The 57671-nt window shown below is 62.2% G+C and carries 53 protein-coding genes and 1 tRNA gene (1 of these 54 running past the window's edge); 35 read left to right on the forward strand and 19 right to left on the reverse strand.

Annotated features, from left to right (window positions below; genetic code table 11):
• Positions 1-341 precede the first annotated feature (341 nt).
• Positions 342-1667 (reverse strand): wax ester/triacylglycerol synthase family O-acyltransferase, encoded by a 1326-nt coding sequence (locus JJ896_17345; protein MBO6781427.1) that lies wholly within the window; start codon positions 1665-1667, stop codon positions 342-344.
• Between the two features lie 96 nt (positions 1668-1763).
• Here JJ896_17345 and nagB point away from each other — a divergent pair, with 96 nt between their 5' ends.
• A complete protein-coding gene (nagB, locus tag JJ896_17350) occupies positions 1764-3650 on the forward strand; it encodes a glucosamine-6-phosphate deaminase (protein ID MBO6781428.1) in 1887 nt (628 codons plus the stop codon).
• Positions 3651-3699: 49 nt separating this feature from the next.
• On the opposite strand, the gene JJ896_17355 is transcribed toward nagB, so the two are convergent.
• A complete protein-coding gene (locus JJ896_17355) occupies positions 3700-4671 on the reverse strand; it encodes a DegT/DnrJ/EryC1/StrS family aminotransferase (protein MBO6781429.1) in 972 nt (323 codons plus the stop codon).
• Positions 4672-4744: 73 nt separating this feature from the next.
• A complete protein-coding gene (gene greA / locus JJ896_17360) occupies positions 4745-5221 on the reverse strand; it encodes a transcription elongation factor GreA (protein ID MBO6781430.1) in 477 nt (158 codons plus the stop codon).
• 206 nt (positions 5222-5427) lie between these two features.
• Between greA and JJ896_17365 the strand changes: the two genes are divergently transcribed.
• The 6 genes from JJ896_17365 to JJ896_17390 all read left to right on the forward strand — a co-directional run bounded on the left by JJ896_17365 (position 5428) and on the right by JJ896_17390 (position 9881).
• Positions 5428-5763: a YtxH domain-containing protein gene (locus JJ896_17365; GenBank protein ID MBO6781431.1), complete on the forward strand. Its 336-nt coding sequence runs from the start codon at positions 5428-5430 to the stop codon at positions 5761-5763.
• Positions 5764-6001: 238 nt separating this feature from the next.
• A complete protein-coding gene (locus JJ896_17370) occupies positions 6002-6511 on the forward strand; it encodes a BrxA/BrxB family bacilliredoxin (protein ID MBO6781432.1) in 510 nt (169 codons plus the stop codon).
• A 318-nt stretch (positions 6512-6829) separates the two neighbouring features.
• Positions 6830-7081 (forward strand): hypothetical protein, encoded by a 252-nt coding sequence (locus JJ896_17375; protein MBO6781433.1) that lies wholly within the window; start codon positions 6830-6832, stop codon positions 7079-7081.
• A 214-nt stretch (positions 7082-7295) separates the two neighbouring features.
• Positions 7296-8486, forward strand: coding sequence for a thiolase family protein (locus JJ896_17380; protein ID MBO6781434.1), 1191 nt, complete (start codon positions 7296-7298; stop codon positions 8484-8486).
• Between the two features lies 1 nt (position 8487).
• On the forward strand, positions 8488-8862 hold the full coding sequence (gene crcB / locus JJ896_17385; GenBank protein MBO6781435.1) for a fluoride efflux transporter CrcB: 375 nt from the start codon (positions 8488-8490) through the stop codon (positions 8860-8862).
• Complete coding sequence (locus JJ896_17390; protein ID MBO6781436.1) at positions 8859-9881, forward strand: hypothetical protein; 1023 nt, start codon at positions 8859-8861, stop codon at positions 9879-9881. Before crcB ends, JJ896_17390 begins: the two co-directional genes overlap by 4 nt.
• Before the next feature lie 456 nt (positions 9882-10337).
• Here JJ896_17390 and JJ896_17395 read toward each other — a convergent pair whose 3' ends face one another.
• Complete coding sequence (locus tag JJ896_17395) at positions 10338-10595, reverse strand: NifU N-terminal domain-containing protein (protein MBO6781437.1); 258 nt, start codon at positions 10593-10595, stop codon at positions 10338-10340.
• Between the two features lie 101 nt (positions 10596-10696).
• Here JJ896_17395 and JJ896_17400 point away from each other — a divergent pair, with 101 nt between their 5' ends.
• From JJ896_17400 to JJ896_17440, 9 genes are all read left to right on the forward strand, one after another.
• A complete protein-coding gene (locus JJ896_17400) occupies positions 10697-11188 on the forward strand; it encodes a phage holin family protein (GenBank protein ID MBO6781438.1) in 492 nt (163 codons plus the stop codon).
• Positions 11181-11600: a hypothetical protein gene (locus JJ896_17405; protein ID MBO6781439.1), complete on the forward strand. Its 420-nt coding sequence runs from the start codon at positions 11181-11183 to the stop codon at positions 11598-11600. Before JJ896_17400 ends, JJ896_17405 begins: the two co-directional genes overlap by 8 nt.
• Before the next feature lie 66 nt (positions 11601-11666).
• Positions 11667-12311, forward strand: a complete 645-nt coding sequence (locus JJ896_17410) for an adenylate kinase (GenBank protein MBO6781440.1) — start codon at positions 11667-11669, stop codon at positions 12309-12311.
• The gene (locus JJ896_17415; GenBank protein ID MBO6781441.1) at positions 12311-13270 is read left to right on the forward strand and encodes a polyprenyl synthetase family protein; all 960 of its coding nucleotides are present in this window, start codon (positions 12311-12313) and stop codon (positions 13268-13270) included. The genes JJ896_17410 and JJ896_17415 overlap by 1 nt, the downstream gene beginning before the upstream one ends.
• Position 13271: 1 nt before the next feature.
• Complete coding sequence (locus JJ896_17420; GenBank protein ID MBO6781442.1) at positions 13272-13541, forward strand: HPr family phosphocarrier protein; 270 nt, start codon at positions 13272-13274, stop codon at positions 13539-13541.
• 2 nt (positions 13542-13543) lie between these two features.
• Complete coding sequence (gene ptsP / locus JJ896_17425) at positions 13544-15349, forward strand: phosphoenolpyruvate--protein phosphotransferase (protein MBO6781443.1); 1806 nt, start codon at positions 13544-13546, stop codon at positions 15347-15349.
• 118 nt (positions 15350-15467) lie between these two features.
• Positions 15468-18422 (forward strand): PD40 domain-containing protein, encoded by a 2955-nt coding sequence (locus tag JJ896_17430; GenBank protein ID MBO6781444.1) that lies wholly within the window; start codon positions 15468-15470, stop codon positions 18420-18422.
• 128 nt (positions 18423-18550) lie between these two features.
• Complete coding sequence (locus JJ896_17435; protein MBO6781445.1) at positions 18551-19678, forward strand: PQQ-binding-like beta-propeller repeat protein; 1128 nt, start codon at positions 18551-18553, stop codon at positions 19676-19678.
• Positions 19665-20450: a hypothetical protein gene (locus tag JJ896_17440; protein ID MBO6781446.1), complete on the forward strand. Its 786-nt coding sequence runs from the start codon at positions 19665-19667 to the stop codon at positions 20448-20450. Before JJ896_17435 ends, JJ896_17440 begins: the two co-directional genes overlap by 14 nt.
• Here JJ896_17440 and JJ896_17445 read toward each other — a convergent pair.
• Positions 20447-20899, reverse strand: a complete 453-nt coding sequence (locus tag JJ896_17445) for a hypothetical protein (protein MBO6781447.1) — start codon at positions 20897-20899, stop codon at positions 20447-20449. The genes JJ896_17440 and JJ896_17445 overlap by 4 nt on opposite strands.
• Here JJ896_17445 and JJ896_17450 point away from each other — a divergent pair.
• Together JJ896_17450 and JJ896_17455 are read left to right on the forward strand one after the other, a co-directional pair.
• Complete coding sequence (locus JJ896_17450; protein ID MBO6781448.1) at positions 20886-21344, forward strand: GatB/YqeY domain-containing protein; 459 nt, start codon at positions 20886-20888, stop codon at positions 21342-21344. The genes JJ896_17445 and JJ896_17450 overlap by 14 nt on opposite strands.
• The gene (locus tag JJ896_17455) at positions 21341-21877 is read left to right on the forward strand and encodes a CvpA family protein (GenBank protein MBO6781449.1); all 537 of its coding nucleotides are present in this window, start codon (positions 21341-21343) and stop codon (positions 21875-21877) included. The genes JJ896_17450 and JJ896_17455 overlap by 4 nt, the downstream gene beginning before the upstream one ends.
• Before the next feature lie 14 nt (positions 21878-21891).
• Here the strand turns inward: JJ896_17455 and JJ896_17460 are convergent, their stop codons facing one another.
• Both JJ896_17460 and JJ896_17465 read right to left on the reverse strand, forming a co-directional pair.
• Positions 21892-22674 (reverse strand): hypothetical protein, encoded by a 783-nt coding sequence (locus tag JJ896_17460; GenBank protein ID MBO6781450.1) that lies wholly within the window; start codon positions 22672-22674, stop codon positions 21892-21894.
• Between the two features lie 59 nt (positions 22675-22733).
• Positions 22734-23651 carry an EamA family transporter gene (locus tag JJ896_17465; protein MBO6781451.1) on the reverse strand — a complete coding sequence of 306 codons (918 nt, stop codon included), beginning with the start codon at positions 23649-23651 and terminating at the stop codon, positions 22734-22736.
• 112 nt (positions 23652-23763) lie between these two features.
• Between JJ896_17465 and JJ896_17470 the strand changes: the two genes are divergently transcribed.
• On the forward strand, positions 23764-24096 hold the full coding sequence (locus JJ896_17470; protein MBO6781452.1) for a MerR family transcriptional regulator: 333 nt from the start codon (positions 23764-23766) through the stop codon (positions 24094-24096).
• 45 nt (positions 24097-24141) lie between these two features.
• Here the strand turns inward: JJ896_17470 and JJ896_17475 are convergent, their stop codons facing one another.
• From JJ896_17475 to JJ896_17485, 3 genes are read right to left on the reverse strand one after another with little or no spacing between them, the layout of a single operon-like run.
• A complete protein-coding gene (locus JJ896_17475; GenBank protein MBO6781453.1) occupies positions 24142-24633 on the reverse strand; it encodes a DinB family protein in 492 nt (163 codons plus the stop codon).
• A gap of 53 nt (positions 24634-24686) precedes the next feature.
• Positions 24687-25052: a DoxX family protein gene (locus tag JJ896_17480; protein ID MBO6781454.1), complete on the reverse strand. Its 366-nt coding sequence runs from the start codon at positions 25050-25052 to the stop codon at positions 24687-24689.
• A 54-nt stretch (positions 25053-25106) separates the two neighbouring features.
• Entirely contained in the window at positions 25107-26210 is a 1104-nt protein-coding gene (locus JJ896_17485) for an NAD-dependent epimerase/dehydratase family protein (GenBank protein ID MBO6781455.1), read from the reverse strand.
• A 448-nt stretch (positions 26211-26658) separates the two neighbouring features.
• Between JJ896_17485 and JJ896_17490 the strand changes: the two genes are divergently transcribed.
• The 4 genes from JJ896_17490 to JJ896_17505 all read left to right on the forward strand — a co-directional run bounded on the left by JJ896_17490 (position 26659) and on the right by JJ896_17505 (position 28910).
• Positions 26659-27180 carry a phospholipase D family protein gene (locus JJ896_17490; GenBank protein MBO6781456.1) on the forward strand — a complete coding sequence of 174 codons (522 nt, stop codon included), beginning with the start codon at positions 26659-26661 and terminating at the stop codon, positions 27178-27180.
• Between the two features lie 147 nt (positions 27181-27327).
• Positions 27328-27401: transfer RNA gene (locus JJ896_17495), tRNA-Pro, on the forward strand.
• 132 nt (positions 27402-27533) lie between these two features.
• A complete protein-coding gene (locus JJ896_17500; GenBank protein ID MBO6781457.1) occupies positions 27534-28640 on the forward strand; it encodes a tyrosine-type recombinase/integrase in 1107 nt (368 codons plus the stop codon).
• Positions 28641-28643: 3 nt separating this feature from the next.
• Positions 28644-28910, forward strand: coding sequence for a hypothetical protein (locus JJ896_17505; protein ID MBO6781458.1), 267 nt, complete (start codon positions 28644-28646; stop codon positions 28908-28910).
• Positions 28911-28924: 14 nt separating this feature from the next.
• Here the strand turns inward: JJ896_17505 and JJ896_17510 are convergent, their stop codons facing one another.
• The 4 genes from JJ896_17510 to JJ896_17525 all read right to left on the reverse strand — a co-directional run bounded on the left by JJ896_17510 (position 28925) and on the right by JJ896_17525 (position 34028).
• Complete coding sequence (locus JJ896_17510) at positions 28925-29398, reverse strand: hypothetical protein (protein MBO6781459.1); 474 nt, start codon at positions 29396-29398, stop codon at positions 28925-28927.
• A 5-nt stretch (positions 29399-29403) separates the two neighbouring features.
• Positions 29404-30219, reverse strand: coding sequence for a hypothetical protein (locus JJ896_17515; GenBank protein ID MBO6781460.1), 816 nt, complete (start codon positions 30217-30219; stop codon positions 29404-29406).
• A gap of 1048 nt (positions 30220-31267) precedes the next feature.
• Positions 31268-32356: a hypothetical protein gene (locus tag JJ896_17520; GenBank protein ID MBO6781461.1), complete on the reverse strand. Its 1089-nt coding sequence runs from the start codon at positions 32354-32356 to the stop codon at positions 31268-31270.
• 655 nt (positions 32357-33011) lie between these two features.
• Complete coding sequence (locus JJ896_17525) at positions 33012-34028, reverse strand: T9SS type A sorting domain-containing protein (GenBank protein MBO6781462.1); 1017 nt, start codon at positions 34026-34028, stop codon at positions 33012-33014.
• 990 nt (positions 34029-35018) lie between these two features.
• On the opposite strand from JJ896_17525, the gene JJ896_17530 reads away from it, so the two are divergent.
• Positions 35019-36587, forward strand: coding sequence for an AbgT family transporter (locus JJ896_17530; protein ID MBO6781463.1), 1569 nt, complete (start codon positions 35019-35021; stop codon positions 36585-36587).
• Positions 36588-37796: 1209 nt separating this feature from the next.
• Here the strand turns inward: JJ896_17530 and JJ896_17535 are convergent.
• Positions 37797-38363 (reverse strand): hypothetical protein, encoded by a 567-nt coding sequence (locus JJ896_17535; protein MBO6781464.1) that lies wholly within the window; start codon positions 38361-38363, stop codon positions 37797-37799.
• A 495-nt stretch (positions 38364-38858) separates the two neighbouring features.
• Between JJ896_17535 and JJ896_17540 the strand changes: the two genes are divergently transcribed.
• From JJ896_17540 to JJ896_17555, 4 genes are all read left to right on the forward strand, one after another.
• Positions 38859-39584 (forward strand): hypothetical protein, encoded by a 726-nt coding sequence (locus tag JJ896_17540; GenBank protein MBO6781465.1) that lies wholly within the window; start codon positions 38859-38861, stop codon positions 39582-39584.
• On the forward strand, positions 39581-41428 hold the full coding sequence (locus tag JJ896_17545; GenBank protein ID MBO6781466.1) for a zinc-dependent metalloprotease: 1848 nt from the start codon (positions 39581-39583) through the stop codon (positions 41426-41428). The genes JJ896_17540 and JJ896_17545 overlap by 4 nt, the downstream gene beginning before the upstream one ends.
• Positions 41429-42826: 1398 nt before the next feature.
• The gene (locus JJ896_17550) at positions 42827-43225 is read left to right on the forward strand and encodes a carboxypeptidase regulatory-like domain-containing protein (protein MBO6781467.1); all 399 of its coding nucleotides are present in this window, start codon (positions 42827-42829) and stop codon (positions 43223-43225) included.
• A gap of 168 nt (positions 43226-43393) precedes the next feature.
• A complete protein-coding gene (locus JJ896_17555) occupies positions 43394-44794 on the forward strand; it encodes a hypothetical protein (GenBank protein ID MBO6781468.1) in 1401 nt (466 codons plus the stop codon).
• 8 nt (positions 44795-44802) lie between these two features.
• Here JJ896_17555 and JJ896_17560 read toward each other — a convergent pair whose 3' ends face one another.
• Together JJ896_17560 and JJ896_17565 are read right to left on the reverse strand one after the other, a co-directional pair.
• Positions 44803-45390: a sigma-70 family RNA polymerase sigma factor gene (locus JJ896_17560; protein MBO6781469.1), complete on the reverse strand. Its 588-nt coding sequence runs from the start codon at positions 45388-45390 to the stop codon at positions 44803-44805.
• Positions 45391-45395: 5 nt separating this feature from the next.
• Positions 45396-45863 carry a hypothetical protein gene (locus JJ896_17565; protein MBO6781470.1) on the reverse strand — a complete coding sequence of 156 codons (468 nt, stop codon included), beginning with the start codon at positions 45861-45863 and terminating at the stop codon, positions 45396-45398.
• A 245-nt stretch (positions 45864-46108) separates the two neighbouring features.
• On the opposite strand from JJ896_17565, the gene JJ896_17570 reads away from it, so the two are divergent.
• From JJ896_17570 to JJ896_17580, 3 genes are all read left to right on the forward strand, one after another.
• The gene (locus JJ896_17570) at positions 46109-46873 is read left to right on the forward strand and encodes a trypsin-like serine protease (GenBank protein ID MBO6781471.1); all 765 of its coding nucleotides are present in this window, start codon (positions 46109-46111) and stop codon (positions 46871-46873) included.
• Between the two features lie 76 nt (positions 46874-46949).
• Positions 46950-47246, forward strand: a complete 297-nt coding sequence (locus tag JJ896_17575) for a T9SS type A sorting domain-containing protein (GenBank protein MBO6781472.1) — start codon at positions 46950-46952, stop codon at positions 47244-47246.
• Positions 47247-47310: 64 nt separating this feature from the next.
• Complete coding sequence (locus tag JJ896_17580; protein MBO6781473.1) at positions 47311-50394, forward strand: hypothetical protein; 3084 nt, start codon at positions 47311-47313, stop codon at positions 50392-50394.
• A gap of 44 nt (positions 50395-50438) precedes the next feature.
• On the opposite strand, the gene JJ896_17585 is transcribed toward JJ896_17580, so the two are convergent.
• A complete protein-coding gene (locus tag JJ896_17585) occupies positions 50439-53051 on the reverse strand; it encodes a serine/threonine-protein kinase (protein ID MBO6781474.1) in 2613 nt (870 codons plus the stop codon).
• 194 nt (positions 53052-53245) lie between these two features.
• On the opposite strand from JJ896_17585, the gene JJ896_17590 reads away from it, so the two are divergent.
• The 4 genes from JJ896_17590 (at position 53246) to JJ896_17605 (ending at position 57443) form a co-directional block, all read left to right on the forward strand.
• A complete protein-coding gene (locus JJ896_17590) occupies positions 53246-55666 on the forward strand; it encodes a choice-of-anchor B family protein (protein MBO6781475.1) in 2421 nt (806 codons plus the stop codon).
• A gap of 95 nt (positions 55667-55761) precedes the next feature.
• Complete coding sequence (locus JJ896_17595; GenBank protein MBO6781476.1) at positions 55762-56394, forward strand: DUF1131 family protein; 633 nt, start codon at positions 55762-55764, stop codon at positions 56392-56394.
• Positions 56395-56412: 18 nt separating this feature from the next.
• Positions 56413-56784, forward strand: a complete 372-nt coding sequence (locus JJ896_17600) for a RidA family protein (protein MBO6781477.1) — start codon at positions 56413-56415, stop codon at positions 56782-56784.
• Positions 56785-56900: 116 nt separating this feature from the next.
• Positions 56901-57443: a fasciclin domain-containing protein gene (locus JJ896_17605; GenBank protein ID MBO6781478.1), complete on the forward strand. Its 543-nt coding sequence runs from the start codon at positions 56901-56903 to the stop codon at positions 57441-57443.
• Between the two features lie 74 nt (positions 57444-57517).
• On the opposite strand, the gene JJ896_17610 is transcribed toward JJ896_17605, so the two are convergent.
• Positions 57518-57671: the 3' portion of an adenosylhomocysteinase gene (locus JJ896_17610; protein ID MBO6781479.1), read on the reverse strand. 1154 nt of this gene lie beyond the right edge of the window; 154 of the gene's 1308 nt are visible here — the last part of the coding sequence; the start codon falls outside the window, past its right edge; the stop codon is at positions 57518-57520.

Raw genomic sequence — 57671 nt, forward strand, 5'->3', positions numbered from 1 at the left:
CCCCGACAACTGGGGCTTCCGGATCTAATGCAGCAACCCGCTCAGAGAGCAATTACACAAAAAGGGTTGCAGTCTCTCACCCGGGAAGGAACCCCTTGCTATATCTAGTTTCAACTAGACGAGAATCTACCCCGCGGACGGCCCCGTATGTCGAATATGGGGTGCCGATTCCATGTGACCGGCGGGTTGACGCTCCCGAACGGCCCCGGTTGGCCCATCGCGCCCGGCGCCCCGGCGCTGCGACCCCGCGCCCAGGCGCTGCGACCCCGCGCCCCGGCGCCGCCGGCCGGCCAGAGCCCCGACGCCCCGCCCGCGCCCCGCGCGGCAGCACCAGCTAACCCCTACTCCGTGAGCCCTAGTGCACCGAGTTCCGCCGCCACTTCCACCGCAAGCGCGTCCGGATCAGGCACCAGCCCGGCGTCGGTGGCAAGTCCGATACGCGCCTGTCCCCCATAGGTCAGGATGCTGAAGCCCATCGGCACAGATCCGCCGCGCGGCACCCAGAACATGAGCTCCTTGAGCGTGCGGCCGGCAAGCACCAGCGGCCGCCGAGGCCCGGGCACATTCGTGATGGCGGCCGATGAGGTGCCCGACAGCTTCCAGACCGCCGCGTCCTCCACAAAACCGGGAGCACGCCCCAACGCTTGCAGCAGACCAAACGCCGCTACCGGCTCCATGGAAGTGCGCGCCTCCAGCATGCGTTTGCTGATCTCAGAGATGCGTGCGGCCAAACTCTTGAGGCCTACGGGAAGGGGCAGAATCACCAATCCGAAGCGGTTGCCGAGGCCGAGTTCGTCGTGCCGGTGACGCAGGTTCACCGGGATAATCGCCCGCAGTTCAAAGTTGTCCTTGACCTCCCGGAAGCGCTCCAGGTAACGACGCAGCGCCCCGGCCAGTGCCGCCAGCAGTAGGTCGTTGATGGTGGCGGAGTGCTTTACCGCCGCCCGGCGGAGCTGCTTCAGGTCCATGGGAAGGGTCCAGTCGACCCTTTTTTCGACACCCTGATGGCCGCGGAAACGCGTGCGCTTGTCCCGTCCGGTGAACGCGAACTTGGCCAGCGCCAAGGCCAGCCCCGGCAGGTTCTTGAACCAGGCGACGATGTCGCGCCATCCGAAACGGTGCTCGGGCACGGGCTCGAGCAACTCGGCCAGTTCGTCCGGCTCCTCATCGCCGGACTTGGGCATGCCGGCTAGCGAGGTAGTCATGGCAGCCCCCGCATCGTCCGCGAGTGACCGGAGGACATGAATCAACGCCAGCCCGTCGGCAATGGCGTGGTGCAGGCGAGCGACGACGGCGGACCCTTCGTTGTAGGACTCGATCACCACGAACTGCCAGGGAGGACGATCTTCGGGCAGGCCCTCACTCATTGATTCCCCCACGAGCGACTTCAGGGCCTCTTCGGTGACAGGCCCGGGGAGCGCGGAAGGCACGACGTGCCGAGAGAAATCGAAGGAGGGGTCCTCCTCCCAGTAGGGGCGGCCGCGAACCGAGGTCACCCGCAGGCGAAACCGGTCAAACGGCGCGAGGCGCTCACGCAACAGCTCCGTAAAATCCGTGACCGAGAACGGCTGGTCGAATTCCAGGACAGCCACGATGCTCATGCGGTTGGTCGCACTGTCCATGCGCCACCACGCGGCATCGACGGGGTCCATCGGATATCGATTCATGAACAGTTGGGCGCCCGGCAGGACGGAAGCACGGATCAACGGGAGCCGCCGTATACTCGCTGCTCGCCCGGAATATCCACGTCCCCTGAAAGAGCCATGGCGGTATCCCATCCGTCAACCGCAGGTGCCGACGGAACGCAGAAGGAGCGGGTCCCGGTACTGATTTTCGACGAGCCGGCACAGCTCAGTTTCCAGGTCGCAAGGCGCATCGCCACGCTGATTGAGGAGCGCAACGCGGTGGGCGATTCGCTCGTGCTCGGCCTGCCCACGGGCTCCACGCCCATCGGCGTTTATGGGCATCTGGTTCGCATGCACCGGGAGGAGGGGCTGGACTTCAGCCGGGTAGTGACGTTCAACCTGGACGAGTACTACCCCATGCAGCCGGACAGCCTGCAGAGCTACCACCGATTCATGCGGGAGAACTTCTTCGATCACGTCAACATCCCCGAGGAGAGCATCCACATTCCCAAGGGCGATGTGGGGCGCGAAGAGCTTGAGGAGTACTGCCAGTCGTACGAGTTCGCGATCCAGAAGGCGGGCGGAATCGATCTCATTCTGCTCGGGATCGGGCGGAGTGGGCACGTAGGCTTCAATGAGCCGGGCTCTGGCGTGAAAACCCGCACCCGTCCCATCGTCCTGGACGAAATCACGCGCAAGGACGCCGCCAGTGACTTCTTTGGGGACGACAACGTGCCGCGCGAGGCGATTACGATGGGGGTCGGCACCATCCTCGACGCGCGCGAGGTGATCCTGATCGCGACCGGGGAGCACAAGGCGCCGATCGTGCGCAGGGCGGTGGAGGAGGAGCCGAGTCGGGAGGTCACGGCAACGTTTCTCCAGCACCACAGGGACTGCACGTTTTACCTGGACCGTGCGGCGGCCAGCGAGTTGACTCGCGAGAAGACGCCGTGGCTGGTGAAGTCCGTGACCTGGACCGACCACATGGCCAAGCGCGCCGTGATCTGGCTGTCGGAGGTAGTGGGCCGAGCCATTCTTCGGCTGGAGGAATCAGACTTCCACAGGCAGCACTTGCACGACCTCGTATCCAATTGGCCGGACACTGACTCGCTCTGCAGGAAGGTGTTTGAGGACTTGCGACAACGTGTGAGATACCTGGAGCAACTGCCTGCGGGAGAACGCATTATCGTGTTCAGTCCGCATCCTGATGACGATGTTATTTCGATGGGCGGCATGCTGGACAAGCTGGCGCGCAACGAGAATGATCTGACGGTCGCCTACATGACCAATGGGTCGGTTGCAGTGTTTGACGCAGACGTGCGGCGGTATCTGCATTTCCTGGAGCTCAGTCTTCCGGTGATGGGAGACGAGACCCTTCAGGCCCGGGTCGAGGCAATTCGCGATGCGCTGGCGGCCAAGGGTCCGGGCGAAATCGACACTGCCGAGGTACAGCGCATCAAGGCGTACATCCGGTACGCCGAGGCGGTGTCTGCCATCGAGGTGATGCGTCTGGGTAAGGAGCACGCCCGCTTCCTTGACATGCCGTTTTACCAGACCGGCATGGTCCGAAAAAATCCCATCGGACCGCAGGATGTGGAGATCGTGCTCGGGTTGATGAATGAGCTCAAGCCGGCGCACATCTTTGTGGCGGGGGACCTTTCGGATCCGCACGGCACGCACAGGATGTGCTACGCCGCCATTGCGGCGGCCGTCGATGCGTACCGGGGGCAGCACGGATTCGGGCCGCTGGTCTGGCTATACCGCGGAGCCTGGCAGGAGTGGGAGATCGACCGGGCCGAGGTGTTTGTCCCGCTCACCAAATCGGAACTGAATCGCAAGATCGAGGCGATTTTCAAACACGAGAGCCAGAAGGATCGCGCCATGTTTCCGGGCGCGTACGATGCGCGGGAGTTCTGGGAGCGCGCGCGGGACCGCAATACTCGCACTGCAGAGGCCCTGAATAATCTCGGGTTGCCGGAGTTCTACGCGGCGGAGGCGTACGTCACGGCGGAACGGCTCATCTGAGCGATGGGGGGCTCGGGCACCCGGCGGTCATGCCGACCGCCGACTCAGCTCAGGCCTTGAATACCGCTCGAGCCGCCAGTAGCGCGTCATGGATGTCACGATCTCCCACATCCCGATGGGTCGTCGCGCGGATCCGGGTCGGGCTGAAAGGCACCATCAGCACGTCGTGCGCTTTCAGTTTTTCGAGCGCATCGAACGCATCAGCCACATCGAACATGACGATGTTCGTGTCGACATCGTCCCGGTCAATGGTGACGCCGGGCAGTCCCTGAAGTCCTGCTGCCAGCGCTTTGGCCCGGCGGTGGTCTTCGGCCAGGTCCGTGCGATGCTTTTCGACGGCATAGAGTCCCGCCGCTGCGATCACGCCAACCTGCCGCATGCCGCCACCGAACACTTTTCGCCAGCGATGGGCCTTCTCGATCAGTTCGGCAGGTCCGGCAATCAAGGAGCCGATGGGCGCCCCGAGGCCCTTTGAAAGGCAGACGCTGACGGTGTCAAATGGCGCGGCGAGCGAGCGTTCCGTCGTGCCGAGTGCTGCTGCAGCATTCCAGAGGCGGGCACCGTCCAGATGGAGCGACAAACCCCGTTCCCGAGCGGCGGCAGCGACTTCGAGGACGGTCGCTTGGGGCAGAACACAGCCGCCCGCCTTGTTCGCGGTGTTCTCGAGACAGACAAGCCGGGACTGAGGCTCCCAGTAGTAGCCGTGCCGGATGGCCTCCCGGACCTGGCCAGCCGTGAGCATACCCCGATGCCCCTGCACGGGTCGAAGCTGCACACCGGAGAGCGCTCCTGCGGCGCCGGACTCGTAGTGAACGATGTGCGCATCGGCCTCACAAATCACCTCGTCGCCGGGTGCCGTGTGCACACGCAGGGCGAGTTGATTGGCCATCGACCCGGAGGGCACGAACAGGGCCGCCTCCTTGCCGAGCAACTCAGCAATTCGCTCCTGGAGTCGCACAACCGTCGGATCCTCGCCGAATACATCGTCCCCGACTTCGGCATCGGCCATCGCCTGCCGCATGGCAGGGCTTGGCCGGGTGACGGTATCGCTTCTGAGGTCAATCACCGGACCGCCGAGGCGGGCGGGAGCTCTGTCAGGCGCGCGAGATCCCGGTGATCTCCATTTCTACCTTGCCGGCGGGCACCTTGATAGCCACGACATCGCCCACTTCCTTGCCGAGCAGGCCCTTTCCGATGGGGCTCGTGACCGAGATGCGACCCTTGGTGATGTCAGCTTCTGCCGCGGAGACCAGCGTGTAGGTCTGCTCCATGCCGTTGGCCTTGTTCTTGACCGTGACGTTGGAGAGGATGAATGCCTTGGAGGTATCCATCTTGCCTTCGTCCACGATGCGTGCGTTGGAGATGGTGGTCTCCATCTTGGCGATTTTTGCCTCGAGAAGTCCCTGAGCCTCCTTGGCCGCATCGTATTCCGCATTCTCAGACAGATCGCCTTTTTCCCGCGCTTCGGCGATAGCCTGCGAGATGCGCGGGCGTTCCTTGGTCTTCATCCAGCGGAGCTCGTCTTTGAGCTTCTGCAAACCGTCGGGCGTAAGGTAGACCGGCTTATCCATTGGAACCGTCGAGGAAGATTGAGACTGAGCCCCGATGCCAGCAGGAGCTCGAATGAGGATGGCCAATTACAAGAAAACGCCACGGCCCTGCGGAGCCCTGGCGAAATTGATGCCCTCAAACGCGATCTCGGCTGCGAAAGATCCGACTATCGGAACTGCGATCGGCAGGTCGGTTTAAGCAGTACACCCAGAGGTCAGTGAGACATATGAGTATCGACAAGTTCATGACGGGCGTGGTCGCGTTTGCCGGCGGTGTGGTTGCCGGGATCCTGCTCGCTCCACAGTCCGGCGCCGAAACCCGGGAGCGGCTGTCAGACGAGGCGCGCTCCCGCCTCAGCAGAATCGACGGCCAATTGGACGGGCTTGAGAAGCGACTGGCCGAGGTAAGCGCGCACCTGCGCGAAGCCAGCCATGACCTCGGGGAGCGAGTCAAGCACTCGACGGTGGATCAGGTTTTGCCCGATGTGCCGGAGGACCCGGAAGCGTTCGAGGTGGACCGGGACGAGGTTGCGTCTGACCTGAGGCACATGCCCCGGAAGTAGTTCGGGCGATGGGGTCTTGGGCAGTTTGGAAGGCCCGGGTGTGCTGGGCGACGGGGTCTTGGTCCGGCTTGCAGCGAGGCGGCCGTTAGCGGCTTGGTCGGGGCTTGCAAGGCGCGGGGGCCGTCAGGGCAGACCGGCTAGTCCCAGGCATGCAAAGGCCCGGGGGCGATCGCGGAATCCTCGTCGCAACAACTACGTATTACAACTGCAATCCAATAAGTCTACAAGACATTTACATATGCCGTACCCCGAGCAGTTGGTCAGTCCCATGCGAGCCGAACTCACGCGTCTTGGCGTGGAAGAGCTCACGAATGCCGAGGAAGTAGATGACTTCTTCTCCGAGGCAGCCTCCGGCACGTCGGTTCTGGTTATCAATTCAGTGTGTGGCTGTGCGGCGGCGAACGCCCGCCCGGCCGTTGCCATGGTTCGCCAGCTCCCGGTGCAGCCCAATCGCTGGGGCACCGTTTTCGCCGGTCAGGATCTGGAGGCGACTGCCCAGGCCCGGATGCATCTGATGGGCGTGCCTCCGTCATCGCCGTTTATGGCCCTTTTCAAGGACGGCGATCCCGTGTTCGTGCTGGAGCGCCGCCACATTGAGGGTCGGAGCGCGCCGGCGATCGCCACGGATCTCGCCAAGGCTATCCAGAAATACGCGGGCGATGGGGCCGAGGCTTCCGGCGTGGAGACCCCCGAGGTCGAGCAAAAAGCTCCCGAAGGACTTCCGTCCACGTTCCGCTCGATTTTGTAGGGCGGTTTTGGGGCGTTGCGGACCGCGCTGGGCGTGTCGCTCTCGGTGCCGCAGGCGGAGGAGTGGCTTATGAGGCCCGCCCACGAGGCCGCAGAGTGGACTAGCGGGGGCTGATTCCACGTTTGACCGCTCGCTGGGGGGGCACGTGTCGAATCCGGGGCCCTATTCCACCTTGCAGTCCTGATGATGGCACCCGACGTGTAATCGCGCCCCCGAATTCCATTTGGGGGCCGCCGACCACCGAGGAAGCGCGATCAAGACGGGGCATTAAGCGGGGAACCGGCGCGCCGATACCCAAGGTGAAACGCCATCGCCCCCATGCTAGCCCTAACCACGCAGGAAAAGTCGATTTATCCGGAGCCGACGCTCTCCGAGATGATGAATCTCGCCGTGGAGTTCGGCATCCTTGCTCGTGTGCGCAGGCTGAACGGTCGGGTGCGCATGGAAGTGCTGAACGAGCACTACGATGTCACGGAGGAAGAAGCGGGCACCCTGGTCAAGGGACTGCTGCTTGGCTACTTCTACAACCAGAAGCGGGACGATCTCAGCCTCGCGCGCTGGGAGAAATAGGCACCCCAGCCAGGTAGCCGCTCCACTTCGACGGACCCCGTACCCAAGGCGCCCCGTCCGGCCCTGCGGAATCTCGCTTCGCTCCGCACGTCCAGCCGCGGACCCCATCGCCCGGAACCGCTTCCATCTTGGCCGGGAATCCACGCCACGCCGCTGAACCCGCCGCGCGCAGGCTCCGTTTAGGCCGGGTCATTTGAAACCCAGTCTGACAACCATGCGGGATGTATTCGTGGTGGGTGCGGTGCGCACCCCGATTGGCCGTTTCGGCGGCGCGCTCAAGGACCATTCGCCGGTAGATCTGGCTGCGCATGTGATGCGCGGGCTGCTGGATCGCACATGCGTCGACGGTGGTGCGCTCGACATCTACTTGTCCGGCAACATCCTGCGGGCAGGGCACGGACAGCTGATTCCGCGACAGGCCGCGCTCAAAGCCGGCATCCCCGACTCCGTCGACGGCGTCGCGCTCGATATGGTTTGCTCCTCCGGCATGATGTCGGTGATGCAGGCCGCCACAATGATCAAGGCCGGGGAGGCCGATCTGGTTATGGCAGGCGGCACCGAGTCGATGTCCGGAACTGGCTTCTACCTGAGCTCCCGTGCTCGATGGGGCTACAAATTCCTCATGGGCAACCCGGAGGGCCTGACCGACATCCTGCTGCACGACGGTCTGACCGACCCGATGTCTGGCGAGGCCATGGGCAGCCAGGCCGAACGCCTGGCCGGCGAAAAAGGCGTCACCCGCGACCAGGTCGACGCGATGGCTGCCGCCTCCCACCAGCGCGCCGCCAAGGCATGGGAGAACGGACACTTTGCCGATGAGGTGCTGCCTATTGAATACCGCGAACGCCGCAAAACGGTCACGCTCGAGCAGGACGAGGGCATTCGTGCCGACACCACCGCGGAATCCCTCGGCGGACTGCGTCCCGCGTTCGACAAGGAGGGCGTTCTCACGGCCGGCAATGCCAGCCAGATTTCGGACGGCGCCGCGACGCTACTGCTGGCCAGCGCAGACGCGGTGAAGGCGCACGGCCTGAAGCCGATCGCCCGATACAAGGCCGGCGCGTGGGCCGCGGGCGAACCCTGGCGATTCCCAGAAGCACCGATCCCCGCCGTCAAGCGCCTGCTCGACAAAGCCGGAGAGTCCATCGCCGACTACGACCTGTTCGAGAACAACGAGGCGTTCTCACTCAACAACGTGCTGTTCTGTGACCAACTCGGCGTGAAGCACGACCAGCTGAATGTGCACGGCGGCGCGGTTGCCCTCGGCCACCCCATCGGCTGCTCGGGAGCACGCATTCTGGTGACGCTGATCCACGCGCTCCGCTCGCATGACAAACAGCAGGGCCTCGCGGCCATCTGTCACGGCACCGGCGGCGGAACGGCGGTCACGCTAGAGCGGGCCTGAGGTGGCGAACATCCTCTGGGTCGCCTCCGGAGGCGCCATCGGGGCGGTCTTGCGGTATGTGACGGTCATGGGCGTGCACCGATTCGCGGGAACGGCCTTCCCGCTTGGCACGCTGGTAGCCAATGTCGCAGGGTCGCTGGTGATCGGGATCTTGTGGGCGATGGCGGAGAAAACGCCGCTCACACCTGCGGCCGCGTCGTTCCTGTTCATCGGGCTTTTGGGGTCTTTCACCACGTTCGCGACCTTTTCGATCGAGACCCTGGACCTGTTTCGGGACGGTCGCATGGGCCTCGCGGCCGCCAACATGCTTGCCTCAAACGTGCTCTGCCTCCTGGCGGCCTACGGGGGCCTGCGCCTCGGACACACGTGGGCATGACGGACGTGCGCAAGGCCATCGTCGAGGCTGCCTCCCGTTGGCGCCATGAGGAACATCCCGCGCGCGTCGAGGCGTGTGCCCGCACGCTGGAGGCGGACAATCGATTCACCGCCGAAGCCCTTGCATTCGCGGTGAATCAGCAGATGGAGCTCATCGACCGGGAATCCCTGGACGGCTGGCTGGGCGATGGGGTCTCCGCGCCCCTAGACGTCGGCGTCATCGAGGCAGGCAACGTGCCACTCGCCGGTCTTCAGGACTATCTGGCTGTGGTCGGCCTGGGGCACCGGTTCATCGGGTCTGTATCGAGCCGATCCCCGTGGCTGCTGCCAGCGTTCGCCGAGGAAGCGGCGGCTTTCGGGGGACCGGAGGCGCAGTTTGTGGATCACGACGGGTTGCCTGAGGTCGTGGATGCGCTGATCGCGTCGGGGACTGATGAAACGATCGAACATCTGACCATGGTGACCGACGAACTCGGCGTTCCAGCCCTGTTGCGCGGAAATCGCTATTCCGTGGCGGTGGTTGACGGTCGGGAGTCAGAGGACGAACGCCTGGGGCTGGCAGAGGACGTCTTGCTGCACGAAGGGCTCGGCTGCCGCAACGTTGCGATCGTGTTCGGCGCGGGCGACATCGATGCCGACCCCTACTTCGAGGCGCTGTCCGTTTTTCGCGGCACGTTTCCAGCGCACGCGCGCACCTCTGGCTCGCTGAAAATGCAGCAGGCGTTCCTGGACGCCGTGAATGCACCGCATGCGTACGGGGAAGGGCTGGTTTACCTGGTTTCGCGCGGGGATGCGGAGCCCCAGGTGCCCGGGCACTTGCGTTGGGTGCCGGTGGACGATGTGGCCGGGGCCGAATTGTGGATTCGGGATCACGAGGAGTCGCTGCAGGTGGTCAGCGCGCGGAGTGGCTTGGATCTGCGGGTTCCGGCTGAGCGGGTCGCGCTCGGAGAGGCGCAGCGGCCGACCCTGGATTGGCACGCGGACGGCCGCGATACGGTTGCCTGGCTGCGGGCGCTGTAGGTCGGAAACGGCGAGGTCTGGTCTGGGATCTCGCGGACGCTACTAGTGCTCTCACACCCTGCTCGGGGTCCGGGCGGGCATTAGGTTGCATCCGGGGCGGTTTTTGAACCTAAACAGCGGTGCGGGCGAGGTTTAGGTTCCATCCGGGTGATTTTGAAACCTAATCGGCGGCTCGGGCGAGGTTTAGGTTCCATCCGGGGCGGTTTTTGAACCTGATCGGCGGCTTGGGCGGCCTCGATCGGCCTGATCGGCCGCGATGAGCGGGCGGACCCGGCGGCGGGACCCCGCGATCCGGGCGCGGCAGGCCTCACCGGCCGCAGCAAACCCCGCGGCCATAGCAAACCCCGCGGCCGCAGCAACCCCCGCGGCCGCAGCAACCCCCGCGGCAGGCCTCACCGCGCGCGGCAGGCCTGACCGGCCGCAGCAACCCTCACCGGCCTCAGCGGCCCCGCACCCCTAACCCTCCAGCACCTCCTTCACCCCCGGCAGCACGTCATCCCACCGCGCCGCCGGATCCTTGGTAACCGTCAGAAAGTCCGGGAGAATGAACACGTTGATCACGCCCGGAATCCGAAACAGCGGTTCCCCGAGCGCATGGCCCTCCGCTTCGAGAGACGTCGCAAAACTCTCCATTCCTTCCTCGATGAAGCGCTCGGCGCGCGTGATCTTGAGGCTGTTGGGGTTGGGCGTGGGGTGCGTGGTGATCTTGCCCATGCGGCCGGATTCCTGAAACTGTTCAAACAGCCGCGCGAACGAAGAAGGGGCCGTATCGTTGCATCCCTCAGATTTCGCGAAAGTGTATCGTTGATCAAAACATGTCCGACAGTTCAGGGCAAAACGGCCGGATCGGGCGCCTGGCTAGCGAAGCCAAGGGCCTGGTAGACGACACCCGGGAGTGGCTCGACGCCAAGCTCCGGTTGATGGAGCTCGACTTCGAGGAGAAGATTGAGGCGATGGCCGGCAAGGCCATGGCATCCGCCATCGTCGCCTTTTTCAGCGCAATGGCGGTTGTCTTCCTGATGGTAGCCGGCGCCCTGGGTCTGGGCGCGTGGTGGGAATCCAACGCGCTTGGTTTCCTGGCGATGGGGGGTATCCTCTTCCTGGCCGCCGCGATGGTGCATTGGCTTCGACCGACGTTCCTGCCGGGCTCGATGCGGGTGGTGGCCGGGCGGCCCCGCAAGGACCGCATGCTGCAACTACCCGGCCCGGCACATCAGCCTCCGCGGCCCGCCCTGAAGGACTCCGGCGGCGACAAGCCGAAAACCGGCACGCGAGACAACACTCCAAAGCAGAATCCGAATGGCTGATACTCGCGCCGAGCTGGAAGCCCGTCTCAAGTCGGCCAGCGACTCCATTTCCAATCGGCTCCGCAACATGGAGGACAGCGTGAAGCTGCCGGCCGTGCTGCGTGCCGGGGCCAGTGTCGAGTCAAAGACCGCGAAACGCGTCGGTCTGGCGGTCCTCCTCGGCCTCGGCATCGGACTGGCATTTGGCGGCAGCAAGCGCAAGAAGTCGGGAATGACCGAGGAGCTCATCGACACGATCAAAGATCGCGTCAAGACTCAGCCGGCGCCTCGCCCCATCATCGAAGAGGAGACGGCCAAGAAGGGCGTAATCGCCTTTGTCGTCGGCTACGCATTCAAAGCCGCCATGAACGCGGCCGTCAAGGAGCTGGTGAATCGCTCCTTCCGCAGGAACGGGGAACAGGAGACGCCGTAAACCGGCTCTTTTCCCTGAATCGATCTCCCCGAATCCAGCTGGCCCCAGGCCGGCCCTCCCTTACGCATGAGAATCGTTCTCTTCGGCCCGCCGGGTGTGGGCAAAGGCTCGCAGGCCGCGCTCCTGCAGGAACGCCGCGGGATGGCGCACGTGTCGACGGGCATTCTTCTTCGCACGGCCATTCGACAGGGCACCGACGTCGGAAAGGCCGCCGAGCGCATGGTGAAAGAGGGCAAGCTGGTTCCGGACGCAGTGGTGCGCAAGATTGCCGAGGACGCGCTGCTGGGTCGCGATTGCGATCAATTCGCGCTCGACGGCTACCCCCGCACCATCCAGCAGGCCGAGTGGCTGAGTGAGTTTCTGGAGGCGCACAAGGCGCCGCTGAACCGGGTAATCAGCCTCAATGCGCCGGACGAGGTCATTGTGGACCGCCTGTCCAAGCGCCGCGTGGACCGCGTGACCCGTGAGAACTACCACCTGGATTTCAAGCCTCCGCCGGACGACCTGCCGGAAGGTCGCATCATCCAGCGAGCCGACGACAAACCCGAGATTATCCTACGGCGCCTCAAGCAGTACCGCGAGGAGACTAGCCCGGTGCAGGAGTACTACCGCGATCGCGGCATGCTCAGCGAGGTCTACGGGGTAGGGGCGTTTGAAGACGTGCACGCGACGATCCTCGACATCCTGGAGTCCAGCCGGGCCACAGCCTGATGGATCTTTCGGCGCACCGGGATCGCATTGAAGCTGCCCTGGCGCGCGCAGTCGGGGCCTCGCAGCCGCCAGCGCTCTATGAGCCGGCTGAGTACGTCATGGCCGGCCAGGGCAAGCGTCTGAGGCCGCTCCTGGTCCTGCTCGCCGCAGAAACGCACGGTCTCACGGGCGATGAGGCCCTGCCGGGCGCCGTCGCCGTGGAAGTCTTCCACAACTTCACGTTGGTCCATGACGACATCATGGACAATGCAGACAGCCGTCGCGGCCGGGACACGGTGCACATCCGTTGGGATGAGCCGACAGCGATTCTGGTTGGCGACCTGCTTATGGGAATTGCCTATGAGCACATCGCCCGGCTGCCGCACGTTCCCAAAGCGCTCACATGTTTCAATGCCATGGTGCGCCGCCTCTGCGAGGGGCAGACGCTGGATATGGATTTTGAGACACGCCGTGACGTGACGCTCGATGACTACCTCGAGATGATCAACGGCAAGACGGGAGCCCTGCTGGCGTGCTGCCTCGAACTGGGCGCGATTGCTGCCGGGGCAGACGCAGAATCGAGGGCGCGCATGGCCGAGACCGGCCGCGACATCGGCCGCGCGTTCCAGATCCAGGATGACCTGCTGGATTTGACGGCGGACAGCGCCAAATGGGGCAAGCAGGTGGGCGGAGACGTCATGGAAGGCAAACGCACGTGGCTGCTCATTCAGGCGCTCGAGCGGGCCTCAACCCCCGAAGACCGCGCCCTGCTGGAGCGGGTGCTCGACGGCGGCGTGGATTCGGAGGAGGTACCGGAGGTCCGCGCGCTGATGGACCGACTTGGCGTACTGAAAGACACGCGGGACGCAGTTATATTTCATTCCGACGCCGCGATTGGTCGCCTGCGGGAGGTGTCGGAAAGCCCGGCCCGCGAGGCGCTGATTGGTCTAGTCCGCTCCATGCAGGCCCGCCTCCACTGAGATGATTGAACGCGAAGTCACAGTTTCCAACCGAGCCGGTATCCACACACGGCCGGCGTCCATGATTGTGCGGACGGCGGCGCAGTTCAAGAGCGAGTTCTTCATCCACAAGGACGCTTACGAGATCAACGGCAAGAGCATTATCGGCGTGATGACGCTCGCGGCAGAGCAGGGCGCGACACTCAAGTTGATTTTCGAGGGGCCCGATGAGGCCCAGGCCGCGGACGCTCTGGAGAAGCTCTTCGAAGACGGCTTCGGCGAGGTCAAGTAACCGTGACCGCCAGCCCCAACATCCCTGATCCCGGCCCGGACCGGGCAGAGACCATTGTGTCCGGCATCCCCGCATCGCCCGGGATTACGATCGGTCCGGCGTACGTCTACCGGCGGGAATCCTTCTCGGAGGACCGGCGCGAGCTGGAGAGCGATGACGTCCAGGAGGAACTGGATCGTTTTGAGCGCGCCGTGGAGAAGTCCGAGCGAGACCTTGGCAAGATCATCGCGATCACGCGCGAGAAGGTGGGCGAGGAGAGTGCCGCCATTTTCGACGCGCAACGCCTGATTCTGCGAGACAGTGAGGTCTACGGCGTCGTGAAGAGCGCCATCAGCCGGGACCGTGTGAACGCTGGATACGCCGTGGAGAAGGTGCTGGACCGGCATCGCAAGGTGCTCGAGGCGTCCGACTCGGAGTACATGCGCGAGCGCGCGCAGGACCTGGTGGACGTGAAGGACCGTCTGGTCCGGCACCTCCGCAAAGGACGGGCGCTGAGCCGCATCGACCCCAACCACATTGTGGTGGCAGAGAATCTCTCCGCCGCCGACATGGTGCTCTTCAGTCGCCGAGGCGTGCTGGGTTGCGCGATGGACTTTGGCGGCCCGACGAGCCACGTCGCCATCATGGCTCGCGCCCTTTCGGTGCCGGCCGTAGTGGGGCTGCACGGTGTTTCCAAGCACCTGGAAACGGGCGATGTGGTCGTGCTGGACGGGATCCAGGGGACCCTGATTCTGAACCCCACCGACGAAACGCTGGATCGGTACAAAACCCGCGCCGAGCGTTTTCAGCGTCTGAAGGCCGAGGAGAAGGACCTGGTGCCACTGGAATCGGAGACGCTGGACGGGCATCACATCCGTCTTGAGGCGAATCTGGAGCTCAAGGACGAGATCCCGCTGGTGGCCGAGTATGGCGCCGAGGGCGTAGGCCTGTTTCGTACGGAGATCCTGTTCCTCATGCAGGGTCGACTTGTCATCGAGGAGGACCAGCAGTACGAGATCTACAAGGAGGTCGTGGACCAGGTCTCGCCGAATCCGACGACGTTCCGTGTGATCGACCTCGGCGGCGACAAGCTGCTGCCGATGGGACACCGCGAGCACAACCCGTTTCTGGGTTGGCGGGGCATCCGCGTTCTGCTGGACAAGCCGGAGATTCTGCTGCCGCAGCTGCGTGCCATCCTGAGGGCGAGTGCCCACGGACCCGTGCGCATCATGGTGCCCATGATTACGGAGGTCGCCGAGATCCGGGAATTCAGGCAACTGCTGGAGAAGGCCCAAACCCAGTTGTCGGAGCAGGGTGTGCCCTACGACTCCGACGTCAAGGTGGGCATCATGATCGAGGTGCCCTCCGCCGCGCTTCTGGCCGACCGCTTCGCGCCGTATGCGGACTTTTTCTCGATCGGCACGAATGACCTGACCCAGTATACCCTGGCCGTGGATCGTGGCAACGACCTTGTGGCCGGGCTGTATCAGGATCTGCATCCGGCCGTGCTCATGCTGATTCGCCGAACCGTCGAGGCGGCCCGTGGTCACGGCATTCCGGTGAGCGTCTGCGGCGAGATGGCCACGAACCTGCGCGCTGTTCCGGTCCTCATTGGACTGGGAGTGGAGACACTGAGCGCATCGCCCGTGTATTTGCCGAGCATCAAGCGGGTGGTGCGCGCCATGAAACGGTCCGAAGGGCGCCTGTTGGCCTCAGAGGCGCTGCAGTCCAAGAATGCCGCCGAAGTCGGTGGCCGGCTGGATCAGTGGCTGGACGAGCATGCGTGCGGCGTAGGCTTTTTCCTGGAGGGCACGCAGGCGGACGCGTAGCAGCCCGCATGGTCGGCGGTACCCGTTCAGGCCATGCGTGGCCCCGCCCACCCGATAACGCGGACTAAAGGCGGCGGGCGGCATTCCGACAGGGCACTCGCAAGGGTACATTCCGACCATGCTTCGGCCCCCGAACCTGCTTCGTTCGTTTGCTGCCCTGGTCCTGACGCTCGCGCTGGCCGCGCCGGCCGCCGGGCAGTACGGCTATCATTTCGGCCGCAACAAGATTCAGTACGACAACTTCGAGTGGCGTGTACTGGAGACGGAGCACTTCGACATTTTCTACTACCCGGAGATGCTCGAACTGGCCCGGCAGGGGGCCTACTTCGCCGAAGAGGCCTATGAGGAGATGCAGAACCGGTTCAACTTCTCGTTGAACAACCGGGTGCCGATGATCTTCTACTCGTCGAACCTGCATTTCAAGCAAACCAACGTGACGCCGGGCTTCATTCCGGACGGGGTCGGCGGGTTCTTCGAGTTCCTCAAAGGCCGCGTCGTGATCCCGGCCAACGGCAACATTGAGCGCTTCCGGCGGGTGATCCGGCACGAGCTCGTGCACGTGTTCACCTACAACAAGGTGCTGCGTGTCATGCGCGATCACCGGCGCCTTCCGGACCGGTTTCTCCCGCTCTGGTTCACCGAAGGCATTGCCGAGTATTGGTCAGGCGAGCCCGACCATCAGCATGACATGATCATGCGCGATGCGGTCTACTCGAACTACCTGGTCCCGGTGGAGACCATGTACCGCATCAACGGAAGCTTCGTGATGTACAAGCAGGGTGAAGCCATCTGCGAGTTCATCGCCCAGAAATACGGGCCCGAGAAGCTCCTGGACATCCTCGAATCGGTGTGGGTGGATACCGACTTCAAGATTGTGCTGGAAACCGCGCTGCGGGTGCCCTACAAGCAGTTTGCTGAAGACTGGCATGCCTGGATCCAGGAGCGCTACGTACCGGAGGCGGGAGAGATCGGCCTGTCCACGGTCGTGGCCGATGCGGTCACCGGCATCGGGTTCAGCTCCAAGCCGGAGACCTACCGCAAGCAGGACGGGCGGCGCATGGTCTACTTCGTCGGCAACCGCACGGGTTACTCGAACCTCTACGAGGTGGAAGTGGACACGGCGTGGACGCCGGTGGCTGAGCCGCGCATGCTGATTCGAGGCGAGCGTAACGATGTCTTCGAGGCGTTCCACCTTTTTGAGAGCCGCATGGATGTGTCGGGCGATGGGCGCCTGGCGTTTGTCACCAAGAGCGGCAGCCAGGACGTGGTGCACATCTATGACCTGGAGCGGGACGAACTGGACGTGACGCTGCGGTTTGAGGACCGCGTGTCGGTATCCACACCGTCGTGGTCGCCCGAGGGCGACCGGTTCGTGTTCTCTTCCATCGACGAAAGCGGGTACTCGGATCTATTCGTGTACAGCTTCGCCGACGACTCCGTCGTGCCTGTCACTGACGATGCGTACGACGACCTTGACCCAGCGTGGAGTCCGGACGGACGATTCATCGCGTTCACGTCCGACCGGACTTCCCTGGGCAAGGAAAAGGGGGCCTATAACCTGTTCACGTACGATTTCGAGACCGGTCGGGTCGAGTACGTGACCTTCGGCGACCAGAAGGATTTCAGCCCGTCCTGGAGCCCGGACGGCAAGTCGATTCTGTATACAAGCGCTGTGCGGGATTCGACCGGGCGATACAGCGCGCAGGACATGTGGGTGGCCGATGTCTCCGGGCAGATCGGCGCGCCGCCTGCCGTGGCGAGTCTCGCTCCTGTCGACGATACGGAGCCGCTTTCGACGCGACGACTGGACCGCCTGACGCGGTTCTCCGGTGCGGCATTCGATCCGGTCTGGACGGACGAGGACCGGGTGCTGTTCACAAGTTTTGAGGGCCTGCAATTCACCGTGCGCTCGATGCCGTTGTCGGACCGTCTGGCGGAGCCGCTCGAGACCCGAGAGGTGGACTTGAGTCAGCCGGGTCTGTCCTGGACCTACGGCAGCCTGACCGGCGACGACGCGCTACGCACGCCCTACAAGAAGCGGTTCAAACTGGACCTGGCGCAGGGGTCCGTGTCGCAGAGCCCTGTGCTCGGCACCCTGGGTGGGGCCGTGCTGGTCTTCTCCGACATGCTCGGGGACGACTATCTGAACCTGATGGTGTTCAACACGGCCCAGACGCAGCGGGACTTTCTTCGAAGCCTGAGCTTTCAGCTGTCGCGCACGCAGCTGCATCGCCGCACCAACTTCGGATATGGCGGCTACCGCTTCTCCGGGCTTCGGTATGACATCACCGATCCCGACGCGCCGACGGGTTTCCCGCGGTTCTACGAAACGGTTTACGGCGGCTTCGGCGCCATCAGCCACCCGATCTCCAAATTCCGCAGGCTCGATCTGGGCACGTCCCTGAACTGGAGCCGCAAGGAGATCGACATCCGCAATATTGATCGGGAGGCGCTGCTGCTTTCGAACAGCATCAGTCTGGTGCATGACAACGCGCTGTACTACTACAACGGGCCCATTCAGGGATGGCGCGCCCGCGTAACCGCGGCCTACACGACGGACGTGCTGTACTCGAACGTGTCGTACTACTCGCTGCTGGCTGATCTGCGCACGTACATCCGGCTGGGGCGGCACATGACGTTTGCCTCCTGGGGCATGGCGCGCATGAATCGCGGCCGGGAGGCAAGGCTGTATTACATGGGCGGCAGTTGGGACTTGCGGGGCTTCCGACTGTTCTCGGTACGCGGCCAGAAGCAGTGGTTCACGAGCCATGAGCTGCGCTTTCCGATCCTGACGCAACCGTCCGTGACGTTCCCGGCGCTGGCGGCGCTGGGCGTAGTGAATCTCAAAGGCAGCCTGTTCTTCGATGCCGCCCACGCCTGGAATCAGGACTACAATCTGAAGCAGCCGGAGATCTTTGCCGGGGAGACGCTGGGCTCGGCGGGACTGGGCTTGCGGCTGAACATGTTTGGCGGGTTTGTTTTCCGGTACGACATCGGTCACCGGTATCGAGACGGGTTCACGCGGATCGACAAGCGGTGGTTTAAGCAGTTCTTTTTCGGCTGGAACTTTTGATCGTGGCGCCAAATTCCTCATCTCCGCGTTGGGCTTCGGACTCCGTTCGCTGCGGCGTACGTGAGTACGCCTCACTCACTCGCCTCGCCCGCCTTGATCTGAGAAATTTTGCACTCACGATCGGCGCCGTGCTGGTCCTCACCGGCTGCCAAACCCTGCAGCTGGATGCCCCCGTCCGGGTTGACGAGGACGACTGGTGGACCACTGGTGGATCTGCCGCGCACAACGCTGTCGTCGCTGAGGACGTGACGCCGCCGCTTGAACTGGCCTGGGAGTACAATGCGCTGGCGGCGTTTGGCCCCGGCGGACCTCTGGTAGTTGACGACGCCGTGCTCGTGGCCAATCTGCAGGGCGAGGTGCATGCAGTGGAGCTGGAGCGTGGAAAGCGTCTGGGCAACATCTCTTTTCGGGAGGCGATTGCGTCGCAGCCGGCACTGAGCGGCAATCGAATCGTGGTCGCCAATGCGTGGGGTAAACGCACGCTGCAGGCCTACGACATTCAGAGCGCGCGGCGCTTGTGGCATCGTGATTTGGTGCGTGTGGAGGCGGGCCTCCTGCCCGTCGGAGAGGCCGTGTTGGTAGCCGACATGGAGGGCACGGTGCGCATGGTGGATCAGGCCTCCGGTGACGACATCTGGACCCACGACGACCCGGACGCGGTCACGGTGCGCGCCGCGCCGCTCCTGGCGGGCGATTTGGCCGTCGTGGCGTATGAGGACGGCACGGTCAGGGCTTTCGACCCCGCGGACGGAACGGTGGTATGGGAGACGGAGGTCGATGCGCCTGTCTACTCGGCACCGACGGCCGCCGGCGACATGGTCTACGTGCCGACGACACGGGGCACCCTGGTGGCCCTGGACGCGGAGCGCGGCCGGATCGAATGGCAGTTCCGCACCCAGAACATTGAAGTGCGCATCGCCCAGCCTTCCGTGGTGCGCGACATGATTGTGTTCGGGGCTTCTGACGCCATGGTCCGTGCCATCTCGACCGAGTTCGGCGCGCCCCTCTGGCGGATTCAGCTGGACGCGGCGGTGACGGCCCAACCCCTGATCACCGGTCTCTACGTGTACGTGGGCACCATGCAGAACGAGCTGTTGGCCCTGGATCTTGAGACCGGCGCGGAGATCTGGTCCGCCGAGGTCCGCGGGCGCATCAAGAGTTCGATGGCCGTGGCCGGGGGAGGCATTCTGGTGGCCCATGAGCCGCGATTCCTGAGTTACTTCAGACCGGCGGAGGCAGAGCGTGAAGCGCAGTAGTCTGATAGTCCTGGCACTGCTGCTGGCAATGCCCGTCTCCGCCCAGGAAGAGGCACCTCGCGTGCGCTCCATGGGCGTGGCCGTCGTCAACTCAAACAACCCGGCCGCGCACGTCTATGCAGACTCGACCTGGCTGGGCCCGGCCAGTCGTGAGGTGTTCGAACTGCCTGCCGGAGTCGCAGAAATCCGCGTGGTGCCCAGCGAACTCGGCGCGTGGGGGCTGACCGCGTTCCGGCAGCCGGCGATGGGTCTGGATACCGTGCGCGTGGATGCACAATTCCCGTACGCGTATCGGCTTGAAGCGACACCCTTTGCTGCCCAGGTTACGCTGGTGAACGGGGACGAGCGACAGCCGCTGGGATCCACGCCGTTGCAGCTGTCGGTGCCGAAGCCGCTGGCTGGAACGCTGGTGTTTGAGCGGGACGGCCACGCCGCCGTGGAGATTTTGGCGGGCGACAGGTTCTGGAATCGACATCTGGCCGTCATGCAGCCGGTGGCCGATGTGGTCGAGACGCCCTCGGACATTCGATTGGATATGCAGCGGCGTTCCTGGCGATGGGTGGACTACGCTGCAGTCGGTGCCGCGCTAACCGGCGGCGCGCTCGCTGTGCACTACAAGCTGAAGGCGGACAAGCGGTTCGACGCCTATCAGGAAACCGGTAATCCTGACCTCAGGCCTCGGATCGAGCAGCTGGACAGGCAGTCCGCCTGGGCGCTGGGCGCCATGCAGACGGGCGTGGGCGTCTTCGCGCTGCGGCTGGTATTCCGCTAGGGAGCGCGCCAGCGCAATCCCACGCCGGCGCCGATCGACGTTTCGCCGGGAAGGTTACCGTTTCCAAGGTGCGTGAATACGTGCCACGACGGCTGAACCGGCAGACGCCACTGCAGGGATACAAGCGCTCCGGACTCCGCGGCCGTATCGCCCGGTTTGACGGACGCCTCCAGCGGCCACGATCGAAGCCGCAGCCCATGGATGAAGAGCCGCTTCAGCGTCTCAAACGATGCCGGTGCACGGCGCGTGCCTCCAGTCAGGTGCAGTTCTGCCGCCTTTGCTGCCACAGGTGCCTCGACCACGGTCTTGGCCGCGACGCGAAGAGGTAGAGCCGGCTGAGCTGCGGCCGTCCCGACCAGGATCAACCCCACACTCATGAGCAGAGAACGTGACAGGAGGGCGCGCGTATCGGGGCCCACCACCACACGTGCTACGATGCTCAGAGACAAGATCAAGTCGGATTTGACGACGGCCATGAAGGCCGGAGACTCCAACCGCGTGCGTACCATTCGCTCGCTGATGGCGGCCATGATGGAGAAGGAGATCGAGCTCCGTCAGACCGGCAATCCCGAGATCACGGATGATCTTGCGGTGGATGTGATCATGAAGGCGGCCAAGCAGCGGCGGGACGCTCAGCAACAGTATGCTGACAATAATCGGCAGGACCTCGCCGATATTGAGGCCGCGGAGCTGACAATTCTGGAGGAGTACCTGCCGGCGCAACTGTCGGACGAGGACATCCGTACGGGCGTCGAGGAAATCGTGCAGCAAACCGGCGCCGCATCCATGAAAGACATGGGCAAGGTGATGGGCGTGGCCATGAAGCGATTCAAGGGCCAGGCAGACGGAAAACGCGTGCAAATGGCTGTGCGAGCGGTACTTTCAGGCTCGTGAGCATCCTCGATCTGATCATTCTTGCCATCCTGGCGGTCGGCGTCCTGCACGGCTATCGCACGGGATTCTTCAAACAGGCCGGTGGCATTGCCGGCATCCTGATCGGGTTCGCGCTGGGTGTCGCGCTGATGCAACCTGCGGGGGACTACCTGGTGCGCATCTCCGGCATGGAGCCCGCGCTGGGCCCGGTTGCCGGATTCATTTCGGTGTTCGCGGCGACCTACCTCCTGGTCCAGATTGCGGCCGCTGTCGGTGAGAAGGCGCTCGGCGCGGTCAAGCTCACCATGCTGAACCGCGTGCTCGGCGGTGGCATCGGAGGGATCAAGGCCGGCCTCTTCATGAGCGTCGCCTTCATCGGCATGGCCTACGTGCAGTTGCCGCCGGAAACCTCACGCGATAACAGCACCCTCTATCATTCCGTCGCCGCAATCATGCCGACCGCGTGGTCCTACGTGTCGGCCAACTCGGGCGCACTGGACGAATTGTCCCGGCGCATCGAGGATCAGATCCCCGCTGAGGAGGCCTCGAACTAGATTCGGGCGATGGGCTAAAAGCCCGCTCCTCGGGGCATCACCACCAGTCCGGCACCGAGTATCCACCCGCTATCGGCCTGCAGGCGATCTGAGTCAGCCTCCAGCATGCCTGCGTTAAGGTCTAGGGAGAACCGCTGATTCAGCTTGATTCGAGCGCCCGCTTCCCAGTAGGTGTAGAAGGGATCCGCGCCGCCGAAGACCCATTTCCGGCCGCCTTCGGCGGTCAGGGTCAGCCTCCAGGATGGTTGCGCCACGGCCGAGGCCACGAGCGAGGTCCCGAGTCCTGAGGAGGCGCTTTTTGGGGCGAGCCACACCGCACCGGCATGTCCGAGGGTGGTCAAGCCCGCGCCCGCCATCGCCCGAATATTCAAGGTGCGATCAAACGCTCCGAGCAGCAGGCTTGGGCCGGCCTGCACGTATAGCCAGTCCGATTCCGCCTGTGTGATGCCCGTTCGGTCCAGCCGCAGGAGGGTGACCTGCCCCGCCCAGGGCTGGCGCGAAACGAACAGATCCATGGCCGTTAGTCCCCATCCCAGCGATGCGTCCCGGTCCTCGCCGAAACCGCGTGCCCCGATCGCGATCTCCGCCAGGTGCAGACGCGAATCGTAACTCACATTCGGCAGCAGGAAATGCAGCGGGACCGCGCGGCGAGCATGCAGCGAGAATCCTGTAACCTCCGGCGTGGTCGCATGCCAGGCCCGTTGCTCCAGCTCGAGCGGCGCGAGGTCCCGGAAGGGATTCTGGGCTGCTGCGGGCAGCGTGATCAGTAGCAGAAAGAGGCCGGCAATCAGGCGCAAGGGCAGTCTCGTTGGATAGCGGGTCGCGACATACGGCCTCGCGCCGGAAAAGACCCCTGTCATCGGGAGCGTCTGACTGTGAGCAGACCTCCGATCACCATCGCGCCGCCGACGACCTGGCCGATGGTCAGGGGCTCGCCCAGGAAACTGACAGCTGTGATCAGTGCCACGACCGGCACGAGGTTGCTGTAGATGGCCGTGCGAGAGGGGCCGATCTGACGGACGGCATCGTTCCAGAGCACGACCGTCACTCCGGTGGAGAAGGCTCCCGAAAATGCGATGGCCACCCAAACCAGGAGGGTGACGTCACTCCAGACCACATCGCCAAGAAAAGGCCACGAGATGGCCGTGAGCGGCAGGATGGAGACGAGCAGGCCGTAGAACGTGAGGGAAACCGCCGCGGTGTTGCGGAGGAGCGGCCGGTTCACGGTTGTGTAGGCCGCCCAGCACATCGCGGCCAGCAGCATGATGAGGTTGCCGGTCAGCAGGTCCGTGCTCAGGTCCACTTCCTGGCCGGAAATGATGATGAAGCCGACCCCGAAGAGCGATATGATTAGCCCTACCCAGCCGAGACCGCGCAGTTTTTCGATGCCCAGGAGTGCAGCGAGTGAGGCCGTCCAGATGGGCGATGAGGCCATAATCAGGGCCGCTGATCCCGCTAATGTGCGGTCGAGGCCTAGGATGAACGCCACCTGATACACGGTGTACCCAAGCAAGCCGGTGGCCAGAATGCGCCAGGGATCTTCCCGGAACGACTGAAAGAGCGTCTGGCCATGGGTTCGCGTGTGCCAGAGGTGAAGCGCGAAGACGGCGATGAACGACGCCAGGATGCGCATGAGGTTCAGCGCCATCGCGTTCATGTACGGCATAACGGCCTTGAGCACCACGAAGTTGGTGCCCCAGATCACGACGCAGAACAGCAGCGAGGCCTCGACGGGCCACGGAAAGCGTCGCTCGGAATCGTAGGGGGTGGTCATGCGGCGTGGGCGCCCGCTCCTGCGTTGGGAGCGAAGTCGCGCCGAAGATATCGGGCCGCGTGGTGAGGGAGGCCGCCCGTTTGTAAAATGCGGAGGCATTTCCCGCACCCCCATGCTTGGCGACGGCATCACCAAACTCTACTACACCATCGGCGAGGTGGGCTCGCTCGTCGGGGAGGAGACCCACGTGTTGCGCTACTGGGAGACAGAATTCCCGCAGCTCAAGCCGCGCAAGAATCGGGCAGGGAACCGCGTGTACACGAACGAGGATATCGACCTGGTCTTTCGCATCCGGCGCCTGCTGCGCGAGGACAAGTACACACTGGAAGGTGCCCGGCAGCAGCTGGATCGCGGGGAGGCGAGTGCGCTCATGACGGCGGCCGATCGCCGGGATCTGAAGGACCTGCGCACGTTTCTGGTGCGGCTGCTGGATCGGATCAAGTAGGGGATTCGGGGTGCCCGGGTAACGGCCCTGCCCTGCCTCGCGCGCTCAGCCGCCCATCACGCCCTTTCGGCCCATGCACTTGGCCATGATGCTGAGCTGGCCGATGTGGTACGACTCGTGCATCGCAAAGAAGGCGATGAGGTCCAGCAGGTCGGGGTCCTCACCGGGGATGGGCATGGGACTGGGCTTGCGGAGGTCCTCCAGGGTCATCGCTTCCATCCCGGCCACCATCGCCTCTGAGATGCCGGCGAAGGCCTCCATGATTTCGGAGACTGGCGGGCAGGGCAGGTTTGCATCGAACTGGGCCGCGAGTTTGAACGCGCCGAATTCGCCCCATCCGGGGTCCGGCGCGTCGATTCCGAGCGTCTTGGCCAGACCGTGACGCGTGGCCACGATGTGACCTACCACTCGGTTGAACGGGTTGCAGTTCCCCAGTTGGAACGACTCCTGCTCCGGGGGCAGGTCATTTACGGCGTTGCGGAGCATCCAGGCGTTGTGCCAGAATACGTCCAGGGCCGGGGCCAGCGGGTGCGTCATTGTTGCGCGGTTTGACGCAGAATCTTACGCACCCGCCCGGATGATTGCAGGGGCTATTCGGCGGGTGCCGCGGCCGGCTTCAGCAGGTAGATGATGCCGACGAGCACTGCGATGTATGCCGCGTTAACGGGCAGGCTGGCCCATTCGCCGGCCCTGGCGTGTGTTCCAGCGGCGCCAATCATGACGACAATGAGCAGGAGTGCGGCCTTCTGGGCCAGCTTCGGGATCAGCAGTCCGATCGCACCGGCCAGTTCCATGACGCCGGTTACATAGACCATCCAGGAGGGCAGTCCCCAGTTTTCGAAGCGCACAAACCAGTCTTCAACACCCATCACCTTGCCGGAAGCGGCGGCGACGAACATGACTGCAAGCAGGCCGCGGAGGACCCAGCCGACGATGGATTTGGTCTTTGGAGACATAGCCGAGGGGAGTAAGGTTGGGGTTAGGTGCCAGACGGCCGGGTGCCGTTACGGTCAACGGGCATGCCAGGCGGCGAGAACTTCCCGTTCGCGTTCGGGGGAGATACCTGCACGGAGCTCAGCCTGGCGCTCAGGCGTGCGGGAGAAGTGAAACTCAAGGGTGTCCCGGGCGGTGTCCGCGAGAGGACGGAAGGTCAGTCCCGACTCCACTTCGGGAGTGAGGTCAAAGCGCGCGAAGCCCTCGTTGTCGCCGCGGGCCGGCATCCAGACCGGCATGTGCGAGTAGGGGCGCACGCCCTGCTCGAGCAGGAAATCGGTGTCGACCCAGGTGAACGTGGTCTCCGCCGTGGTGGCTGCGCGGATGCCGTAGAGCAGTTCGGTCATCGGACGTGGGGTAGCCGGTCCGACGCCGTTGAACGTGCCGGTTGTGCCGTTCTCAGCGAGGCGCACCATCCATTCGGTGAGATCGCGCACGTCGATGATCTGGACCGGGTCGGTCCCGTCTCCGGGGGCAAGCACTTCTCCGCCGCGATGGATGCGGATGGGCCAGTAGCTGAAGCGGTCCGTGTTGTCTCCAGGGCCAATGATCAGACCCGGACGGAAGACGAGGGCTCGGTCTCCGAAGACCTTTTGGGCTTCCTGCTCGCAGAGGGATTTGCGCAGGCCGTAGGGGAGCTCGCGCGGAGGGGTAGAAGGGTCGATTCCGGTGGATTCGAAGCTGTGTGCCGGGGCTCCGATGTTCATCGGGATCTGGCGGAAGTGGGCGTAAGCCGAACGGGAGCTGACGTAGATGTAGCAGTCTACGCTGTCACGCAGCGCTTCCGCAGAGAGGCGGACCCAGTCCGGGTTGGAGGCGGAGTTGTCGATGACCACGTCCCACTTGTGGCCTTTGAGGCTTTCGAGGTCGCCATTTCTGTCTCCGACCAGCTTTTCGAGCTCGGGGAAGAGGTGGGTATTGGTGCGACCACGGTTGAAGAGCGTGATTTCGTGACCGCGGTCCATGGCGTAGCGCACCTGGTGTGGGCCGATGAAGCTGGTGCCGCCGAGGATCAGGATGCGGAGAGGGTGGCTCGCAGCGCTCATGGCCGGCCGCGGCAGGAGGGTGGCGGCTGCGGCGAGGGTGGAGGTGCGGAGGAAGTCTCGGCGGGTGGTTGGCATGCGGGGCTTTAGGCTGGGTGGGAGGGTCGAAGATAGCGGTACCGCTCGTACTCCCGGTTCGACCGGCCTCGGCTGTCCTGTTACTTCTGTGGGGCTGGGTTCCTCTAGTGTAATGCGGCCGGGGCCGCGGTGGTCAGTCCGGAGCCCGCGGCGGGGTCCGGGGTCCGGGGTCGGGGTCGGCAGCCGGGGTCCGGGGTCGGGGTCCGCGGCCGGGGTCCGGGGTCGGGGTCGGCAGCCGGGGTTCGGCAGCCGGGGTCCGCAAGTTCACTTTGCGGCCCGGATTAAACCTAATAGCCCGAAATGAGGGTCAGGAAGTTCCATTCGGGCCCATTTGGAACCTAACTCGGCCGTTTTTCTCCCTAGAAGTTGAATTGCGATGCCTTTTTCAACCTTAGCCCCAAACCGCAGGCAAGTTGCCTGGACGACGAGCAAGAGGTGGGCGGCCCTGATGAGCGATGACAAGCAGCGGTTCGCCTCCAGGCTCGGCTGTAGTGTCGCCAATGTGTATGCGCGCAACAGGCAGTTTCGGGCCACGCCGCCAGGAGGCACCGGTCTGCGTCACTTCGCCGACCGTGACGTCCACCGGCAGATGGGTGCCATGCTGGAGGCGTCGCGCTACGAGGTGCTCGCGGCCGTCGCCTTCGTGTCACTGGAGCCTCCAGCGGTCTTCGGACAGCTTCTCGGCGCAGCACGGCGTGGGGTGGACGTGCGACTCATCTTCCGCAGCGACAATGTGACCGGCACGCTGGTGCAGTCGATGAGGGATGCGGGGGTGACCTTCCGCACGTTGAGTGACTTGCACGCCAAGTTTCTCATCACCGACACCACCGCGATGAACGGCAGCGCCAACCTCACGCAGGCTTCGGCTGATCGGGCATCGGAGGTGGCAACGTTCTTCAGCGATCCGGTGGCGGTGTACGCGCTGCGTACCGTGTTCCTGGGCTACTGGCAACGGGCTAGGCCTTTTTGAGCTAGCCGCCGTCCCGGCCGGGCCTGTCGGCGCTACCGTCGGTGATCTGCCGGTCTTCGTCGAGGATTCGATGCACCACGGGGGAATCAGTCGGGGCTAACGGACGTATATTGCCGCTCGGCCAGTGAATCACTTCGCGCGGCCACTCGGGACGTGGCGCAGTCCGGTAGCGCACTTGCATGGGGTGCAAGGGGTCGTGGGTTCAAATCCCGCCGTCCCGACTAGAAAACGACGTTTTTGAGTCGGTTGAAGCCCTCGGTGGCAGTAGCTGTCGAGGGCTTTCTGCATCCGGGCGACAGCTACTGGTCCCATAATGCTCCCAAGGCGCTGTATCACTTCATTCAGGTACAGCAATGGCAAGTCTATTCAAGAGGCGGGGAAACTGGCATGCGCAGTTCTTCTCGGCGGAGCGATCACCGGCCCGAAAACGGGTCAGGATTCAGGCGACTGGTAAGCGGGAGGCTGAGAGAGTTTTCTCCAAGATGCTGGTGGCCTACGGCGAAGGCGCGTGGGACCCGTGGAGTTCGCCACAGTGGCCCCCGAATCCTTCGCATGACCTGGACCTGCCTTCAGTAGGTTGCGCCTCACAGGCCTTTCTAGACAGCCGAGAGGGCCTTAGGGAGGCGACACGTAAGCACTACCGATGGGTGCTCAACCTCTTCGTCGAGTACGTGGGACCCAACGAACCGCTGGGGCGACTATGCGCACGGTCCGTGGGCAACTGGCTGGCTTCGAATGCGAAACGCTCCGAAGCGACGCGAAATACCTATCTCACCCGGCTGCGAGTGTGGGGCAGGTGGCTTAAGTCGAAGGGCTACGACGACTTCACAGAGGGCGTTGCGCTATCAAGTCCTCCGGAGAGGTTGCCGTCCAAGGTGATCACTACAGAGCAGGCCCGGGCGCTGGCAGAGGCGGCGCGAATAGTGGGGCCTGATTACCTAAGTGGTGTTATCCTGGTCACACACCTCCTGGCTTTGCGATTAGGGGAGGTGTGTGCGATGACCGCCGAATGGCTAGATCACACCGACCAAACCGTAGTTGTGCAATCGGGGGGAGCATTCACCACCAAATCGGGCAGGGTGGTTAGAAAACCCGCTACGGAAGAGGCTTGGGCCATCCTCTCAGCGGCCTCGGAGCGACATTTAGCGGGGCCTCTCTTCCGCAATTCGCGAGGCAACGCGCTGAATCCGAAATGGACCTCCAAACAGTTCAAACGCCTGGTTCGCAGGTGCGGAATGCCCGAGACCTTTACCTTCCACGGGCTCCGACACGGCGCTCTCACCGAACTGGCCAAACAAGGCGTCAATATGGACCTTATCCGGCGCTTTGCCGGTCACTCCACCATGGACATGACTCTCCGCTACGTGCATCTAGACTCCTCTGTCCTTGCTAAGGAGGTCCGGTCCGCGTTGACCTCAAGCGGTGTTCAGGACACGAGGTCGCCAAGGACCCGGAGGTAGAACATGGAAATCGTACTGGTTACGCGGCATCCTCAGTGGGGCACCAACGTCTATCGACTACCCTCAATCGACCGCGTCAAAGAAGTGCTGGACGATTTGGGCAAGGACTACTTCGAAGAAGGGGACGAGGCTGATTACCTTCTCCCCGGATACTGGCGAGGCAATGGAGAGGCGTCATACCTGTCAGGAGACTTCGACCTAATGATAGAGGACGAAGTCATCTACCAATGCCACATTGACATCCCGGGACGCATCCCAAGGGACGAGTAGTCTTGCCCGGCACCCTAGTGATACCGACGCCAAATGGACGCGACAAGATCTAACACGTCCGCCGCTCCTAATTGCGTTTGCCGCCACACCTCTGCCTGATGGTTCCGGCCGCCACGGCTAACAATTTGCTCGGATCCCATGATGGTCGTGTCGATAGGTCCGAGCTCCGTATCCATCGCCAAGCCCCATCGACTGCTGAGAACGAGAGTCGCGCCACCGTTTATGGCTAGACCGGTCACAGACAAGTAGAGGACCGGCCCCGAACCGAACTCAGCGCAATGCGGGACACCCCGCGTTTGTAGTTGGTCGCTGACCCATTTCATCGCGCCGCTGGTCAGCACAATCCTCTGAGCATCATCGGTGGTCAGGCGGGCAGACCCGGTCATACAGCGGGCGTTTGCAATGGCATCAAGCTGAGCCGGGACGAGTTGTCCGAAGACTGCTGCTGGCGCGAGCAGTAGAACCAGCATCAAAGAAAGGATTCTCATACCGGTCAATTGTCTGACTTGCCCCAGTCCCGTTCCACGCCGAGCCGAGAATATTCCTCCTCGAGCCAATCGAGACCTACAGGTATGCCCAATTGCACGCCGCACTTATTTGCCTCGGCGAATGCAACGGAGCCCGATTCCTCGAAACGCTTGTAGGCTAGGAGTTCTCGGCGATCAAGGCCGCAGTTGGCTATCAAGTACTCTTCCCACCAGCCGGCAACTCTACCCAACTCTTGGGACTGCCGATAAGTCATTTTTGCCGCATCCACGGAAGCCGTCCTCGCAATCGTTTCTATGACCGAAGATGGCACGTCTCGATCACGTAGGAAATCCTCCGTGATCCGGAGAACCTCCCGTTGTCGAGCTCGGGCCTGAACGGGGGTCATTTCCTTTAGCCGAATGGGATTGATGTAGGGCCGATGCAGCAAAAATCGGTCTCGGTCGAAATAGCGAACGGACGCTGAAACCACCAGGTAGAGGCACGCGCTTGCGCACACGTCGTCCTCAAAGAACCCAGCGGCGACTGGGCGCGAACTCATTTCAATGAATCTCGAGATCGCAATCGCTTCCTCAACGTCACCACCGGGCGTGTCAATCCGGATCATCGGAGTCTGGGCCAACAGGATGAAATTCCGCTGGGTGGACGAAAACTCAATTAGCCGCTGGTAATCTCCTGGGACAATCGTCCCTTCGAGAAACAAGAGAGGCCATTCAGACTCGGGATGGTGATCCCACGAATAGCGCATCTGCGAATACCCGTCCGATGGCAACAGGGCCAGGCCTAGGCAGCAAGAAAGGACGACGCGGAGGGAAAAGCGCAAAATCGAGGGTGGCGACTAAGCTGCTGGCAGCTATCCCGACTCAAGTTCACATTACATAGGTGAGGTCTAGCGCCTCGGAATTCTTGTGAGGCGGACTCATCCTAAGAGTACGATCGGGGGACCGACAAGGAAAATCGAATCCAAGCTGGACGATGCCCATCTTTCCACTTGACGTTATGAAAGTGTCGCATCCGTGTCGAATCTCTGGGAGGTGCCAGTGACTCTCTTGGGTGTTGTACTTGGTCAAGAGTTTCTACTACCCACCTGGGGACCCTATCAACCCGGGGCCCTTTGGGGGCTGCCCCCGGGTCCTGTAGGCCTGCTGCTAAATGCAAGGGGTTTGGTAGTTGAAGACCACGGAACTATGCTGGCGTTAACAACAGTGCCTAGGAGGGTAGTTGGCAGCAGTAACTGCTCCCATTATGCTCCCACCGACTCGAACGTCGGGGTGGTTGGGACGGAGGATGTCAGGCCGGGCACGGTCTGACAACTCCTAGCAACCGCTTCTAATGGCTGGTTTTGAACCCTTTGTGCCTCTCAGGAGGGGTAGCGCTCGGTTGCGACGGACTCGCAGAGTCCTAGCAACTAGGGCCATCGGCCACTTGCATGGGGTGCAAGGGGTCGTGGGTTCAAATCCCGCCGTCCCGACGAGGAATGACCGATTCTGAGTCGGAATTAGCCCTTGGTAGCAGTTGCTATCGGGGGCTTTTTGCCGCTTGCTGCTATCGGATTGCTATCGAAGGGGGCGCCGTCGGTTCACTCACTACCAGAGCGCGATGGCAACCCTTATCAAACAGCATGGACGCTACTACGTCCAGTTCTACTCCGCCCCGAAGAGTCCTGCCAGAAAGCGGATCCCTCTCTATACCGCGTACAAGAGGGAGGCCGTTGAGTACAAGGGAAATCTAGAGAGCTGGTTCAACCGCGGTGACTATTGTCCGTGGAGCACTCCCGACTGGCGTGTGCTGCCGGTAGTCGCAATAGGCCGTGCGGAACCGCTTTCGATCGACTCCATAAAAGGCAAAGCATCGAGCGGACCGACCTAAGCTCAGGGGTGGATGGCCTCGAGGTCCTTGAATTTCTTGTTCCAAGCGTCGTCAAGAATGGACGGGAAGCTGCGATTTGGCGCTAGGTCGGCGATGTGCTGATGGAAAAGCAGCTTCCGGGTAGCGGGCTCGGAGTCTTGCGTGACGGCGTGCGTCAGCAGATCTGAGAACGTGGTGTCGCGGCGCTCGATCGCGCCACAGGCATTCTCAAAGTCCTCAATGCCGACAAAGTAGATATGCTCAGGTGGAATCGGCCAAGAGGATGGTTCGCGTCCAGTAAGCTCAGTGAGGCGGCTGTGTCCGAGTAGGTGGACTAGCATGTGTCCTCCAGACAGGATCAAGTCCTTGTAAGTGACGACTAACAGGTAACAGTTCTCCGGTGCGTATTCGGAAGAGTCCAGACCCCTCAATCTGTCAGCGGTAGAGAGACCCTGCAGAATACCCTTGAGCACCGAGGACTCGGCTGCCCTAAGGATGTAGTCGGGGCTGTAGCTAGTCATGGCGTTGTGTCTCAACTCAACTCCCTTGGCGTCTGCAAACACTCTGGAAGCCGCGGACTTGATGAGGAAGTCCACAGTCTTCCCCGGGCCAGCAGTCTGACTAATCTGAGCCTCGTTCATGTAAGTCTCACCGCTAGCGGCCAAACAGTTCTCAACGTATCGTTCAAACAAGGGGCCGAAGCTGGTCATAAACCAATTCGCGTCGAACGCCCGGAAGCGGTCATACAGGAAGTGCTGAAGGGAGTGAATCAGAACCGGAAGGGTCGTTCTGTGGTATCGCTCAGAGACAACGACGAGAGGGTAGCGAATCAGGGGAGTGACCTCGCGATACTCGCTTTCGTGCTTGTGCGGAGGAGCGATCTGACGAAGATGGTCGCGCATCCCTTTTAGGTCAGTTGAGATAGACGCCAAGAAGGCAACCACCGTAGCTGCGCTGACCTTCAATGGCGCGAAACTCGGTAGCCCTATCCATCGCGCACGCGGCTGGGTGACGAACGTCGTCAAGAGAAACATGGCCAGCGTCAGCCAATCCTCAAGAGAGATCTCAAACTCACTCCTCATCCTCTCGGATAGCGGATGGTTCGAGTCCAAGTCACCAAATAGAAGTGTCTGGCGACAGAAACCGCTCAACGGAGGCAGACTCTGGTGCCAAAACTGTTGGTAGGCGATGCGCCGCAAGAACAACGGGAGGTTGTCCGCGTCGGGCGGGACTAGCTTTGGACCTAAGTCGTGGAGGCGGTCCACGAGTTTATTATAGGCGTGCCCATCGATCGGTCGATTTGTGGTTAGCCAATCTCCTTCCACAAGTGCCCATTTGAGCAACAAGAAGTGAAACCACGGGGGCTGGGCTTTGAGGTAATCTAGGTCGCCGACGCGATGCTGCTGAAGGCGGCTCAGGGCCGCGAGGCAGACAGATTGCCCGGAGTACTTTCGCAATTGATTGCGAATCGGCTTGTAGAGGTCGTAGTAACTCACCAATTCGTTGAGGTAGTCGGTGGAAGCGCCGATCGGGGGTGCCGGGGCCCGGGTTATCCCCGGGAGGGACTACGACGGATTGCTTTGGCAGGGGCGACTAACTACGCCTTGCTTGCCGATGGCCTGATGCGGCCATCCACTACAATTATTTCGGGGGCGCGTTGCCCAGCGTTCAGGGCCGCCTGGCGCGCTGCGACGATTTCGGACAGAGCCTTCGGTTCTTTCTTCGCGACATCGATCACCTTCTACGAATTGCAATCAGCCCCCGCCATCAACGAGCCACCACCATCGGCTTCGAAAAGGTGTAGCTATCCACGCTCAGGCGATAGAAGTAGACACCAGGCGCAAGGTCCGCACCGTAGAAGAGCCAAGAGTAACGGCCCTTGTCCATCTCACCGTCCTGAAGAAGACCAACTGACCTTCCAAGGGAGTCGAACACCTCCAATCGGATGTGTGCGTCAATCGGAATACTGGCAGTTATCAGTGTTTCAGAGCCAAAAGGATTGGGGGCGTTGTCGGCGAGGCCGAGTACGAGGCGGGGGTCCGGAGCAGCAGGCGGATCCGGAAGAGAATCGCCGTCGCGAGAATGGAGGAGGGCATTTCGACGTTCCCGAAGGAAATCGACTCCGTCTCTAAGACGGACAATGGAATCGAACCGGTTTGCGCCTTGCGCCCAGGCCAAAGCGAAGACCATCTCGTCCGACCCGCCGGGCGGTAGTGTGAATGGCTGGGCGTAGATGAACATCTCTTGCCCGACAGGTGAAAAGCTGGTCCCACTTCCATCTGAATTGACCATAGACCAAAACGCACCGGAAACGGGATCACCGGGGTAGCCGAAAGTGGTCACGGGGCCATCGCGCCCACCCCCACCACCGCCTTCCCGGACGGGGCTACCGTCTTGAATCAGCCCCCGAACAAAGTTGTGATAGCCTGCAGCGTCAGTCGGCCACCCATAGCGGCCCCCATCGTCACTCGGGATATGACTTGCACCAATTCGGCCCTCACGACCACCGACTGTGGGAGCCTTCAGGATGGTTGCGCCCAAGGCGGGCGATGCCGGGCCAAACAACCCGTCATCGTCGTCTCCACCGTACAGGTAGACCATCGACCTACTGGTGTCGGTTCCGGCGAACTCATCTCCCCATGCGCCCGACGACCCGTCCAAGAAGATGCCGGCATAGACGCTCAGGCTGTCCGCGGTCGGGTTCTCAATCGCGAACCGGTAGAAGGTGCTATTCCCCACTATTCCGGAGGTAGCGAACGCAAAAGCCTCGGCACGAACGACCAAGCCCGTCGGTTCTGAGCCGGTATAACGATGTTGATTGCCTCTGTCGTTCATTATCCACCAAACCGTCTGGTCTCCAAGAATGGCGGGAATGTCCCCCCCGGCCAGATCGTAGTTCCCGGAGATACCATCCCCGTCAGCAACCGGTGCGCCCTGTAGGTAGGGCCATGACTCCAGTGCTTCAGTGGTTTGGCCTGTCTGCCGGTAACGCTCAATGTCCTCCCATCGAACGTCCCAGATTCTATCCGATGCTACACAGTGGAGACTATCGGGTGCGAGGCCTGACTGGGGAAGTGGGCCAGCCCAAAACTCAGCGTCACCATATGCGGTCGCGGCAATCCTGAACTCGTCGCCCACCTCTACGCCAAGGTGAAAAGAGAACGCGGAAACCGCGTTGTGGCCGCTACCCTTTGGGACCTCGTATCTGTTTGGACCCTCTTTCCAAGTTGCCAGACCGTTGTTGGTGACGCGGGCCACCACGTTTCCGACCTCCAAAAGGCTTTCTGCCTCTGAGGGAGGGCAGTTGCCAACGGTCTGGGCCAAGACCTGGTGGGTATGGGCTACCCACAGGAAGGCAAGGATGTGGTAGCGGGGTCGCACTCACCAAGAACACTACTCTGGTTCGTTGCCGCTGCTATCGGTCTCCGAACCGATTCCTCGGTATGCTGAACGGGTACAGCTCCCGGCTTCAGAGGGGACGGGATGAGCCAGTGCGTATGTCTGGATAAATCGCTGGAGGGCGCATCGAATAATCGCCCCTAACCCGCCGAAAGACTGGAAGAGACACTTAATCGGTTTCCGGCGGGCTAGGATGGGAAGAGAGAGAAGTCTCCGGAGACTTGGCCTGACTTGTGTCTTCGCGTGAGTGGAGGCGTCGATACAGCCCATGGCGTGCGAGGGGGCGTCGGTTCAAATCCTCCGCCCTGACAGAGCCGGCCTTTTTCAGCAGCGAAATCCCCAATCCGCTCCTACCTTCCGGGCCACCCTAGCAAGATGTCCCCTCCTGTGGAAGCCACAACATCCCAGCGCCCGTCCTTCGTCAACCGCGCGCTCGGAAGTATTGAGCGGATCGGCAACAAACTGCCCGATCCCTCGATGCTCTTCCTGATCTCCATGATCATCGTGTGGGTCCTCTCGGCTTTCCTGGCCGGCGTGGAGTTCACGGATGTCGACCCAAGAAGTGGGGAGCCGCTGCGGGTGACCAACCTGCTGACGGGCTCGGCTCTGGCCACTTTCCTGTCGAACATGGTGACCATCTTCACGAGCTTCGCTCCGCTCGGGGTTGTTCTGGTGGCGATGCTTGGCGTGGGCGTGGCGGACGAGGCTGGGTTCTTCAACACGAGCATCAAGCTGATGCTGAGCCTGACGGCGAAGTTCCTGCTGACGCCCGTGGTCGTCTTGGTCGGCCTGATGAGCCACAGCGCCATCGACGCCGGCTACGTGCTCGTCATTCCACTCGGTGGGATCATCTTTCACGCGTCCGGACGCCACCCGCTTGCGGGCATCGCGGCCGCGTTCGCGGGAGTTTCGGGTGGCTTCTCGGCAAACCCGCTTCCTTCCGCACTCGATCCACTGCTGCAGGGATTCACGCAGCCCGCGGCCCAACTTGTGGATCCGAATGTGTTGGTAAACCCGCTTGGGAATTTCTACTTCACCGCGACCTCGAGCATCCTCATCATTGGACTGGCCTGGTTCATTACCGATCGAATCATAGAACCGCGGCTCGACCGGTTGACTCCGCTGGATGACGATGCGGAGGCCGCCAAGGAAATGGATTCCATCACCGCAAGAGAGGGTAAAGCCTTCCGGTGGGCCAGCCTTACCATGCTGGTGGGACTCATCGCGCTGGCGGCATCCCTCTGGCCTGCGGACTCACCGTTCCGTGATGCGGAGGGATCTCTCAATTCCTTTGCGGCTCCGATCATGCAGTCGATCGTGCCGCTCATCTTCCTCCTGTTTCTGCTTCCCGGCGTCGTATTCGGGTTTGTGTCGGGGAAGTTCAAGACCTCTCGCGACATGGTCGCAGCGATGACGAAGTCCATGGAAGGGATGGCGTACTACGTGGTCATGGCCTTCTTCTGTTCGCTCTTCGTGTACGCCTTCAACACTTCCAATCTCGGCGCGCTGCTGGCCGTCAAGGGGGCTGCTGGTCTAAAGGCGCTCGCCCTCCCCGGATCGGTCACGATTTTCGGGATAGTGATCCTGACCGCTTTCGTGAACCTCTTCGTTGGGTCGGCATCGGCCAAGTGGGCTCTCCTGGCTCCGATCTTTGTGCCCATCCTGATGCAGGTGGGGATCAGCCCTGAACTGACGCAGGCTGCCTATCGCGTGGGCGACTCTTCCTCGAACATCATCACGCCGTTGATGCCGTACTTCCCGTTGGTGGTCGTGTACTGCCAGCGGTACGTGAAGTCTACCGGCATCGGCACGCTCACGAGCCTGATGCTGCCGTATAGCCTGGTCTTCCTCGTGGCGTGGTCACTCTTCCTCCTTCTGTACTGGGCGATTGGAATTCCGCTCGGGCTCCAGGCGTTTTATCAGTATCCGCCGCCTGGGATGTAGGGGAAGAACTATTGCGTGGCTCCCTCCGGAAGGACGACAAGTGCAGGGTGGCGAGAGGACACGCCATCTCTGAAGTGTCGCTGTCGGAGACAGGATTCCGAGGCCAGGCAACACCCCTGCCGCGACTCCGCCACTCATTACGAGCCGTCGAAACCGATAAACTCGTGCACTACTAGAGGACCTCCGGACGCAAGAGAGTCCCGGCGTGTGCCCGACTTGTCGTAGTGCCGCTATCCTCCGTAATTGGGGTGTCCAAATCTGAGGTGTGCCATGCCGGACTTGACGATCGCCCTAACCATGCTTGCAGTCATCGCCCTGGTGGTCTTCTATATACGGTGGAAGAAACACCAGGATGGGGGACCTGGCGTCGCAGATATTTCAACTAGGTGTGGTCTGGCTGAGGACTATCTGGTCCCACGAGACGGGCCATACGTCCTAAAGGTCGAGGAAGCTTGTAGCCACGTCACTGTCTCCGTCGATGACGAAATACTGCAGGTTTGGGACGCGGCGACCGGGGCAGAAAACGATCTCCGTGTGCCGGAGGGAGGCGTGGTGGCGCTTCGACTAAGTAAGGGGCAATCACTGAATATCAAGTGCGAACCGGGCAACAGACACAGAAGATGCAAAGCGGCACTGTACCGTCCGGACATCATGCCCGCAGCACAGAACCTATTCCAGAACGTGCAGGCCCGTCAGTGCAACGAGTGGCAGCGGATCACGCTCTGGGCTTACGACACGGTGCGTCTCCGAGTCACGTTCCAGAACCCGGTCTGCAGCGATCCGGGAGGGCCGCAACAGGCACCTTTGATCAAGGGACCCCGAGTCGGCGCAACGGGCGGAAGGTTCAGGGAGCGCCCAGTGCGCAACCGACAGTGGGAGGGCGATTTCTCGCCGGGCGGCGGTGGCGGCCTGGGCAATGCAGTTCGGTTGATGTTCAAGTGCCCAGGAAGTCAGGGGGGACCTTGCGTAGCGTCCGTGACTCTGCTCAAGCCGAGATAGTCCAACTGCTCTACTCACGGCAAGACGGGGCACCCGCTCGTTTCCACCCTTGTGGCGACGGGAAAGCGGTTTGTTCTGGCGGATCCTTCAGTATGGCAGGCTAGGACTCCCGCCAATCTACCTACCGCACGTGCGGTCGTCGGTGAACTCGCCGGACTGGGGGCCGCCGGCCGTTTCATGCCTGAGAAGAGTCGGTTCTGACCAAGCTGTTTAAGGGTTACTCAGACCCGAAACCGTTGCCTCGCCGACGTGGTGGAGCTGAATGAGTAAGTCACGCTTGCTGAACTTGGCCGTGACATGCAGGCCCCTCCACTCGTAGTCGGTCCCTCCATCGAATCTGCGGTCTTCGAGCCACTGGAATACTGTGCCTTGGCCCTTGGCCCAGAGATCATCGCAGCTGTTGCAGTCGCCGCAGAGGGTGCCAGCGTACCAGTCGCCTCCGGAAGTCTGATTGACGTAGGCCATGAGTCCCTGGTCGATTTTCGGAGCCTTGAAGTAGATCGCGCCTTGGCACTGGGAGTAGAAAATGGAGTCCACGAACGTGCCAAAGACGATGCCCTCCTCTGCATCAAAGGTCAGTTCACCCTCATTTGGCCCTATCTCGCAATAACTGCCTTCTAGGAACATGTCACCGGCGTAATGGAACTTGACGTCTCCCCCCATCTCGGCGGGATCAAGCTTGTTCTCGACAGCGATTGCCGCGTACCTGACTGCCTGACTGTGGAGCTTGCGTGCGAGGTCAATTCCCTCTGCAACGTCGGTCACTGAGATACCCATAACGAAAAGCGCCTAGTTGCCATAAGTCTAGGGGATTGTGCGCTCGTTCGAAAGTTCATGCCAGGATTAGGGGCGATCCACCCGTCTTCGAGAGCTTGAGTCTCGTATTTCGTGGACCGGTCTGTCGGGGCGCTGCCTGAGGGCCTGGTTCTCAAAGGCTCTCGGTGCGTCTCAACTACGATGCGGCCCAGAGTGTCAAGCCCGTCGAAAACCCTAATGGCGTTGACCGCTCACCGTCGGCGAACCCATTCTGGTTGTTTTTGACTTGGTCAGCTAGTGTCTGAACGCCAGGAGAATAGTCGTTTCGCCTTATTGCACCCGCAAAGCTGCGCGTCCATTTTGGCCATCGACCACCGTCGACTTGCCCTGTATGCCCTTTTGCCCATCGGAGAGTTGCCACTTCTACACGTGCGCGCAGGAGGAGCGTCGCCTGTAGTGATTCCAGACGGCAGCCATAGCGATGATACGAGGTCAACCACCAACCGCGATCCAGGCGTGCGACTGCTCTGTATGGCCGTCAGTTTGGTCCTGACTGGCGTCCCGCTAGGATGCGATTCCAGCGCCATAGACGAAGAGCCTGACCGCCCGCCGGTGTGCACGGCAGGCCCTGACCACGGTTCACTCTGGCCGTTATCAGTTGGCAATTATTGGAGCTTTGAGTACTACTGGCGGGGTGCCCTGACAGATACTCTGCGGGTAGTCGTAGAGGAGGAGTACGCGGCCGGGCGCTTCGCTCGCGGCATCACGTTCCTGGTTCATCGCTACGGCCTGAGTGAGGCACTGCCTGCCAAGAAGGAACTCTGGACCAACTCAGAGCGAGGTCCCACCCAAGTCGGTTTCATCAGCAGGGGCGACACGGTCGACTACCTACCCCACTTTCGCTTCCCATACCCGGCACGTCGTTGGGAGGAATTCTACTCCTACAATTTCACCCGCGATCTACGCACTGACGGACCTTGGGAAGTGGCAGATTCCTCACGATACGTCGTCGTGGCCACCGATGAGCAGACTGCCACAGTGCTCGGCCGGTTTCGAAGCCATGTCTATCGGCATCTCGACCGTCCCCTGGACGATGCCTTCGGTGACAGTGTGTACGTCTCGTATGCCCCCGGTCACGGGCTGGTCGGGATCTCGGCCTACAACGAGAGACAGGGCAGGACACGCGATCCCAACTGGCAATTCAAACTCGTTGATATCTGCATCAAGAAGCGGGCACCATGAAACGACATCTCCTAGTTCTAACGGCAATGACCGTAGCCATGAGCTCAAACGACTCACTGGCCCAGGAATCGTCCGCGAGCCTTTTTGAGGTGCGGGTCGACGCGTTTGAAACGCTCGGCATCGATCAGGCCCACCGGTTCACGCGTCTTGCGCAGGCGAAGAACGCGGTCAGCGTCTCGGTCATCGACCTTGGCGATTGGAGCCGGGTGGCGAAGAAGCACTTCTTCTCGCTCTCTATGCCGGATGGTCGGCGGGTCCAGGTCCAAACTCGTGGAATCACCGAGCACGGGGCGGGCCGGATGACCTGGCAGGGACACATCGGTGGGGATCCCACCCTCGTACGACTCAGCTTCGACGGCCTTGAGGCTGCGGGACGATTCTGGGTGGATGACCTCGAGTACAGACTCGAGAGCCTTGGTGGCGGCGAAATGGCGCTTGTCAAGACGTCCGTAATGTCTCCGCGCACATCAAGCAATCAAATGCGCACCGACACCAAGAGCGGACATGTCGCTGCCAAGTCCGCCTCAAACCTGTTGGCCGACATCGAAGTCATTGATGTGATGGTGGTCTATACGTCTGGAGCCGATGACGAGCCGGGGAATATTCTGACCTCCATCGACAGCTTTGTTGACGAACTTAACACGGCGTTGGACAACGCCCAGCACCTGGACAGTACTCAGGTACGTCTGGTACATACCATGGAGGTGACAAAGAACACTTCCTGGGATATTTCGAGCGCTGTCGATGACCTCGTTGCTGGGAACGCTCCTTTCGAAAGCGTTGCCTCCGCGAGGACTACGCACGGCGCGGATGTAGTCATGCTCATTCACGACGACTTTACGGGCGCCAACGGCTGGGTCGCCGAAAACGAGGGAGACTCCTCAGAAGCCTTCGGAGCGGCGGAACTGGGCGAGGCAGAAGACAATGCGACCTTCGCGCACGAATTTGGCCACATCATCGGTGGTCTACACGATGTGGAGTGGTACAAGGACGCCTTCGGTCAGAACTGGACGGCCACCACGGATAAGCACGCCATGTTGACGGTTGCGGAGACCCAGGGGACGCTCATGAACGCGACCGCACGAACAAATCGGGTCCTGAAGTTCTCCGACCCGGACGACACCTTTGCCAATAGTGATCCTCTGGGCGGCGCCGACGAGGACGTAATCCAGGTATGGAGGGATCGCCGATCCACCGTCGCTGGATTCGTGGCCGCGGTTCCCGAAGATGAAGATGACCTGACGATCGACCTCGGTAGCGACACGGAGATGGAGTGGCACGAAAGCATCACGTTCGTGGCCGACCCGACCTATGATCCATCCGAGGTAGATTGTGACGAGTGTACCTACATGTGGTATGAAAAGGACACCCCGACCGGGACCTACTACGATTCCGGTGTTTCGACTCAGACCTACTACGATCTGTTCAGATGGACATCAGGACATGGCTTTGGAGTGGAAGTGTCTGATGGTGCGGATTCGGTAGAGGACTACATCTGGGTCGACTACTGTCCGGCGCCTTGCAGTGGCGGAGGCCCGAAGCGCGGGCCCGATTCGGAGGAGGCCGTTTCTCCAGATGCGTTCAGCCTTGAACTGGGAACCGCGTTCCCGAACCCGATCCAGACGCGAACCGAGATTCCGTTCGCCATACCGGAATTGAGCCATGTCAGTATTGTCGTGTTTGACCTCTTGGGCAGAGCAGTAACGAGCGTCGTGGCGAGTACGCTCCCTCTTGGACGGCATTCGGCCATCTGGGACGCTTCAGAATACCCACCGGGGACCTACCTCATACGCATGCAGGCTGGCGATCGCGTGGTCTCCAACCTGGTTTCGGTTGTCCGCTAGAAGAGTCGGATTGAGCCGGTCAAAGAATCTGGAGACGCTCTCTGGCTGAGTGCGGCGGCCACTCTTGACACAACCGATACCCTGACCCGCGAGAGGAAACTGATATCTACTCTTCCTCGGCGCGATTCCGTGAGGGAATGGGGAGACCACGTTGGTCCACGTTGTTGGTCCGCCGTTCCCGGCGTCCACTCCGGCAGGCCGGATGAACGGCTGGTTTCGACTTGTGACGGTACCTGTCCGTAACGACGGAGGACCAATGAACCACTTCGGCCCAGCGCAATGCTCCGGGAAGCTTGGGTCAGGCGGCCGCCGACTCGGCTTGATGGGATCGATCCTTCTTGTCGGCTGCGTCGGGTGTTCGGATCCGGAGACGATGGCAACCAGCCCATCGGCAATCTTCAGCCCTGTTGCCACAGTTGGCCAATTAGCTCCTGGCCAACCCATTGAGGCCGCGGTTAACCACCCGACTTATTTCTCGATTACCGACGAGTTTGTCATAGTAGGGGACAATGCTGACCCACGTCCCAAGTTGTTTTCACTGGACGGGACCTACTCCCACACCGCAGGAGACGCGGGAAACGGGCCGGGAGAGTTGGGGCGACCGACGTCTGCACTCGAAGTTGATGGCGAGCTGTGGGTGTTCGATTCCGAAACGTCTCGCGTCTCGGCGTTTGATGTGGACACTGGACAGTACCTACGCTCAGGCGTGCAGCCCTTTGCTTTTGTTCGAGCTACCTCCTCAAGCCGTTCTTCTGCAGTGGTCCTAAACCTCGCGTTGAGAGAGGGTGCCCCGGAGGCTCCGAGCTTGGTTCACGTCCTGAACCCGGAAGACTTCTCTGTGAGGACGTCGTTTGGTAATGCGCGGTCCCTGTGGACGGAACGCTTCTCGCCGGACTTGCTTCTTCTTGATCCCGGGCGGTTTTGCACCTGGGGCAATGGAGGAGTAGCGTACGCCCCGGCACTCTTCTGGGGCGAGGTGTTTCGATTCAACCAGCATGGCGAAACATCCGACAGTGGAGTCGAACGAATCCCGATTCCGGTGGGAATCCCTCCTTCGGTTGAAGTCGCCTCCCTTCTGGGAGTCTCAGAAGCAAGAGGTATTGTCTGCGGGGAGAACGGCGCATTTACGCTGTACTTAGCGCGCTCGAGTGCAGGAGGGCCGAAGGCGTTAGAAGTGTTTTCGGTTACGGATGCAGGTGTTGTAGAAAAGTCCGGCCGACTCCATGGCGTGGTGTTCCCCGAGACCGAGTATTGGGATTATCGCGTGACAATACAGGGTACGTCCGGCGATACGTTGGCTCTTCTTGATGCCGACCAACATGGGGATCCTCGACTCAGAGTTGGAACAATATCCTGGAGCGACAAGAGCCCCGCAGCGCAACTGACCTCGCCGGGGGCATGATCGCGGGCTGGTCAAGGCGTCGGGCGCTAGTGTCCGCGGTCGGGCTTATGGCCTTGATGGGGGCTTCGTGCTCCGAGGAGCGAAGCGGTGGGCAAGCTTCTGCCTTTGCGGAAGAAGGGAGTTCTGTCCGTGTAGAGGGTCGTATTACCGACGTTGGCGGCGCAGGATTACCAAGGGTTAACGTTCAGTTGACATCCACAACTGACTCGACTCGTGTGATCGGAGTTGCAACCGGGCCGGAAGGGACATTCTGGTTCTCAGAGGTTCCCGTCGACACTTTTGTTGTTCGCATTGCCCGGTATCCCGATGTCCTGATCATCGATACCCTGCGTTTGGGTGCCGGTCAGCGAATCGGGGAACTGAGATACGTAGTGACGCCCGAATCGTCGTTTTGAGATGGATGCGGCGTTGCGCCCCAGACGGGTAGCGGCGCGAGCTCTGAGGCGGGCGTCTCTCGCACTAGTCTCCACACTCCACAGCCCTGTTAACCGCCCGCCTCCAGCTCCAGTTGTATGACCGAGAAGTCGGCCAAGAGGGCCGTCTAGTCAGCAACGCAGGAGACCATGCTGGAATCGGCAACCAGGGACACGGATCACACTCACTCACGCGCAAAGGACGGGCCCTACGCCAGATCGCACTTCGATCCGCCCGGGAAGTCGACAGCCGTCTGCCTCGTGCTCGCCTTCCTGCTCGCGTCCGCATGCACCAACAACGCACAGGTAATGAGCCCCCGCGTTGCCGCAAAGTGGCAAGCTGAGCTCCATACGCTCCACGACAGCCTGCTCGCTCGTCACGTGGACCTCTACCACGAGACTTCGCGTGAGGAGTTTGAGCGGGCGGTGGCGGCGATCGAAGCCAGGCTCCCGTCCGTCAGCGTCAACGAGGCACTCGTCGAGTTCGCCCGGCTCATTGCGCTGGTGGGCGATGGGCACACCTCATTCTACGCAGGTGATCAGCGGCGAAAAACCTTTGGGTTCATACCGCTTCACCTGTGGTCCTTCAGCGATGGGCTCTATGTGACGGCAGCACCGGTCGAGTATCGACACTTGGTGGGCAAACGCATCACCGGCATCGATCAGACCCCAATCCAGGAGGCGATCCGCCGGGTCAAGAGTACGATCGGTGTCGACAACGAAAAGGGGTACGACTACGCAGTGCCGTTCGATCTATTGCGGCCCGAGTTGCTGCACGCGCTGGGGATCGCGACTTCAGCAGACACTGTTCGATTCGAGTTTGACGGGGGAGTGTCCGAGCCCTTTGCAACGATTCCATTGAATGAGTACAACAAGGGCGACTACCGCACGGCCAACGGCGTCTACGCCGACGGCATCCCTCCAAGCCGCAGGCTGGAATACCTTTTTGCCACGCCGCTGTCGCTTCCGCACCTCCTCGAACGGAAATACTACTGGTGGGAGTACCTAGAGGAGGAGAACGCCATCTTCTTCCAGTACAACACCTGCTGGAACCAGAGGGATCGGCCGACTGTGGCCGAGATGGCGCAGGAGATGTTCGCCTTCATGGACGCCAACCCGGTCGAGAAACTGATTATCGACCTGAGGCAAAACACGGGGGGTGAGCCCGAGACCGCGAGAGCTTTAATCGACGGCCTCGCGGCGCGGCCTGAGTTCACGGAGGAGGGGCGGCTCTTCGTGCTTGTCGGCCGACGAACATTCTCGGCCGCGGTCACGAATGCGGCAGAATTGCGAAGCCGAGCGAATGCCCGCCTGGTGGGAGAGGCTCCTCGTGGCAAACCCAACAGTCCCAGTGAGGGCCGCGACGTGGACTTGAAGCGCACGGGGATTTGGCTGACCGTCTCGACGCAGTTCGTGGAGCGGGATCCGGCACTCGGGGACGCCGACTTCCTGCCCCTCGAGATCGAGGTAAATCACACCTTCGCGGCATATAGGGACGCGGTCGATCTGGACCTGCGGGCCGCCCTGAACGCGGGCGTACTCGACATCTGAGGCCTTGCTCAAATAAGCTCGCCATCGGGACGTCCGGCGGATGGTTTCCGCGAATCTCTGGCTTCAAAGATCTTCCGAAGCCGTCCTCTCGCCCTGCTGAGCAACACGCGCACGCTCAACTTGCTGTAGCCAGTGAGATCTGCAATCTCGGCATGGGTGTAGTTCTCCGCGTGAGCCAGCCAAAGCAGCGTGCGCTCGCGTTCCTTTAGCATGCCCATCGCCCGCTGAAGGTCCATCGGGACCTCCGGGTGAGTTTCCTTCAGGGGAGCGGATCGATCTTCTTCGAACGCGGCGATCGTCCTGGAATACCTGGCAAGACTCTTCCGACGATCCTTTAACAGGTTCGCGGCGATCCGAAACGCGTAGCGGCGCAGCTGCTCCGGCGTCCGGGTGTCACTTGAGGTGTAGAAGGGCGATCTCCAAAGGCGGATCATCGCTTCTTGCAGGACATCCTGCGCCGCCTCGGCATCCTGCGTGCCGGCCAGAATAAAGCCGCGCAATCGGGGCACGAGGTCCTCGTAGACCTCCCGAAAGGAGTCATCGCGAGTCCCTGGCGCACCAGCCCCTGTTGCGTTCACCGTGCCGCCGTCCGACACGCCCCTCAGGAGACGCGCTTCCGAGAGAGGAGGGCGAGTTTCGCGAAGTCCCCGACGCCGAGCCCGAGCCCGACGATCCCCGCCACCGCCAACAGTAGCTCAAATGGAATGCCAGCCACGAACATCATGAGGCTGCCGTCGATCGCAACCTTCAGAGCAACGGCGAGGGTCACCAGCATGCCCCCGATCAGGGTCTTTCTGGTCGCTGCACCCACCTCCTCAGCGTGGATCCGCTCAGGTGTGCGCGGATCCTCCAGCATGTGCCAAAGCGCCTCCTTGCCCTGTCCTGTACGAATCATCGATTCCAGGAGTGGAGGATCCGTCTTGTCCAGGAAGGCCCTGATGGAGCGCTGCCGGGAGAGTTGAGCGGCCAGCATTCTGTGCTGCCTGCTGCGGATCGCGAACAGGGCGACCACAATGATGCCGATCACCTCGGCCAGGACGACGGGCAGGGAAAGCAGGACTTCAGACATGGTGGTATTCGATGTAGGCGGGGCTCGGCGGCCTGCGCGAGGGCTGGACGGCGCCTCGTCGGGCAAGAGCGCCATGGTATTAACTGTCGCCGGGCGAGATTGGTTAACATCCTCCGGGGCTCTGTTAACCGTGAGCACACGAAACAGGTTGTACAACCAGGATCGTCCAGCTATTGAAGGAAGACTCGATGCCGGAATTGCGCAAAAGGGGTTCGAACCGCAACCGCCAACAGGCGATGGTGCGCGTGGCCGTTCTCCCGTTGATCATCTTCGTCACGTCCGTCCTGGCGACCATCCCATCGGCCACTCCGATCATTATTCGGCATGATGTGAGCGATGAGGACTACGTGGCCCTGGCAGACAGCCTGGACCTGAGCGCGGCCGTGGTCAGGTTCACCAGGACCGATATGGCCGGCACGCTCATCGCGCAGGACTGGATACTGAGCGCAGCCCACGTGGCGCAGGAGGTTTCGCCGGGCGGGTCTCTCTTGTGGGGATCCGGAGATTCGCTTCGTGTCGAACGTGTCGTGCTCCACCCGTTGTGGCTGGAAGAGGGTTTCCCGCACGATATCGCCCTCATCAAGCTCACCACTCCGGTAGAGGGCGCCGTCACCATCCCGCTCTATCTCGACTCCGACGAGGAGGGCCGTCTGGTGACGCTCATTGGAAACGGTGATCTGGGCGATGGCACGACAGGTCCCACGGGCAATGATGGCCGCTTCCGGGCCGCGACAAACCGCATCGACAATCTTTCAGATTCATGGCTGGCGTGGCGATTCGATGGACCGAATGATCCCGGGACGACACCGATGGAGGGTATCAGCGGCCCCGGAGACAGCGCGGGACCCGCCTTTATCCAGCGGGATGGACGTTACTTCGTTGCCGGGGTGAGCTCAGGTCAGGACACCCAGGCTACCGGGGGCCGGGAGGGCCGGTACGGGGTGACGGAATACTACACCCGGGTGTCTGCTTACTCGGACTGGATTGCGAGCGTTGTGGCGAGCTTCTGAGGCGTTTCGCCACCGAGAGCCGGCAGCTTTCGGCGGGTACGTTGTACCATCGGCGCACCAACTTGCAAGCCGACACATGATTCTTCGGTGCAGCCGCCATTCCTGGGCCACGGCCTTGTTGATTCTGGTTCTGGCACCATCAACCGCAGCAGTCTATCCGAATCCCTTCCGGTCCGAATTGAACGTGCAGGTCCCATCGGGATGGCGATCGGCGGATATCATTGTTTTCGACGTCCTGGGCAGGCAAATCTCACAAAAAGCCGCCGCGGCGGTCAGATCATTCGATGGCGCGCACATGCCGCCAGGTGTCTATTTCGTAGTAGTTGACTCAGGGGATCGACTACTGCGGACCACAGCGGTCAAGCTCGACTAGCAAGGCCTGCCGACTCAGGATCCTGTTCCTACCTTCGGGTCCACCCAAGACGCCCTCCCTCGTCATGACGCGCCTCCTCCTGGCGGTGATCCTCATCGCCGTCACCGTCCAGCCCGCCTCCGCCCAGGACGTCCAGCCAGACTCAACGCTCTTCACAAGCCTGAAATGGCGCAACATCGGCCCCTTCCGCGGCGGTCGGTCGAACGCGGTGACCGGTGTCGTGCAGCAGCCGACGACCTTCTATTTCGGCGGCGTAGGCAGCGGGGTCTGGAAGACGGACGATGCGGGCCAGAACTGGTCCAACGTCTCTGACGATGCATTCGGCACCTCATCGGTCGGCGCAATCGCAGTCGCGCCATCGGACCCGAACGTCGTGTACGTCGGCATGGGCGAACACGCGGTGCGTGGGGTGATGACCTCGCACGGCGACGGCGTGTACCGCTCCACGGACGCCGGCCGGTCGTGGACACACGTGGGGCTGCCGGGCTCCAGAGCCATCTCGCGCATTCACGTACACCCATCCGACCCGGACCTGGTCTACGTGGCCGTTCAGGGAGCACCCTACGGGCCGACGGAGGAGCGCGGCGTCTATCGCACAGAAGACGGCGGTACCACCTGGGAGAACATCCTCTACGTCTCCGACACGGCCGGCGCGTCAGACTTAGCCATGGATCCGAACAACCCGCGCATCCTCTACGCGGCTTTCTGGGATCACCAACGCTTTCCGTGGCAGGTGCGCAGCGGGGGAGAAGGCAGCGGCTTTCACCGGAGCACCGACGGTGGCGACAGTTGGACGTCCATCAATGAGGGGCTTCCTGAGCTCATGGGCAAGACAGACATCACGGTGGCCGCGAATTCCGACCGCCTGTATGCGCTGGTCGAGGCCGATCCGGGCGGGGGACTCTACCGCTCCGAGGACCGGGGGAAGACGTGGCGCAACGTCAATCAGAACTGGTCGTTGCGTGCCCGCGCCTGGTATTACATCAACGTCTTCGCCGATCCGGTCAACCCGGACGAAGTCTGGATTCTCAACGCGCCTGCCTTCAAGTCCATCGACGGCGGCCGCTCGTTCCAGCGGGTCGCCACACCGCACGGGGACAACCACGACCTGTGGATCCACCCCGAGAATCCTGACATCGTGATCAACGCGAACGATGGGGGTGCCAATGTCTCCCTGAACGGCGGCAGGACCTGGTCTACCCAGCAGAATCAGCCTACAGCCCAGTTCTATCGCGTCAACACCGACAACCGCTTTCCCTACCACGTCTACGGCGGCCAGCAGGATAACTCGGCCATCGCCATCGCCAGCGAGTCACCAGGCGCCGGCATCGGCTGGAAGGACTGGTACAGCGTTGCCGGTTGCGAGACGGCCTACGCGGCCTTCGACCCGGACAACCCCACCTCGGTCCTCGGCGGCTGCTACATGGGAATTATCGGGCGATGGGATGCGGCGACGAGCTCATCGCGTGATGCCATGGCGTACACCAACCTGCCGATCGCGCTCGCTTCGCGCGACATGAAATACCGTTTCAACTGGAACGCGCCCATCATCGCATCCCGGCACGATCCGAGCGTCATGTATCACGCTGCGAACGTGCTGCTTCGCACCACCGATCAGGGCCTGACATGGACCGAAGCCTCACCGGACCTGACCCGCGACAATGACGAGAGGCAAGGTCCAGGAGGCGGTCCCATCACGAATGAGGGCGCCGGCGGCGAGATCTACGGAACGATCATGTACGTTGCAGAAAGCCCCCATTCGCCGGATGTGATCTGGACAGGGAGTGACGACGGGCTGGTGCACATGACCCGCGATGGAGGCGAATCCTGGACCAACGTCACGCCGGACGGGTTGCCTGAAGCGCAGGTCAACGCCATCGATGTCTCGCCGCACGATCCCGCGGCGGCCTATATCGCGGTGACGGCCTACAAGGTCAACGACTTCACACCCCGCCTCTACCGCACACGCGATTTTGGCGCCTCGTGGGATCTGATTACGGACGGCATCTCGGAGGATCACCACACGCGGGTTGTGCGCGAGGACCCCAGGGTCCGCGGCCTGCTCTACGCAGGCGCGGAAAACGGCCTCTACGTCTCGTGGAACGACGGCGACGATTGGCACTCGCTGCAGATGAACATGCCCATCACGCCCATCACCGACCTGATGGTGCAGCGGGAGCACAACGACCTCGTGGTCGCTACCGGTGGTCGCAGCTTCTGGATCCTGGATGACCTGGCTCCGCTGCAGCAGCAAGCAGGGGTAGATGGGCTGCACCTCTTCCAACCGGACCCGGCGCACCGGGTGGCCGGTGGGCAGGGCGACGGACGCGCCCGCCCGGGCCTCGGCCAGAATCCCATGCCCGGCGTTGTGATCGATTTCTTTGCCCCTGATTTGACGGACTCCAGCAGCGTCCTGGTCGAGATTCTGGATGACGACGGGGAGGTGCTACGCACATACGGCAACGGCCCGTCGGCGGCAGTCGGCGCGGATACCCTCAAGTTTTCGCCAGGGCACAACCGCATGAGCTGGGACCTCAGAAAGGAGGCCGTTCAAAACGTTCAGGGCCTCTACGTGTGGGGCACGTTGCGGGGAATGCGTGCCATTCCCGGGACCTATGCCGTGCGCCTGGTGGTCGATGAGGACACCCTGACTACATCGGCCGAAGTGTTGCCCGACCCCCGGATCGACACCAACGCCTACGGGGAGCAGGACGCCTTCGGCGCGGAGGTCACTGAGACGCTGACCGCAATCCACGACGGTATCCGCGACCTGCGAAACGTGCGTGGGCAGATCCAGGACTTTCTGGGCCGAACGCCGGAGGACGCAGCTCTGGACAGCCTCGGCCAGGCGCTCATCGAGTCACTGAACGATATCGAGGAGGCGGTCGTGCAGAAGCGTACGGTCGATGGGCAGACCGTCATCAACTGGCCGTCCCGCATCCGTGAACGCCTGATCTACCTGCGGGGCGCCGTCGACGGAGCCGATGGCGAAGTCACGCAGGGTACACGCGCCGCATTCGCGGACCTGTCGGCGGCGTGGCAGACCCAGCGTGCCCTGCTGGACGATGCGCTCGGCGCCCGGCTTGACGGTTTCAACGCCGCCGTATCCGAGAAGCAGGTGCCTGCGATTGTATTGCCGCAGCGCTGACCGTTGGTCGACCGGAGTCTGGCCGTAATCCGGTGATCGCGACCCTACTCGATCTCCTCCAACAGTCGCGTCCAATTCTCCCAGTGCACGAGCTGTGGGCTCTTGGGGGGAGCGGTGTCTCCAAATCCGGCCTCACGACTGGATATCAGGATGCGTCCGCTGACAGGATCAAGTGTCGGGTGTTGCGCTCCGCCGCGCATCCACATCACGGTTTCCGGCGGGCCGAGAATCTGAAAATCGGGACGCAGTTGGACTGGAATCCGTCTGATCATCGACTGATCGATGCCCGTTGCCGCCATGTCCCGGTAGTAGATATAGTCTCCCTCTCGGGACCAGAATGGAACGATTCTGTCGACGCCAATCTGCCGGCGCCAGCTACCGTCCACCGCGGCAATCCAGAGCGAGATGGCATTGGTTTCGCTGAAGAGGGACCAGACCACGTAGCGTGAATCGGGCGAAAACCGGAACTGGACCTGGGCTCGGCCGCCGAGATCTGCCATCGACACTTCTTCGTCCGTAACTGTGTCACGGATGATCATGCCACCGCGTTCGTAGGCCAGGTACCGGCCGTCCGGGGACTCCGTGGCCCAGACTCCGTCTATGATCTGCCTGACGGGCTCGCTGCCGTCCGCAGCCTGTATGAAGGAGGTGCCGCTGGCGGTGTAGAGGAGAGAGTCCTGCGTGGTGAATGAAGGGAAGCGAGAGCCGAGTGGAAAGGGCGTAACAAGATTTCCCGCGCTCCTGTCGATCACGATGGAGCGAGTAGTACCCGGGTCTTCAGGCACATAGACGGTGATCAGGGAACCGTCCGGCGAAAAGCGTGGGTGGAAGTACGGCAGATCGGCCCAGTCTCCCGAAAGCACGACTGGTTCCATCACCTGTGTTTCCAGGTCCGCCAGGAAGAGCCGGTGCGAGCCCTCTGGCTCTACGTACATGAGGTCGCCGCGAGGACTGAGGCTCCAGCCGTCTTCCCTCTCTACCTCGAGGGGGAAGCGACGCCAGGTTCGCGTCTGTTCCCCGGTCCGAGGGTTCGCCGGCCGGAACGCAAGCGAAGCATCCGGCCGCTGCATAACCATATATCCCATGGCGTACAGGCCAGCCTGTGTCCCGAACTGGCCGTCTCGAAACTGCCCGGACTTTGGGTCCAGAGTAAATACGCCAGTCTGTGAGGCGTCGGGGCCGTAGACGGTTCCGAAGGCCATGCCGGACTGCGCAAGAACACCGGCCAAATCGAATTGCCGGCCAGAGTCTCGCGTTGCGAAGACCTTCCTCAAATCGCCGGACGCGACGTCAACTTCCCAGATGTCTGCACTGTCGGCGGCAATGCCGGTATGGGGTGACCCGGAGAACAGCAGCGTTTCCTCGTCTCGCCACCTCGGACTCCAGCCGAAAGAGGTAATGGTCCGGGGCTCTCCGTCGGGCAGGTCTACCATCCAGATGCCGTCACCAGGGGTGTCAACCGCCAGTCGCGAGGATCCCGGTGCGAATGCCATGCGCGTAATGCGGCCCTCCCGGAGAAACCTCACCTGGCCGTCCCGCGCGTTGTAGGCAAATACGGCCGGCTTTTCGTCAACCCGGCGGCCCTCGAAGGCCAAATCAAGCCGATCTGTTGTGATGGTCGGGTTTTCAATGTGCACCATGCCCGGCAGACTGATGAGGAGTACCCTCGGATCGGCTTGTTCGTCTGCCGGCCATGGGTCTCCGGCCGAAAACAGGCCGGCAGCAGCTGCCATGCCCAACGCCGCAGCTGCCACCACGGCGAGCCCCAGAAAAGCAGGCCAGGCTCGACGGGCCCGCCGAGGACCGGGCAATGTGCTGATCCGTGCGCCGGATTGTACCGCTCGGAGATCCGCAACCACGTCGGAGGCGCTCTGATACCGCTCCGATGGGTCCTTGGCGAGCAGCCTCGAAACGATGTTCGCAAGCCCTTCCTCGACACCGGGTCGCGCCTCCACCAGCAGGGTCGGCTCCTCATGCACAATCATGTAGGCGAGGGCCTGGGGGTATTGGGCCTGAAACGGCGGCCGGCCGGCAAGCATTTCGTACAGGGTGACCCCCAGGCTGAAGAGGTCTGAGCGCCCATCGACTGGACCGCCCGAGGCCTGTTCAGGAGACATGTATGCCGCCGTTCCCATGGTGACTCCAGCCTGGGTAAGGGTCTGGGCCTGAGTCGGCCTGGCCAACCCAAAGTCGAGCACCTTGATTCGTCCGTCCGCGGTGCGCTTGACGTTTCCGGGTTTGATGTCCCGATGCACAATTCCGCTAGCGTGCGCGGCCTCCAGCGCACCCGCCACCCCAAGGGCCACTTCAATCGCATCGTCTGAAGTCAGGGGCCCGTCGGCGATCAGAGACGAAAGGTCCTCGCCCTCCACGAACTCCATCGCGATGAAGAGCACGGGATCCCCTGTTGTCCCTTCGATGGGCGCTTCGCCGATCTCGTAGATCGCAGCGATGCGGGAATCCTGGAGTCGCGCGGCCGATCTGGCCTCCCGGTAGAACCGGTCGCGATGAGCAGCAGACTCGGTGTTCGCGCCGGACAGCACCTTGATGGCCACGGTGCGCTCCAGCGTAAGATCCAGCGCTCGGAAGACGACCCCCATGCCGCCGCGTCCGTGCTCTTCGAGAATCCGGTAGTGGGAGAGGGTTTTACCGACCATGGAGGGCATGGAGTTCGGCAAAAAGAACGCGCATATGCCAAGTCGCCGCAAACGTTGGCGGCGCGCCGGCGGCGGCGGGCGCGGTTCCGGAAGGGTCGCGCGGCAAAAATCAGCCCCTTGTCGCAGCCGCGGGCAACCCATCGCGTATTCTCCCGTCAACCCACGCAGCGAAACCGTGTCGTCCTCCCTGAATGGTGCCTGAACACCCATTCGCCACGCTTTCACCCACCTCGTACAGGAAGATCAACGAACGCTTTGTGATGAAAGCTACCTATGCCTGCGTGGCAGCCCTGGGGCTGCTGCTCTCCATCCCCACCCTGGCCATCGCCCAGAATTTCGGCGGAGCCATGGCCTATGAGGACGGCCAGCTCTTTGTCGGCCAGACCTCGCAGTCCTCCGAGTCCGGAACGGTCTACGTCTACGCCAGGGGCACCGACGGCACCTGGACGGAGGTTCAGCGCCTCCAGGCCTCCGACCGGGACGGATCCGATGACCGCTTCGGACGCGCGCTCGACGTGAATGGAGGCACCCTGATTGTCGGAGCCACCACCAAGGAGGCGCCCCTCGGAGCTGCCTACGTATTCGAGAAGGGCGACGACGGCCTTTGGGTGCAGACGCAACGTCTCGCGGCCGACGGAGAATCGGAAACCGGAAGTCTGGGCCGCGCGATCGCAGTCGACGGCAATTGGGCGTTCGTGTCCGCAGCCGGCTACGACGAGAGTAAGGGTGCCGTGTTCGTGTACGAACGCGCAGCGGCAGGGGAGTGGGGATTGCATTCCCGGCTCATGCCTGACAGCCTTGAGGCCGGTACGCTGTTTGGCCTCGCCCTGGATATGGAGGGTGGCAAGGCCATCATCGGCGCCCAGCTCCAGGACCAGAATTCGGGAGCCATCTACGCGTACGCCTACAATGCGGAGAACAACTCCTGGGATCTGCAGGATGATGTGACCCTGAACGGCCTGCAGGAGGGTGGATCTCTCGGTGCAGGCGTCGCCATTTCCGGTGACCGCGCCCTGGTGTCCGCACCGTTCGCCGGCACCGGGTCTGCCTTCCTGCTGGAGTACAGCAACGATTCGTGGAGTCAGACGCGCCTTCTGAGCCCCGTCGATGGAAGACCCGGCTTCTTCGGCGCACACCTCGGCCTCTACGAAAGCGAAATCTGGGTCGGAGCGCCGTTCACCAACGGTTCGGGTGCCATTTTCCGCTATCACATCGATGAGGACGGCGCTCTGCGAACAGCGGACTGGTTCGTGCCGGACTCCGTGGAGCCGGGCTCACAGTTCGGTACCCGGTTCGTGCGGGCGGGCGATGAGCTCTTTGTCGGTGCGGCCGCCGCGGACTTCGGTCTGGGCTCGGTGTTGGTCATGGCGCGGGATGGTGACGGCTGGACCGAAACCCAGCAGCTGTTCCTGGAGCAGCAGCAGATGGATGCCATCACCGGTGCCGAGGTGCGCTGCGAAGACGGCACCGCCGGAAGCTTCGAGTGCGAGGGCGTCGACATGGTGTCCTTCCTGCCGGTAGGTGACATAGGCGGCAAGCGCGGCGTCTCCCTGAACGACATCTGGGGATGGACCCACGAAGAAACCGGACGCGAGTTTGCCCTGGTGGGCCGCGTCGACGGCATGTCTTTCGTGGAGATTACCAACCCGGCCAATCCGATCTATCTGGGGGACCTTCCGAAGACCGAGGGTTCCATGTCCGCCTCGTGGAGAGACATGAAAGTGTACCGCGACTACGTCTACGTCGTGGCGGACGGTGCGGGAAATCATGGCGTGCAGATCTTTGACCTGAATGAGCTGCTGGATGTACCGGGCGCGCCCGTCACCTTCTCGGAGACAGCTCGCTATGACGGCATCGCCAGCGCGCACAACATCGTCATCAACGAAGAGTCCGGCTTTGCCTACACGGTGGGGAATTCGATGGGCGGAGAGGTCTGCGGGGGCGGATCGCACATTCTGGACCTCACCAACCCCTTGGAGCCCACCTTCGCGGGCTGCTTCGGACATGAGGGCACCGGCAACGCCGGAACGGGCTATACGCACGATGGCATGTGCATCCAGTACGACGGCCCCGACTCGGAGCACATCGGCAAAGAGATCTGCTTCTCAGCCAACGAAAACGCCATCAGTGTCGCGGACCTGACTGACAAGCAGAACCCGATCACGCTTGCGGCGGCCGAATACCCCAATGTGGGCTATGCGCATCAGGGGTGGATCACCGAGGATCACAGGTACTACTACTCGAACGATGAAACCGACGAGACCGGTGGCACTGTAGATCGCACCCGCACACTGGTCTGGGATGTGAGTGATCTGGATGACCCGGTGCTGGTGACCGAGTTCATGGGCACGACGGGCGCTTCGGACCACAACCTGTACGTGCGCGGCAACTTCATGTACCAGTCCAACTATGCGGCCGGTCTTCGCATCCTGGACATCTCGGATCCGGCGAATCCTGTGGAAGTCGCGCACTTCGACACGGCACCCGACGTGACCAACACACCCGGTTTCGGCGGTTCGTGGAGCAACTATCCGTTCTTCCAGAGCGGCACGATCATCGTGACCAGCAGGAATGAGGGCCTGTTTCTGCTGAAGAAGTCGCAGACCGAACTCTAGGCAGATCGCGGCCCCTCCGGGATCGCCGGAGGGGCCGATTTGCACTCGGATGCTTCGGTCAAGTATGATTTAGGACCCCACCAAAGAGGTCCGTCATGCGTGCTTGCTCCCTCCTCGCCGTCCTCGCAGTTCTCGCGATGGGCTGTGCGTCCGATTCCCCCACGCCTACTCCCGACCAGTCTCCGGCAGCCGATTCCCCTGCGCCCGGCGCTGAGCAGGCCCCTGCGGCCGATCCGCCTCCACCAGAACCCGTAAGCGTCTTTCTCGGAGACGGTGGCCTGGACGGCTATCCGGCCGGCTCGGCGTTCACCATGGAGGCCATCTCCGAAGCGGTGGCCCCGCTGGAGGTCGTCGAGACTGAAGGAGGCTCTGAGGGCATGGTCTGGACCGAATACGCCGTTGTGGCCGACTCCGGAACCCTGCTCACCATCGGGCCAGACGGCATGGGCACCCGCGTAGGCTCGGTGCGCACCTCCAATCCGGCGGTGGAGCTGGAGGGTGGCATGCGTATCGGTGATCGCTTTGGCGATATATTCTCCGGCTCTGCCTCACCCAATTGCGTGGCCGGCATGGAGGAGATGTCCGGCCTGGTCAATTGCAATCCGCCTGGCGCCGCCCAGTTCTTCCTGGTCTTCGAAGGCTCCTGGAACGGTCCGGACGGCGAAGTGCCTCCTGCGGACGTGCTCCAGGACTGGCGGGTCCGCGAAGCATTCTGGACCTCGCAGTGATCTCATATGGCATCTGAGATGACCCCGATACAACCCGATAACGCTCCGGCGCCAAAGGGGCACTACTCACCGGGCATGGTGCACCAGGGTGTGCTCTACATCTCCGGGCAGCTGCCGACGCACCCCGAAACGGGTGACATCCCGGCAGGCATCGAGGCACAGACACAACTCGCGCTGGAAAAGGTCGAGGCTGTCGTCAACGCGGCGGGCAGCTCCCTGGATCGGGTACTGCAGATGCGGATCTACATCTCCAACGGGGACGACTGGGGCGCCGTAAATGGCGTCTACGCGAAGTACTTCGGCGATCATCGACCTGCCCGATGTGTTGTCCCCACCCGGGACCTGCACTACGGATGCCTGATCGAGATCGAAGGGACGGCCGCGGTCTAGCGGCCGGAATTCACAGACAGGCCATACAGGACAATAACACGATTTAGTACTCTGGAATCGGAAATAGATCGTGAGATCTTCTCCCGAAGTCATAACACTCAATCCGCGGTACTACCATGAACGCCCGAAACCCTCTTCCATGGATCGTCACGGTCTCGCTGCTTGTTCTCGCAGGCTGCCAGCAGAGTGCTCCGGACGCCGGTTCGCAACAGGCGTACGAAGGTCCGAAGCTCAACTTCGCCAGCAACTCCAAACCGAACGTGCTTGAGATCGCCGTCAGCTCTGCCGATCACTCGACGCTTGTAGCCGCTGTTCAGGCAGCAGGCCTTGAGGCGGTGTTGGTGTCGGCCGGGCCACTAACCGTCTTCGCACCGACAGACGCGGCCTTTGGAGCCCTGCCGGACGGCACCCTGGATGAGCTCCTGAAGCCGGAGAACAAGCAGGCGCTGACTAAGATCGTTACCGCCCATGCCGCTCCCGGGACCTTCAAGGGAGCGCTCTTGAGAAACGGAGACCGACTCTACATGGCTACCGGCGACTTTGCGACAATCGAGGAGCGTTCAGACGGGATGTACGTGCACGGTGCAAAGATTCTCGGCACCGTGGACGGCTCAAACGGTGTGGTTCATGTGGTCGACAAGGTCCTTCTGTTCGATTAGACCGGGCTCGCCCCTAGGCAAAAACCCCCGCCCTCAAGCCGAGAGCGGGGGTTTCTGACTGAAGCCAAGGACTCCTAGTAGCGGTAATATTCCGGCTTGTAGGGGCCCTCCGGAGTGACGCTGATGTAGTCAGCCTGCTCCTGCGTAAGCTCGTCGAGTTCTACGCCGATCTTGGCCAGGTGCAGCCGGGCGACCTTCTCGTCGAGGTGCTTCGGCAGCGTGTACACC

The organism is Rhodothermales bacterium (assembly GCA_017643395.1).
Taxonomy (GTDB): Bacteria; Bacteroidota; Rhodothermia; order Rhodothermales; family UBA10348; genus JABDJZ01.

Coding starts and splice junctions, on each gene's coding strand:
- JJ896_17370 (MBO6781432.1), top strand. CDS start 6,002: ATGCCGTACCCCGAGCAGTTGGTCAGTCCCATGCGAGCCGAACTCACG.
- JJ896_17450 (MBO6781448.1), top strand. CDS start 20,886: ATGCTCAGAGACAAGATCAAGTCGGATTTGACGACGGCCATGAAGGCC.
- JJ896_17420 (MBO6781442.1), top strand. CDS start 13,272: ATGATTGAACGCGAAGTCACAGTTTCCAACCGAGCCGGTATCCACACA.
- JJ896_17380 (MBO6781434.1), top strand. CDS start 7,296: ATGCGGGATGTATTCGTGGTGGGTGCGGTGCGCACCCCGATTGGCCGT.
- JJ896_17510 (MBO6781459.1), bottom strand. CDS start 29,398: ATGAGAATCCTTTCTTTGATGCTGGTTCTACTGCTCGCGCCAGCAGCA.
- JJ896_17375 (MBO6781433.1), top strand. CDS start 6,830: ATGCTAGCCCTAACCACGCAGGAAAAGTCGATTTATCCGGAGCCGACG.
- JJ896_17480 (MBO6781454.1), bottom strand. CDS start 25,052: ATGTCTCCAAAGACCAAATCCATCGTCGGCTGGGTCCTCCGCGGCCTG.
- JJ896_17410 (MBO6781440.1), top strand. CDS start 11,667: ATGAGAATCGTTCTCTTCGGCCCGCCGGGTGTGGGCAAAGGCTCGCAG.
- JJ896_17405 (MBO6781439.1), top strand. CDS start 11,181: ATGGCTGATACTCGCGCCGAGCTGGAAGCCCGTCTCAAGTCGGCCAGC.
- JJ896_17500 (MBO6781457.1), top strand. CDS start 27,534: ATGGCAAGTCTATTCAAGAGGCGGGGAAACTGGCATGCGCAGTTCTTC.
- JJ896_17555 (MBO6781468.1), top strand. CDS start 43,394: ATGCTGGAATCGGCAACCAGGGACACGGATCACACTCACTCACGCGCA.
- JJ896_17550 (MBO6781467.1), top strand. CDS start 42,827: ATGATCGCGGGCTGGTCAAGGCGTCGGGCGCTAGTGTCCGCGGTCGGG.
- JJ896_17485 (MBO6781455.1), bottom strand. CDS start 26,210: ATGCCAACCACCCGCCGAGACTTCCTCCGCACCTCCACCCTCGCCGCA.
- nagB (MBO6781428.1), top strand. CDS start 1,764: ATGGCGGTATCCCATCCGTCAACCGCAGGTGCCGACGGAACGCAGAAG.
- JJ896_17490 (MBO6781456.1), top strand. CDS start 26,659: ATGAGCGATGACAAGCAGCGGTTCGCCTCCAGGCTCGGCTGTAGTGTC.
- JJ896_17595 (MBO6781476.1), top strand. CDS start 55,762: ATGCGTGCTTGCTCCCTCCTCGCCGTCCTCGCAGTTCTCGCGATGGGC.
- JJ896_17535 (MBO6781464.1), bottom strand. CDS start 38,363: ATGGGTATCTCAGTGACCGACGTTGCAGAGGGAATTGACCTCGCACGC.
- JJ896_17365 (MBO6781431.1), top strand. CDS start 5,428: ATGAGTATCGACAAGTTCATGACGGGCGTGGTCGCGTTTGCCGGCGGT.
- JJ896_17600 (MBO6781477.1), top strand. CDS start 56,413: ATGACCCCGATACAACCCGATAACGCTCCGGCGCCAAAGGGGCACTAC.
- JJ896_17415 (MBO6781441.1), top strand. CDS start 12,311: ATGGATCTTTCGGCGCACCGGGATCGCATTGAAGCTGCCCTGGCGCGC.
- JJ896_17575 (MBO6781472.1), top strand. CDS start 46,950: ATGATTCTTCGGTGCAGCCGCCATTCCTGGGCCACGGCCTTGTTGATT.
- JJ896_17505 (MBO6781458.1), top strand. CDS start 28,644: ATGGAAATCGTACTGGTTACGCGGCATCCTCAGTGGGGCACCAACGTC.
- JJ896_17565 (MBO6781470.1), bottom strand. CDS start 45,863: ATGTCTGAAGTCCTGCTTTCCCTGCCCGTCGTCCTGGCCGAGGTGATC.
- JJ896_17345 (MBO6781427.1), bottom strand. CDS start 1,667: ATGAATCGATATCCGATGGACCCCGTCGATGCCGCGTGGTGGCGCATG.
- JJ896_17470 (MBO6781452.1), top strand. CDS start 23,764: ATGCTTGGCGACGGCATCACCAAACTCTACTACACCATCGGCGAGGTG.
- JJ896_17475 (MBO6781453.1), bottom strand. CDS start 24,633: ATGACGCACCCGCTGGCCCCGGCCCTGGACGTATTCTGGCACAACGCC.
- JJ896_17430 (MBO6781444.1), top strand. CDS start 15,468: ATGCTTCGGCCCCCGAACCTGCTTCGTTCGTTTGCTGCCCTGGTCCTG.
- JJ896_17390 (MBO6781436.1), top strand. CDS start 8,859: ATGACGGACGTGCGCAAGGCCATCGTCGAGGCTGCCTCCCGTTGGCGC.
- JJ896_17585 (MBO6781474.1), bottom strand. CDS start 53,051: ATGGTCGGTAAAACCCTCTCCCACTACCGGATTCTCGAAGAGCACGGA.
- JJ896_17395 (MBO6781437.1), bottom strand. CDS start 10,595: ATGGGCAAGATCACCACGCACCCCACGCCCAACCCCAACAGCCTCAAG.
- JJ896_17530 (MBO6781463.1), top strand. CDS start 35,019: ATGTCCCCTCCTGTGGAAGCCACAACATCCCAGCGCCCGTCCTTCGTC.
- JJ896_17605 (MBO6781478.1), top strand. CDS start 56,901: ATGAACGCCCGAAACCCTCTTCCATGGATCGTCACGGTCTCGCTGCTT.
- greA (MBO6781430.1), bottom strand. CDS start 5,221: ATGGATAAGCCGGTCTACCTTACGCCCGACGGTTTGCAGAAGCTCAAA.
- JJ896_17400 (MBO6781438.1), top strand. CDS start 10,697: ATGTCCGACAGTTCAGGGCAAAACGGCCGGATCGGGCGCCTGGCTAGC.
- JJ896_17580 (MBO6781473.1), top strand. CDS start 47,311: ATGACGCGCCTCCTCCTGGCGGTGATCCTCATCGCCGTCACCGTCCAG.
- JJ896_17355 (MBO6781429.1), bottom strand. CDS start 4,671: ATGCGGCAGGCGATGGCCGATGCCGAAGTCGGGGACGATGTATTCGGC.
- JJ896_17465 (MBO6781451.1), bottom strand. CDS start 23,651: ATGACCACCCCCTACGATTCCGAGCGACGCTTTCCGTGGCCCGTCGAG.
- JJ896_17545 (MBO6781466.1), top strand. CDS start 39,581: ATGAAACGACATCTCCTAGTTCTAACGGCAATGACCGTAGCCATGAGC.